Source organism: Bradyrhizobium sp. IC4060 (assembly GCF_020193715.1).
Lineage (GTDB): Bacteria > Pseudomonadota > Alphaproteobacteria > Rhizobiales > Xanthobacteraceae > Bradyrhizobium > Bradyrhizobium yuanmingense.
The window spans coordinates 1-47157 of the sequence record NZ_JADYVJ010000024.1; the positions used below are offsets into that span (position 1 = coordinate 1).

Below are 47157 nucleotides of genomic sequence, written 5' to 3' on the forward strand. Positions count from 1 at the left end.
CAACTTCGGCCTGCTCCTGCGGTGGCTCGCAGAACTCTTGCGTGCCATTATCCGGGCGTTCACCGAAACTGTCCCTGCCCAAAAGATCGCTTAAATCAGCGCTCTCCCGCCTTCTTCACGGACGACTATTGCGGATAACTTACAGCACAGTATGCTTGCCCTGCCGGCTGCCGAGGAACCGAAACATGTCAACTGGCCCGTAGAGAGCCCACTCACCATTTTCATCAAGCAGACCCTCGATATCCGCAAAACATTGATTGTTGATGGCCCGATGCAAGGCGCGCGATAAGCGCCAACAGCAATGCTCTGTCACGCGGGTACTTTCTGCAGGTCCGTCTTGAGAAGAGAAGCGGTTGCGTTGGCCTCTGTGCGGATGAGCTAAAAGGTCGTTCGATTTCACGTATTCGCGGAACGTGAATTGTGTGTAGCAACGCGGGGGGCTCTATCAGCAGCTCGATGATCGAAATGCTGGCGCGCCTTGATCGATCGGGAGCTAGCGGCGCCCGACCGCCGCTGGCGGCAGTCAGCCAGTCGTCAACGATCCTTCTGACGTGAAGCAGTGCCCCGGATTTCGTTATGTGCGTGCAAAAGAAGGAGAACTGCGCCCGCCGCCAGTGCGACACGGACGTCAAGTTCAGAGCCAAGCGGCCGGTTTGGGCATCAATCCTTCAAGCTGACGTGAAACATTCACCAGCGAATCTTCACGCCGCGGTAGTCCTGAAAAACGCCGCTGGTGGCTGGCGTGAGCTCCGAGATCCGAGCGATAAGGCCGTTCGCGCACTCGTCAGCCGATATGAAAGCAACTTGTCCCTTGACCATCTCTGTTTGCACATAACCTGGATTTAGCAGCGCCACCAGGATCCCATCTCGAGCCCAGGCACGCGACAAGCCACGCATGCCATTGTTGAGCGCCGCCTTCGACGCTCGATAAGCATACTTGCCGCCTGCAGCGCTGCTCGTCGAGCCCATGATGCTGGTGATTGCCACCAGCTTCTTCTGCGTGCTGTGTCTCAAATTGTCGTAGAGGGTCTGCGCGATCAGCATGGGGGCCAGGGCGTTGACCCGCATCGTGGTCATGTAACCTTCGGCCTCGATCCGGTCGGCCGATAGGCCGCTGATTCCGGCATTGTTGATGAGAATGTCGATTGGCTGATCCCCCAGGGGACGTTTAAGGGACGAGATCGAGGATTCGTCAGCGACATCCAGTGGAATGATCCGAACGCGACCGCTAGAGGACGCGGCGAGGGCTTTGAGCTCATCAGCTTTTGCTGGATGACGGCAGCAGCCAAGAACCTCGGCACCCTCGGTCGCGTACTGCTGCGCAAGCGCAAGGCCGATGCCCCGATTTGCGCCCGTAATCAGAACTGTGCTCATCTAAGGAACGTCTCCCGTTCGCCCGAACTGCGCAAGTCTTATGAACTTGCGAATGATCTCACCCTCTCTGATTCAGTCGTAGTACACGAAGAAGCGCGCCTCGACACTCCTGCGGGGTTTCGCATCTGGGTAAGCGCGACGATTGTCGAACGCCGCATGAGCGGACCTCGGATTGTGATCGTCTTCGGAATCATACCCCTTAAACAAAGCGAACTCCGCCGAGGTCATGTCCGGGAAGTAATACCAGCGGTGAACTGGGCTGTAGTGGACCAGCCATGTCTTGTGCTTAACGTCGTATTTCTCGTAGACGGTATCGACCAGGTCCGTGTCGACAACCGAGTTGCCATCGCAGAACGCCAAAGGAAAATCCTGCGGCGGCTCGGAAAGTGCATGCCAGGCTTGAATAATCATCAATCGAGAATAGGCCCGGATCGGAATGCCCTGGAGTTGGTCTTCCCGCGCGGCCATCACCGGGCCGGCGATCGGCGCATAGTCAATATGCGCAAAGCTGGCCACATACGGCCTGACCAGACCGCTCCCCTTCTCCGCAGGCGGAACAGAGCTTGCGCCAACAGAGCGAATGATAACGGCATCCCGCTTGGGTACGACCCATGAGGCCTTGAAGTAGTCCTTGATGAACGGGACCATCTCTTCAAGATACCTGTCGCGCATGACCTCCGGATCACCCTCGTTTGCACAGGAGATCTTGTGCTGAATGAGGGTAAAGCCTTCGCTGTCGAGCGAAAGTTCGTCCACAATCGGACGCGCGTCGCGTATGGTGACGTCATAGCTTACTAGGGGCGCATCGGAGCCCGGCACGACTATTGCTGGGGCCTTCTCGCCCGGCGAGCGGCGAGCAAAGGCGATCTGACCTTGCACCGATGTTAGCTGATCACGGTTGATTTGCGCCGTCGACGGAACTGGCATCGCCGCTCCCATCTCTTTTTTTCTCCGCTTCAGAGATAGAATCTAGTCGAGTATTATAGCGGGATAGCTGCGAAGATTGGGGCGAAGATGCCGAAATTCTTCAGGAAGTAAGCGAGCGTGGGAACATTGCCCCTATTCGCCCTGAGTTGGTGAGGCCAGGCCGCGGCAGGCTGGGGGTCGGCAGTCGAGGCGACCCGTTCGGCGTGTCGCACTTGGTACGATCAGCTTTCTCAGCACGAAAACCAGCACAGACCGCAACCATGCCGGTGGGGTGATTAACAGAAGGCGACGCCGAATCCACTGAAGCACTGCCCTCATAAACCGGAGGCAGGATCAGATAGCATCAGCCCATCCCGCAAATACACTCGAAGCAGAAGCAGAGCGACCGCCGCGAGACGGGCAGCCCTGAGCTGCGCGCATCCAACGAGTATACTAGCAACGTCCCGGGGGGACGGTGCCAACTTCAGCGCGGCGGGCTCTTCCCCGGAAGAGCCCGCCCGGGTTAAATTTCGAAAATCTGACGCGGCACCCGGGTCAACACGTCAGCTCTCGACTCTGTGACGCGGAATGTTTCGCTGAGAACATAGCCGAAATCCTCATCGATCCAGTTGCCGAGCATCAGATGGAAAGTCATGTTAGGTTTGAGAACGGTCATATCTCCTTCTTTAAGGCTGGTGACCGCCTCGTTCCAATCGATGCCGATGCCATAGCCACAGCGGGATTCTTTCTGAAAGCCAGACTTCCTGATCGTGCGGTTGAATGCTTCGGCGACGTCGCTGCAGGTTGCTCCGGGTCGGACTTTTTCCAGCGCCGCCTCTAGGCCCTCGACCTCGGCGTCATGTATGCGCCGCAGACGGTCGGAAGGCCTGCCAATCGAGAAGGTGCGCATGACCGCGGCTGTATAAGTGTGGCGCACGCCGCCGAGCTCAAGGTTGATTTGTGAACCTTGGCGGAAGATGTCGTCGCTCCAAATGATGTGGCTTGTCCCCGTGCGTGGTGAGGAGCACATGAAGATATTCGCGATTCCGGTCCCGTGCTTTCCGTTGGCGCCGCGCGCCAAGGTCGACAGAATCTCGGCGACTGCGTCCGCTTCATGCACACCGGGGCGAATGACTTCGGCCGCACGCAACATACCCGCATCGGCAATCGCGGCAGCTTCTTTCATCAAAGCTATTTCAAGATCGGACTTGATGACCCTGATCCAGGTGACAACGTGGGTACAGTCAACGAACCTCGCAGCCGGAAGTCGTTTCTTGAAGTTTTCCGCCGCCCGCGCTGGCAGCTGTCCCATTTCCAGCCCAACCCCGCGGTTGGTAAGGGTGGCTTCCTGAAGGAAATCGATGACAGCATCGTACCCATCCTTCTCGGGGTTGCCAACGAGCGATTCGGGATATCCAATTATCTTGTTCCGCTCAAGAAACGTCAGATGGATCCCCGCCGGCACATCCATGAGGCGCAAAATGAGCGATGGCTCCTCTTCCTGGACGGAAACCACAAGAGCCTGCGGGACGTAGGCTGATCGCGCGGTGTAGCCGGTCAGATAATTGATACTGCGATCAAAGGTGACCACTAGCGTTTCGACGCCGCGCTTGACCATTTCTGCTTTTACCGCGGCAAGCCTTCGCAAGTACTCTGCGCGCGGAAACACCTGAGGTCCCTTAGCGACGGTCATTGTCTTAGCTCCTTCGTTCTTGCTTCTAAAGTCGTCTGAGGTGAGCCCACACGTTTTGGCAAGCCTTGAACGGCCGCAGCGCCATTTTCACCTGCAAAGCACAATTCGACTCCGCTCGTTATGGAACGCCCGCCGTAAATCCTTCCAAAGGCGCCAAAGAACCTGATCGCGAGAATATAGAGAATCTAGGAAAGGCGAATTCCTCTAAATGACAGGAGGATCCGCCTAAATTCTGCGTGTAGGACCTGATGATAGTGCTCAAAACCGAATAGGTTCATTCTGTGCAGCTCGCTCAGATGAAATCTAGTCAAAGCCACCGAGTTCAGCTCGTGCACGAGAAAGGCCCCCGGCGGGCATGCCGGAGGCCTTCTTGGAGGTTATAGAGCCTTGTTCGGTACTCCTTTCGCTATAGAAACCGCTTAGAAATTGCGTTGAGCGCGGAGCAGCAGCACAAGGCTGTTCTGATCCTTCAGCTCATAAACAGTAGCCGGCTTTGCGATACCCGACTGCAACGGAAGGGTCACGGTGCTTCCTCCCGCGTATTTCTGGTCGAGCATGAGGTACGCGAGTTCGCCGGTGAAGGCCAGATTTTTGATCGGAGTCCAGGACGTCTTCGTACCAACCACCGCATAGTTAAAGTCGGGGTTGCAGCCGGCAGCACCGGTCGACAATGCAAGGCTTGTGACGAACGCACCGCAGATGTACCCCTTGGCCGTGTTGTTGTACCTGACAGCAGCCCACGCGCCGTAGATAGAGGTGTTCCAGTATGGATCCCAATTGTGGGTGTAGCCACCGTTGAAGCCATAGGTCGTGGTCAACTCTTGGCCCGCTCCGGTGACGAACACGGAGTCAGCCACGCCCGCAAGTCCTAGACTCTGGTAAGCGCCCGCCGCGCCCGTGCCGCCATACATCGCGAAACTGGTCGACAAATAGTCCTGGAAGACGTAACGGCTGGCACCGTTTGCATAGACGCCGGTCAAGTTGATCGTGTCACCTGCGCCAGTCGGGATATTCTTAATCGACAATGCCAGCTGACCAGCCCAGCCCCATTTGTCGCCTGGATGGCCGGTCGGTTCAGCAGCACCGTAGTAGGCAGCATGATTGTCGTGCGCAGCGACCGAGGCCTGGAAAAGACCCCAGGCCTGATCGACGCGAACCATCGCGACGAGGTCTGGAGCTCGCGAGCCTCCAATGTCGTTCGCACCGTACACACCGGCAGCCAGGCCCGCGGCTGTCGCCCCACTCACGTTCCAGATATTGGTTGTGTAATTTTGGACCTGATCCTGGGCCGAGAATGAGGCTGTAATTCCTTGACCGAAATCAGCGGTATAGGTGAACTGGTTAACCGGATCCCAACCACTTCCCGGCAGCTCTAGGTTGTTCGCGGGGTATTGGGCCCAAGGAGTCCTGAACTGAGACTCAGCCTTACCGACCGTGAAGCCAGCGAACTGAATAAAAGCGTAGTAGACGCCAAGCGAACCACCAGCGATCTGGGCAGCAGGTGACGTGGTATAGGTTGTTGCGCCATTCACACCAGTCGTGCCTGCACCAGAATAGCTGCCGGTTCTCCAGGTGAACACACCCTCATAGTAGGTCCGGACCACGCCCCACTCGGTCGCAGTGCGCGTATCGATTCTCAGACCCTGGCGCGCCAACGTCGAGTAGAAGTTACTCAGGCGGTTCCGAGCGCCCGGCACGCCGCTACTGGGAAAGTCGAAGTGAGAGCCGCCTCCCAAGACCGCATCGGCACGCAGATAACCACCGAGCTTGATGCACGTGTCGGTACCCGGGATGTAGAAGAATCCCGCGCCATACAGCGAGCAGATCTTCACGTACTCGACTGCCTTAGCTTTGACCGGCAGATCGGCCGCCTGCGCGCTCGCGCTCGCGAGCATGGCCGCAGAACCGAGCATGAGACTCTTCGTCAGTTTCATTGATGAACCTCCAAGTTGGAAACCGCGTTTCCGTCCTTCAAAGATCCGCTAACAGCTCCACTCCAGGCGGACCGCTTGACGGAACGACTTCGAGGACCCCCTCGCTGTCCTGACGAGAGATACTTTCCATCATCAATTGCAGCAATCAATTAATTTTGCCAATCACATCTTTGCGTCGTACCGTTGCTGATTGGCAACACGCACGCCATTACGCCCGGGACTAACCCAAAAACAAAGCCCTCGGGGGGCATCCCGAGGGCTTGCTGGAGATTTCTCATTGAAGCAGATCGACTTAAGGCCTTGCGATCGCAAACATTGATATCACCAATCAATTTCATTAGTCAATTGATAAATTAGATGGCGGGCATGCTCTGAGTGGGCTATTTCAGACTTCGCGAGATTGGATAGGATGCAGCGGACTCCGCTCACGCTCGCCGCCGCGGACAATCAGAACTGGCAAAAAAGAATGAAGATGGCCACGCAACAGCAATTTGACAGGGCTGTAAGGGACCTGATCTGGAACATCGTCGAGATTCGCGCTCAACTGGAAGAAATCGATAAGAGTTGGGCGGAATTAATCGGTATAAGCGAACCTCAATGGCTGATGCTGATGGCGATCGATGAACTCGACGAAGGCTGCGGTGTTTCCGGCATTGCAGTCGCCAATAAGCTGGGGTTTCACCCCGCATTCATCACGACTCAGACGAAGAAACTTGAACAGCTGGAATTTCTAATCCGCGCAACCTCGCCTGATGATGCGCGATTCCTGCAAATCTCGTTGACCCCAAAGGTGCGGACAGAAATTGCTAAGCTGTCGGACAAGAGACGAGCCGTTAATTCGACGATTCTAAATGGCTTGGATGAGGAGTCGCTTGCGTATCTCAATAAGCGGCTAAACGCGATTGCCAAGAACAGCCGATTGGCATCTCAGAAATTAAGCCTCGGGCTGCTATGAAGCTGGCGCGCGATCGAGCTTGCGCTCGAGCCATTCGAAGACGGCCTCATCGCATGCTATGAAGTTCTCGAATGTCCCCTCTGGGGTCCGTGGCATTAACAATTCCAGGTCAATGCTCGCCCAGGCGCAATCAGCCTCTAATTTGATTGCCTCAGAGGCGTTGAAAATACTGCGCTCGCCAGCAACGACGAGAATGGGACACCTTAGCTTCCTCGCCAAACGCGATCGTTCGGTCGTGGACAGCCCCGCGTCCGGAGTCTCAGCAGTCCTAGTGATCCACTCAATAGATGACCGAGTCCGGGTCCAGCTCCAAAGCCCCCCGTCGCAAATCGCCGCAGACACGCGGCGATCAGTCGCAGCAAAATTGGTCGCGAGCGCGGCTGAAAGGCCTTCTCCGTAGATTGCCATTCGAGACGCATCAATCTCCGGCAGGGTCGACAAATGATCCAAGCAACAAGAAAGCAATATTTCTGAAGGTCCAAGCCAATGACTTGCGACATCATCGTAAGAGACGACGAGAACCGCCATGTTTCGACCAGTTACAAGGGGCAAGAGTCTACCAAGCAGGATCCCTGCGGTTTCTTCTTCCCGACTGATGCAAACAATTGCGGGGACGCACGAACTGGAAGTACCGGCGGGCACGTAGTAGGCAGACAACTCGCCGTGATCATAGAGTGTGACTTGGACACGCTCCACCCTTTGATCTAAGGATCCGAAGCCTTCGACGCTGGCCTCCAGCTTGGCCACAACGTCCACCCTTTGCGGGTCGTCTTCATCGGATAGTCGCCTGGCAACTTCAAATGCGGTCAGCGCGCAAAGCCAGGCATGGGCAGCTTCATCATGAGTACCTCTTTGGACGCTAAGATTGGCGAAGAGGCAATGAGCGTCTCCGATGCTTGTCCATTTTGCAGCACAGCTTCTCCGGCTTGCAATGTCGCTTTCCTGATCAACACCATCAAGGAACACGACAGCACTTTGCCGCGTGGACGCAAGATTGCCTGTCAGTTCAGGCCAAGCAGCGCGCAACATCCGTTTCATCCCTTCAGCGCGAGTCCTCAAAACCGCTCAGGATTGCTCTAGACAACCCCAACGGGAGCTTCGTATAAGGCCAATCAATCCACGGTGACTGACCGGCCGGTGGGTTCTGCTATGCTCATTTTTCGATGATACGATTCCTCCGAGCTGAGGATCGCCGATGTGCGGCCATTTGCCGCCGGAATTCTGCTTCATTTCCATGAAATGTGCTTTGTTCCAGCTCGACTCGACGAACACTCGATCGTGGTCGAGGCATGCCCATAGATCCCTTTCACCGAGAGCGAGACGTCGTGCGCTCATTCGAAAATGATCTGTCAAATCTTTGGGCCGATAGGATCGAAGAATGAGCCTTGCGCTTTGGCCTGCGCCCGTCGGGCCCGGATTGTCGCCTCTTCCTTTGGTAGGCTTAATCACCAAAACTCCACTCATCCGCCTATGGAAAGCAGAATTTCGGCGACCGCCAGCCGGAATTGCGGATAATTCCCCCTAAAACTAGGCTATGGTTGCTCTATGACCTCGTACCTAACGCCCCGCTCCCTTGGTATCCTGCATCTCGAGCGCGGGCTCCCCCCCGGTGCTATACCGCCTGCCCCGGCGTCCGGCTCAATGCTGAATCCGGCGACGTTCGATTTTCAAACCATCTCAGAAACGGTCGCGGGAGCTTGGGTTGAGAACGTCGTACGCGGCGATGCGGCGCTTGAGCCCGCCTTCATAGCCGCCGCCCAGCGCCTGGTCGAACGAGGGGCCGTCGCGATAAGTTCGACCTGCGGCTTTTCTGTTCGGCATCAAGCGGCCGTGGCGGCTTCGGTCAAAGTGCCGGTCGTGATGTCAAGCCTGCTGTTGTTACCCACATTGCTTCGTCAATTGCCGGAGCGCGCCAAGATCGCCGTCCTGACCTATGATTCGACCTGTTGCAGCGAAGATCTGCTCGGGATCGATGATCGGGCGGAGCGGGCCAGGGTCGTGATCGGCGGCATCGAAGGGGGCAAGTTTTGGCATGACGAACTCAAGCGCCCGGCGCCGCCGCTCGACGTCGCCGCGATCGAGGCAGATGTTGCCGCGTGCATCGCGCGTCTCCGCTCAGCCCATCCGGAGATCGCCATAATTTTGTTCGAATGCGCGGCGTTTCCGATTGTCGCTCCGGCGATCCGCCAAATCACGAAGCTCCCAGTTTACAGCATCACGGACCTCTGCCGACTGACAATGGCATCGACGAGTTGATATTGTCGGTAGCACGTGGCGCTTCGCACGGGCTTTAACTCGTGAAAGCCTCCGTCTGCGTGGTTCCTCCACCGTCAACCGTCTCCCCAAGTCTTGAACAATTCGCGGACAATATTCGCGCTCAAGGAACGCTTATCGGAGACACCGGTAGCGCCGCCAGCACAAACAAAGTCGGCCGATGTACTGCACAGACGCACGGATACAACTGTAATCCGGCAGTTATGTTTCGCTGAGGGAGAATGTGCGGACGAAGGCGCCTATACCGTCCCGAGCGGCCTCTGCACAAACTTTTATGGCCAAGATTCAGTTGCGCGGCTCGAGCGGGGCATTCGCCGAGCTCGGTCATGACGGCATCTAGGGGACGCAATCAGCTGCGAGACACAATGCCCGGTATCTCGCTTCTCAAGAGTTCACGGTCTGCGGCCTACAGTGCTGGCGGCTGTGAGGCGTGAAACGCCTGCAGGCTTTGGCAACTATCTTGCGCCTCAAGCAAGCGCAGCAAAGGGGCCGAGGACCGGAAAGATGTCCATGAGAGCGCGCGAAAGCTGCGAATTCGTTCGCCACGAGCGGAATATCCACGAGAGATCGGCATTCACCGGTGAAAACCTGTTTTTCGCCATCGCTATTATAGTTCGAGATTCCTTTGCTAGCTTTGAGGAGGAGAGACCATGTTAAGCGATGCCTCGGATGAATGGGACATCCGCTGCGATTTGGCTGCGGCTTATCGTCTGATCGCTCACTTTGGCATGGACGACCTTATCTCCACGCACCTGTCAGCGCGCGTGCCTGGGGAAGCGCATCGTTTCCTGCTCAACCCCTACGGCATGATGTTTGACGAAATCACGGCCTCCAGTCTCGTCGTTGTCGACCCGGAGGGGCATGCGCTTCAGAAAGAGGACGAGGCTAAAGTAAACAACGCTGGCTTCACAATTCATTCCGCTGTACACATGGCTCGTCAGGATGCTCATTGCGTAATTCACACGCACACCTTGGCAGGAATGGCCGTTGCGGCTCAAGAACAAGGACTGCTGCCGTTAAACCAAAAATCGATGTGCTTCTACGGTGGCATTTCTTATCACGAATATGAAGGCGTTGCGCTCGATCTCAACGAGCGCGAGCGTCTCGTGCGCGATCTTGGGGACAAAGACGTCATGATCCTAAGACACCACGGCTTGCTTACACTTGGCCGTACCGTGTCCGAAGCCTTCCTCAACATGTACCTTTTGGAGCAATCGTGCCGGGTCCAGATCGCGGCTATGCAAGGTGGGCACAAAATCGTCCTGCCGTCGGACAGAGTGGCCGCTCATACGGCGGAGCAGTTCCAACGAGAGGGCTACAATAGGAACCTTCGGCCCTGGACGGCTCTCAAGCGCCGCCTCGACCGGAGCAGCCCCGATTACGCGACATAATAGATTTTGAACATCCGGGAGAAACGTAGACCCCGACGAAATGTGTTATGTCACGTTTCATTCCAATCCATCGGTCTGCTGGTAACACCCTCTCCCATCTTCCTGTTCAGCGAGCTAACTGAAGATCGCTTGCAAAAAGGGGGGCTAGATGCTGTCGAATCCAACGCTCTGCCGTTTCATACCGCCATCGAAGTTCAGCACTCAGCATAATCGACTACGTTCGGTCGGCATCCGGTAAGTGTCGCTGAGAAGCCAACACGCATCGCCGCGAGCACTGGCCGCGCTTCGTTGGGCCGTTGAGATTGCTTATCGATATTAGTGTGACCACCTTGAAAGCCGGTTCTTCTCCTCAGTCGCCCGTAGTGCATGGCGCGCAACGACTCACTGTTAAAGACCTATACGTGATTGGCGCAGCCGCTTGGAGCCCGCGCCTTCTTCGTCCGTGGGACTTTCACTCGAGTAACAGCAACGCGATAGTGAACTGAGTGACCGCGTGTCTAAATGACCCTGTGCTGACTTGGCGATCGGACCAAACCGTTCGACCGCGAGCACGACACCTACCAGGCTCGTCGCACTCGGGATGCGGTCGCATGGACCTCGTGGGGTGGACGGGGTGCAGATAGCAAGCTTGGCGTTCATTTTGTGCAGGCTGTCGCCTCTGAGCTCGATGCGGTCTGCTTTGTGAATGATTCGACCGACAATGGCGTCCGCATCGCCAACGCCGCGTTCTCTGCCGGAGACCGACTATGTGTTTCGCGGAAAAGGTTGCCGGACGAGAGATCGAAGCGTCATCAAGGGCATGATCGCGCGGTCGACCGACTCCGAGGATGACTTCTGCAAAACTGAATGCACCCGTTCTGCCGGTGTATAGCAAGGGCCGCCCATCAGCGTCCGACTGTATCTGATCGCCGAGCGATAATGTCCCGGCTCGCGGCAACTTTCTAGAGGACAAGCGGCCACCTTTTCCGGCTTCCAGTCAAATGCGAGGCGACTAGTAGTCCCTCTCTTTTATTCGAGGTTGAAACGCCATCCGTGGACGCCAGCCATCGCCTGTCGCGATAAAGAAGGTGTGGCGCAAGCAGGCTCAGGACCCGCTTGCTCGAGCAGTCGGCAGGCAGCTGCGATGCAGACCGGGTCGAGCGCTGCATCGCCACACACCCAGCGGGTTCAAGATCTGGAGAGAGCCCAAGGTCCTTGATCTCATTTAAGACTCCAGGCGACAGCGCAGGACGGTCGAAGGTTCACGGAGCCAGCACCGTCTCGACGACGTTCACCCAATAGCCGATGCCATAAGGCAGGGCGTCGTCGTTGAAGTCATATGCCGGGTGGTGCAAACCAGCTGTCGATCCGTTGCCAAGAAAGTTAATTGCGCCCGGCCTTGCTTCAAGCATATAGGCGAAATCTTCTGAGCCCATCCGCGGGCTTATCTTCTCATCGACGCAAGCCGGTCCAACCAGATTGCGTGCTGCTTTGACCGCCAGATTAGTTTCTTCCGGATGATTGATCGTGACCGGCGCGGACCTGCAGTACTCAAATCCGACATCTGCGCCAAATCCGTGCGCTATGCCTCGCGCAGCCGAAAATATATGCCCTTGTGCGAAGTCGCGCAGGCCAGGCACAAGAGTTCGAATACTACCGGCCAGCTCGACCTGATCCGGAATGACGTTGTAGGCCTGAGCCGCGTTGAGTTTGGTGACGGATATCACGAGCGCCTCCATCGGGTTTGTGTTCCGAGAAACTAAGGTTTGCAGGCCGACGATGATCTGTGCGGCGATGACTACCGGATCGACGGCCTCATGAGGCTTGGCGGCATGGCCGCCCCTCCCCTTCACGATGAGGTCGAACTCGTCGAGAGCGGCCATGATCGGACCTGGGCAGATGCCGAACTTGCCGACTTCGATTCCCGGCACATTGTGCAGGCCGAACACCTTGGATATTGAAAAACGATCCATGATTCCTGCCTGGACCATTCTTTGGCCGCCCACTCCACTCTCTTCAGCGGGCTGGAAGATCAAGGCGACCGATCCCTTAAAGCGCCGAGTCGTCGCAAGGTATTTCGCGGCGCCTAATAGCATGGCCATGTGACCATCATGCCCACAGGCATGCATCTTTCCCGATACTTTCGAGGACCAGAGCTTCTCGGACTGTTCTCGTATCGGCAGCGCGTCCATATCCGCGCGCAATGCGATTTTCGGCCCGTTTCCACGTTTGCCGTCAATTAAGGCGACGATACCAGTTTCAGCTATCCCCGTTTCGATATGATCAACGCCGAAAGAGGCGAGCTTCTCGGCTACAAATCTAGCAGTGTTGTAAAGACGATATTCCAGCTCGGGATTCTCATGAAGATGGTGGCGCCAAGCAGTTGCCTCCGCCAGCAAATGTTGAAACGCTTCGATGCCATTCATGTGGAGCCCACAGCATGAAATAGATTGTGATCTGTACGGCTGAGCACTTCCGCGCCAGAGTCTGTGACGACCACATGCTCGCTGCAGCCAAACAGATGACCGTTTTCCCCAAACAGAATAATGGGAAGATGAAAGGTCATTCCCGCCTGTAAAATCTCCTCTGCGGCAGGCTCCAGGCTGAGGTTCCCTCGTTCTGTCCAGTGGATGCCACTTTGGTACCCGGTACGATGGCGAAAGGCGCGCGGGCGTCCAGAGTGCTCAATCACCTTGCGCGCGGCGGCGTCCACGGTCTTCGCGCTTACTCCAGGCTTAATCGCGCCAATGGCTGATTCGAGCGCTTCAACCGAAATAGCGTGCAACGATTCGGCCTCACGATGCTGACCAAGCACCGCGCTGCGGACCAGCCCTGCGGCATAGCCGTGCTTCACGCCGCCGATCTCAATCATGGCGGGTTCATTGTTTCGGAGTGCGTGTGGGGTCGGGACACCGTGCGGCATCTTCGTCCGATCACCGAACACGAGAGTAACGGATCGCCATATTTCGCCGCCAGCTTTGCTAGCTTCTCCAACTATGGCTGCGTACGTTTCTGTTTCGCTCGCGCCTTCGCGAACCGAGTTCCGAAACACGCGCACTGCGAGGTCAGTTATCGCCATTGCTTGACGCATCACGTCGAGCTCAAGCGCGCTTTTGACTGCCGCGACTGACGCAACCAAATGGGAGCCGTCGGCGACTTTCATGCCTGGACACAGTCTTTGCACCGCACGCACATCGGCCGGCGCCAGATTCCAACATCCGAGTTCGAACCCCACTCTCTGATCCTGCAGCCGATGCTGGCGAAGAACCTCAGCACAGGTCTTGGCAACATCGCCAGGGTGTCTATAACAAACGACCTCATCGACGCATCCTTCGGCGCGGACAGCCTCGGCATCGTACTCTCTTACAACGAGAACCGGCGCATATCCCGGTGCTAGAATCAACGGGAACGGAGCGAAGTACCCACCAAATCCGTGATAGCCGGTGAGATATCTGAGGTGGCCGATAGCGGTAACCACAATTGCATCAAGTTCGGCGCGCACTACCGCTTCAAGCACCTTCTGCTGTCGATAATCGTACTCCGACTTTGGGAATGGAGGCCCCGCCCAAGGGATTTCCGAACCTGTCGCTGTGAGCATAGAAATCTCCATCTTGGGCCATACTGCGCCTTCGCCTTTTCCTCTCTCGGGCGCCTTCTCTCAAAACTCTGCGAGAGGATAGACCCCGGTCTGATTCGTGCCCGGCGGCCACAGCCCTCCGCAGCAAACACTGAAGCGCCCCGGGACCGACGTAACAACTGCCGGGTTTAGTAGTTTCAGAGCTGACGAGCTAAGCATCCGGGCGACAGTCGGCCTAGCGAGGATCATGTCCCAGCCAATCACCTGGACCAATGACGACAAGGTAGCGAAGGTTAGTCTTGTTTACGACGTCTTCAAACCGGAAAGCGTTCTGAAGCACTTCAACCGAACCAGTGCGCGGCCTGAGTTGGCGCGATGAACACTGCGGTTTGTACCGGGCCTCCGTACGGTGGTGCAATGCTCAGGCGCATGGTCCAGCATTGCCCTGCCGAAATGGATTGGCCAACGGCACGGCGAATGTGTTTATGGATGGAATAAGGTCCTAACACCGCAGACTTAATCGCAGAAATGAAAGATCCTGAGCGTCGGGAAGACCGTACCGATAATCGCCTGCCAATGGAGGCGATGTGATTTTCCAGGCATCAAATGGTCGTTGAGCCACTCCTTTGTTCTCGGGAAGGCACGCTAGCAAGCAGCATGGACGGGCCACTTGTCGCTCGCTCGCTCAAGCCAGGCTTCCCCGCACTGCGAAAGCTAGCGTCGCTCGCGCACCGAGCCCTCCTGGGCGACCGAAGCCACCAGCGTGCCGTCGCGCGTAAAGATCAGCCCACGAGCGAGGCCACGTCCGCTCTGCGCGCTTGGCGATTCCTTGGCATAGAGCAGCCAATCATCGGCACGGAAAGGACGATGAAACCACATTGCGTGGTCAAGACTTCCGGACAAAATGCGTCCGTCGAACAGCGTACGCCCATAGCGTGCCATCACGGCATCCAGCAGCGACAGATCCGAGGCATAGGCCAGTGCGCAAATGTGCAGCGCAGGATCATCAGGCAGCTTTGTCGCGGCCTTCATCCACATATGAACTCTTCCGTCCTCGGTCTTCTGGCCAACATACCGGCCGATCTCGACGGGACGAAGCTCGACCGGACGATCAGGTTCATAGTAGCGGTGAACAATTTCCGGTAGATCCGGATATAGTGAGTGCTTCGACAACTCTTCGGCTGCGAAATGCTCCGGCCCTGGCACCTCCGGCATTTTATCCTGGTGTTCGAACGCGCTTTCCTCACCCTTATGAAACGAGACCATGACCGAAACGATTGTGCTACCGCGCTGCATCGCCGTGACGCGCCGGGTCGAATAACTTTTACCGTCGCGTAGGCGCTCGACCTTGTAGGTCAAGGGTACCTGAGGATCGCCGGTGTGGATGAAGTAGCAATGTAGTGAATGCGGCAGTCGGGCTTTGACTGTGCGACACGCTGCAAACATCGCTTGTCCGATCATTAGGCCGCCGAACACCCGTTGCTCGCTTGCGTTCGGACTGTTGCCGCGAAATAGGTCGATCCCGACCGGGTCGAGGTCGATGATGGCTGCAAGGTCGATCCGACTTTTTTGCATTCAAGAGGCTCTTAGCTTGTTCAGTGTCACCGCTGGAGCGGTGCGATCATGAACCCCAGTGTCGTGAGGCTTCGAGAGATGAAGCATCCTCCTAGCGAAAAGCCACGGCTGAGGTCCGGTGTTCGAACTGCCTCTCCGCGCAGCACTCCATACGTGCGACAGCTCACCCGCCCATCTTTCGATAGGCTCAGCGCCTGTGACCGTCGTTCAAGTCTAAAGCAATCGGCATGCCGCCCCGCAGATCAGCTGATCTAGCAAAGAATGAGGAGCTTCTTGTGCCGTCGATACTGGTCCACTGTCAGCGATTGGTTCCGGACCTGTCGTGAACCAAACAGCTGGGAGACGATTGGTGTATGTAAGATACGACGCGACAGCTATTCGAGCTGCTTCCTAGAAGCGCAGGTCGTACCCGCTGCGACTCAAGGGGATGCTTCACCGCGGAAGACATAGGCGGTACGCTGAATACGACCATCTCGCCAACTGAACGATTCAAACTGAAGGCGCTCTGGCTTTGCAGCGTGGATCGCATATTGTCGCCCACGCGCGCGATGAGCCGAAATGGCCTCCCTTGAGGCCCGCGGTTGAAGTGCTCCGAACGCCTCAGGTTCGTTGCGCGGCCCTTCTATGCAGACGTTGCCGCGGGCCTTTCATGCATGTCGGCAAGAACCGCTAAAGAGCGCGACAAACTCGCAGCCGAATAGGTACAAGGAACGGTCCAAACCCTGCTCAGCGTAGCACCGTCTGCCCATTCTTGACGACCGTAACCCGACGCTCTTTTACGCAAGCTTCGAATGAGATCGAATTGCCGTCCTTCCAAAGATTGACGGTAACAACTTCTCCCGGGAACACGGGCGCCGAAAAGCGGGCGCGATGACGACGAAAGGCAGACGGATCGTAGTCGGCATAGCTCTGCAGGACGGCTCTGCAGGTCAGCCCATACGTGCACATTCCGTGCAGAATGGGCCTTGGAAAACCGGCTCGACAGGCGAACTCCGGATCACTGTGCAAAGGATTTCGGTCGCCAGAAAGACGATAGATCAGGGCTTGGTCAGGTCGGGTCGGGATATCGAGTGATCTATCTGGTGCTCGGCGGGGCACTTGGTGCGGCTCGGGCATCCCCTCCGATGGCCCGCCAAAGCCGCCGTCACCTCTTGCGAAGGTCGACGAAAGGATTGTGACGATCTTGTCGCCGCCCCCATCTCTGACCACCACCTCGTTCTGAATGATCGCGCCTTTCTCCTTACCCTTGTCATAAATTCCTCTCACACGGGCGTCCGCCGTCACGTTCGCCGCGACGGGCATCGGCTTGTGAAACGTCAGGTCACGTTCGCCGTCAACAACCATGACGCGATTGAGGTCAATGACTCCGGGGCGTGCGCCCCAAACGCACACGGAAGCAAACGTCGGGATCACCTTTAATGGCTTCGACGTTGCAAACGCCTCGTTGACAAATTGTAGCTCCTCCTCCTTAAGGGGATCTGAGCCCATGCCCACTCCAAGCGCGTAGAGCATTACCTCCCTGTCAGTCCAGGAATAGCGAGCTCCACAAGTCCTTAGGTTTAGTGCAGCGGGATAGTCGAGGGGCATCCGAGCCTTTCTACAGTTGAGACTAGGGCGCGCCGGCGGCGGCTCAACTTGAATGCGCTTCGTGGGGCGGCGGGCGTACCGCACTCGCTCCGAACCCGTGGGCTGGAGCGCGTGCGTTAGGTTTCATTGTTCGGGCAGATCATCAAGCCAGCAGGCTGTCGCGACGTGCGGTCGGGAAAAGATCTTCCCGATCTTCTCGGCAACTTTATTCTGGTGGTAGCGCATATACACCCGGCCATCCTGGCCTAAGTCCAGAATCTCTATTTTTCCTGTGTAATGGGACATGATGTATTTAAATGTCTTCTCGATCCCGCTCAGACGTTGGTTGATTCCGCGCACAACCTCTAATCCTCGGCCCAGTGGGACTTGGAAGTGCGATGCACCCTTCACCGGCCTCGCCTGAAATAAGTAGTAAGGTCGCACTCCGATTTCATGGCATTTGGCAAAGGTCGCGGCCAATATCTCGGGATCGTCGTTGACTTTGGCGAGAAGCACGGACTGATTAAGGAATTGCACGCCCTGTGCTCGCAAGGCGCGAATTTTGTGCTCCGCGTCGCATGAGATCTCACCTACGTGATCGAAATGCGCGACGATGATTGGGGTTTTACCCGCCTTGTGGATACGTTGGAATAAGGCCGCTAGAGCGGAATCCGCAAACCGCCTTGGCTCATAGGCCAGCATTTTTGTGCCAAATCTGATGGAATTCAAATGCTCTATTGGCAGCAGGTGGTCAACGATCCTGTTCAGTTTGGCGGTGCTGAGCACGAACGGGTCACCTCCGGAAAGAAGTACGTTCGTCATCTCAGGATGGCGCGCAATATAATGCGTGGCCTGATCGAAATCCGGTGCGATTTCATCCGAAACCTTGCCCACAATGCGCTTGCGAAAACAGTAACGGCAATATGAGCCGCAACGTTCCGTCACCAGCAATAAGCCGGTCTGGGCGTACTTGTGCTGGAGTCCCGGCACGACCGTGTTGTCGTGCTCGCCGCTCGTATCCAAAGTGCCCGGACTCTCGAACTCCTCGACAGAGGGCTCGACAACGTGCTTCAGCTGATCGTAGTAACCGCTTTTGATAATTTGTTCGCGATAAGACTTTGTGACATGATAAGGCGTGATGTTGTTGACCTGCAGTTCATTCTCGCTCACCACGCGGGTTTCTTCAATTAACTTCAACACGTGTGCTCTGCAATCCAGCGGATTTGTTGTGGTTGCCATTGCCCTTATCGTCGCGTTTGGTTCAGCGCGATCTTTCCCGTCTACAATACAGCATCAACAATGGATCGATACCTACCTGGTGTGGTGAGGACTATCGGGCCCGAGAGGTGAGAAAGGTGCACCGGTACTCGCCTGATGTTGGCGCGCCGAGGTTAGCGGCGCGATCGCGAACCTAAGTCGCAGCCATGAGAGCGTGCTGGGATCCTGAATCCCAGGGGGATAGCCAAATTCGGCGAATCGCGACTCGCCCTCAAGGCGCCGAGGAGGCTGGCGGGGGTGGCGTATCGGCGGGTCTTCCGATTTGGGTGAGCAGGGCCGTGGGTCAGGGCGGTTTTCAGGCGGCACGGATTTTCCCGGGTCGGTATCGCGAGCGCGATCCATTCGGTGGGGTTCGAGGACACGCGCCGCACAGCAGCTTTGCCGACCGCCACGGACCGACGTTCCGCGCTGAAGGGAGCTCCGGGATTGGCTCCTGGAACTGCGGCGCAGCTGATGGCGCGTCATTACGCCTCGGCCGGTGTCAGCCCACGCGCCGTCGGCGATGCACCGAACGGCGATGAGGACACGACCACATTCCTTGCGGCCGCACCTGCAAAGGGCTGACTGCATCTTTCGTGCGCGACGGGCCGATCAACGCCGAGTATTTCCTGGCCAATATCGAGCAAATCCTCCTCCCCGTGCTGCGCCAGCGCCATGCCGTGATGCTCCCGATCTGTCGAGCCAGAAGCACGAAGAGGGCCCGCCCGCCTCATCGCAGGCGCGCGCCTACTATTCCTGCCGCCCTACAGCCCCGATTTCAAGCCGGTTGAGATGGCATTCGTCGCGGCGCCCTCTAGATCTCATCGGGCGACCCTGAACATGTCCACTCCTGAAGAACGTGCCAACTACGTCCCTCATTGCGGATACATTCCGCTTTGATCGCGACGGCTCCAGCGAGCCCGCGCAGCATGCCTAAGGTATGCGACCAGCGACGCCCAAAAGAAGCAGATTGCCCGCGCCGGTTAGCCGGTCCTGCCGGAATAAGCTCGAAAGCCCGGCTCCGCTCGACATTGCAGGGCCGCAACTTAGTCTTGGACCGCCAGCGTCTTACGAAAACCGGACGTGCGCACAATGCTAGGCAGCCTCAGCGGCCCGTGATTTCAGCCTGTTGATGTGCGGTACGCCGGAGTCAATCGCAAGTTGGTCCATGGCCCAATGAGGACTGCCGATCTTGTTGACGGGATACGTCTCAATCGCGCGATTGTCCCAGATTGCGACGTCGCCTGATTTCCAATTCCAGCACAAGGTGTTGTGCGGGGCGGTGAGATAGGATTCCAGAAGTTCGAACAGCCTTTGGCTGGGATAGCGCTGTAGGCCGACAAAGTTCTGCACGGAACAGCCGAGCGAGAGCATGCGTTCGCCGGTCTCGGGATGGACACGAACGATGGGATGTGCCGTTTCGTAGATCGTTCCGGTGGATACGTCCTCCAATACCGGCCTCGCGGCTTCGTTGGCCCCGTCCGTCGCAGTGTGATCGAATGCGGCTAAGCGCACAGCCCAGAGGCTATCGGCAAGCATCCGCAGGGGATCGGGAAGGCCAAGATAAGCGGCCACCGAGCTTGACTAGGCGATCTCGCCGCCGAAAGGCGGGATCGCTGCACCTCGCAGCACTGAAATTGCCGAGCGGGCGGCACTGAAGACGTCGGGACTGAAGACGTCATCACCGTTCATCTGATCGACATGATCGCAGGCGCCATCAGGGAGCGTCTTCCGGATTGTTAAGCCTCCCCTTCTGTCCAGCATCGTGGGATTCCGTAGCAGCGAGCCAAGCCGGAGCACAAAACGCTGTTGCTGGGCATCATCCAGATGTCCCTGATCACGGAAGAAAATGAGCTTATGATCTAGCAGCAGCCGGTTAATGGCTATGATGGCCTCGTCGGACAAATCGTCTGACAGCGTAATATTCTTGATTTACGTCCCAAGCTGGTCCGCGTGCTTCACGCCGGCGTCAGTTTGGCGCAGATCGGCATTGTGCGTTCGCCCTCGGCGATCCGCTCTGCATCGGCGGCTTTCGCTTCATCGCTCGTGCGCCAGCTGCCGGCCAGAATCTTCGGCAAAACGTCATCGAGTTGCGTCGGGGAACCGACAAAGGCGATGTGGCCGTCACGGTCGACGACGAACGAGGTGGGAATCCCAACAGAAAAGCTGGAATCCATCCAAAACTTGTCCATTTCGCGTGTGTAGTCGAGCCCGACCCGATAGTTGAGATTCGGCAGCTTTTCGATCAACCATGCGTCCAACTTGCTTCGGGCCTCTTCCGCTGTTTGAGCGCGCTCTCCGGCTGCTATTGCGACGACCTCAACTCCGCTATCTCTGTATTTCTCTTGCAGCTGTACCAGATCGGACAGTGTCGCCACACACGGTGCGCACCAAGTTGCCCCAAATTCGACGATGTACACGTTCCCGGGCTGGAAGCTCGTGAGGGGCTGACCACGCAGCCAGTTCTCCACCTTGATCGGGGGAGCTGGGGATTCTAAGCCCAGCGCCATGTTACGCTCCAAAGTTATTGTCAGAGACTGCGCGACGTTTTGTGCTAGCTCAACTCCGATCGCGACCGCGACCGAGAGGTGTGGTGCCTTGGTGTAGACGGGCTGCCGAGCGAGAGCCGTAGCGAATGTCGGTGTCGCAGCGCTAAGCGCGACGACACACAAAGTGACAAGGCACAAGCTCGTCCTCTCACAAGCAGGCCACATCGGTTCAAGGAAGGAAAGCATCGCTCGACTCGCATCTGGGTGTGCTCAGCACTTTCAGTACTGCTGCACCTAGTAGCAACGTCCGTGGCAGCATCTTCTCGCGCATTAAGGCCTAATTGCGCATGAATAGCTCAACGGCAGTTCACGGCGACCAGTGTTTGAACCCGACGGGCTTTGTGCCACTGTCGGAGTTTGAACACGAATTGCGCACTTCGCGCCGCCAGAAAACTGATTTGATGTTGTGAGCCGCCGAACGGAAACTTGGTAATGCCTCCCCTAGCAGACAGGATTAGAGGCGAGCGACGATTGGACTCGAACGAGTCACCGGGACACGTGTTCTGGTCCATGACGACGGAGCCATTCGCGGGGAACGGATCAGGGAGGCTTTGAAACTGTCAGTGCTCGCCATCGCCCCAAGCGGTTCCTGCACCAAGAGCAGGTACTTCGACTAGTTTGCTGTCCAGCCGAGTGCACTACGAGTCCCTGACGCCCCCATCCAGTTCGAAAACCGTTTCCCTCGTATCGAAACAGATGCCGCCGATCGCTCGATGGAGCTAAGGCTTATACAGGCGTTCACCTCCAGGTTTCTGACCAGGAGGCCGGCTGGACCCACCCGCTGGCGGCGCGCATCACTTCCTTGCCGGCATGAAACCCTTTGGCAAGCTGCGGACCCTCAAGACCCAACGTGTTACAGCTGGATGACAGGTATCGAAATAAGTAGATGGAAAACCCTGCAATATGCGATGTGGCCGACATCGACATAGGCTATGCAATGCGATCAATGTCATCCATGCGATTGGCGCGTATGAAAGGGCCGGCGCCAGCGCCGTTGTCATCGAGGACAAGACATTTCCCAAGGTTACGAGCCTTGCTGCGGGACGTCCAGATGATGATTTATGGCAGTTACGGGATCCGGGCCTCAAGCACAGCCTTGAAGGACAGCTTCCGCCGTATCATCGCTGATGGCGGCGTCCAGAACATCCACAAGCATATTGTAGCGGTAGAGGAAATCTTCAGACTGCAGAGAATGGAGGAGATTAAGGCAGCTGAAACGCGCTTTCTGCGCTGATGCAGGGCCCAAGGCCAACTCTAACCTCGCCTGAACTGCTATCGCTGCAATCTCGATGGTTTGTGCCGGCTCATTCATCGTGGCTGCAACTCCATTTCGTTGAATGGAGGACCATCGGCTCACTCTCAGTCAGCATCTTTTGCGTTTGGCTCGAGGCTATTAGCGCAAATGGGGCAGCGGAATCGAACGCTGCCGAGCCAGTGTAACGACGGAGCTCGGGTCAGCGCCGGCAAAACCCGCCCGCACAAATTGATGACGATCGACATACCAGCGCTGGTGCGGCCCGCCCCAATAGCGTCGGGGAACAACGATTCGGTGACACGCATCTAATAATTCGATGGAAAACCTCCGAATTGGTGATGTTTTTATGTCGGTTATAGCCAGTGGTTTGATGACCATCGAAATGGCTGCCTTCGCGCATGAGAGCTCGTGCGCTTGTGGCATACAATGTGCGCCGAATCCGCGTTGAGCGCGGTATTCCGCAAGAGCAATTGGCCTACGATGCAGGCGTTGATCGCTCCTATATGAGCGGACTTGAGCGCCAACAGGCAAACCCGACAATCGATCTTCTCGATCGGCTTGCCGGGACGCTCGGCGTTGCTGTCTCCGAGCTGTTTGTTCGGCCATCCAAGGGGGCGCCGCCACCCGCTACCTTACGTAAAGGTCGCAAGCCGAAGCCGGCACGCCGCAAAAGGACCTAGCCCCCCTGACAGCACCGAGCCATTGACGCCGATCTTGTGCGGTGACCAAGTATCAATGCGCTCCCAGGCGGATTTTGTGCGCAGCCGCCCCCTGATTCGCGGCAATCCCGCGATGGACATCGAATAATATGATGGATGTTTAATCTGGCGCCGGAGCAGACAGTGGCGGCTCAAGACGACGAAGTTCCTTTAAACGCCATCCGCGCTTTTGTGACCGTCGCCCGCGAAGGCAGCGTCACGCGCGCCGCCACCACTTTGGGAACAACACAGAGCTCAGTCAGCCGCTATTTGTCCGTACTGCGGGACTATCTGGGTGCGGACCTGATCGCGCGGCGCGGCCGACGCAGTGATTTGACCGAGTTCGGAAGACTATTTGCTAACGCAGTCTCTGAACCGCTCGAGACAGTTGGCTTCACCGCCAAGAGAATGCGGCGGCGGGCGGCAGCGGGCACCAATCGGATCGTCGTCCGCACATCTCTATCGACTTTTGCTTCCTCGCTTTTGATTCCAAATCTGCAAGCTTTCTCTGCTGAATCGGGCGGTGTTATCGTGGACGTCGTCAGCTCACTATCGCCGCCGAGATCTTCGGATGACTACGACATATTGATTACACGCGACCTTTCCGTCATCGAACCCGCCGATAGTTGGGAGATCTACAATGAGGAGCTGGTATGCGTGGGGCCGCCAAATCTGGTCGCGGGCAGAGAGCTCTCGATCGTTCGATCAACGCCGATACTGAACATCACATCTCGTCCCGACATCCTGCCGACGTGGCTGAGGGCGATGAACCTGTCCTCAAACGACATCCGAGCGGGCGCGCGGTACGATCACAATTATCTTGCTCTGCCGGCAGTCATGACAGGGAAATGCCTTCTTGTCGCACCGGAAATCATCGTCAGTGATCTAGTGCGAGGGGGCGCCTTGCAAATCATCCCCGGCTCACGCGCTCCAAGTGGCATGCAATATCGCGCCTACGCGGTAGATCGCAGCGAGCATCCCGAAATCGCTCGTTCTTTTTGCCGATGGGTGGCTCGTCTTTGCAAGAAGGCAGCACTTGCGCAAGCTGCCTGACGCCTAGCAGGCCCCCTCATACGGTACAGCGGGAGATCGATGCATTGCCCGCTATTCAAGTTGAGAGCACTCAACTTGAGAAAACCATCGGAGCAGAGTCGTCAAACCCTTACGAAGATTGCGCCTCTCTGTCGCAGCAATCCGGACGCCAAAGAGTGAGAGACCGGAACGCAAAGATCTCATCCTATCCGCGATCGTGCCATGCCAAAAGGATTGCAGCACGGAACGGAGGTATGATCGCCCAAGAGCTCATGAACTGTCATTCCTGCGTCTGCCCTTGTCGAGCAATGCGCGGCAGCGAAGGCGCATGAGGCGCCGCCCCAGCTTAACAAGTCGAATGGTTCGGCTGCGCAAATCGTCTGTTTTCCAGCCCCGTTCGCCAATACGATGGCTTCCAAACAGACCTTGCGCGATTTGGCGATAGCTATTTCCTTCCTGCCATCCATCCAGTGCGCGCAGCGCGAGGATAAGCCGACGCCGCTTCAAAGCTGGCAAAGCAAGAGGAGGCGTTCCGAGCGGCCGATCCTCAAGGGCGAGCCAAAATTGACGTGCGGCCTGCAAGCGGAGCTCGAGATCCGCGTCGAGCGGCAGGTCGAGCGCGACAGCAGACCCGCTTGCCGGAAGTCTCCTCAGCCAAAGGCGATGCTTCGCGCCTCCGAGTGGCACGATGGCATGCCAGCCATCCGGCGCGCGACGAAGGTCGCTACCCGGCAGATTGCCGAAATCGAGCTGGTAGCTTTTAGGCGCCACGGAGTTGGCCGCCCGCACAGGCAGTACGGTCGACAGCACTTCGGGTGCCCAGAAGACTGCCTGCTTGTCAAATTTCTTTTGCGGATCAGCCGGAAAACGAGAGCCCCCACTTCCGTCGCAACTGGTCCGTGGTTGCGCTGGATCGTTGCCGGCGAGATAACCGCCTATAATCCTCTTGGTAGTCGGGATCCCGGCGCAGCCACTCCCAGGCCACGTCGGCAGCTTCGGCCTTCTTGAGGTCGCTGTATGCTTCCTCAGATCTCCAGTCAGTACCCGGCATCGCACCATTTCCCCGCAAGATTTCACACGCTGCGAAATGCAGCCGATGATTGTGGCCCTTTCCGGTTGCGTGCGTACCGCCTGCGAGCCTTGCACGCACTTAATCGATGGAATAATTATCTTTTGCGATTGCTGGGAATTCCGCGGATCCTGACATCCGCCGTGTTCATTGCTTTGGCCAACCGCCACGCAGCAGATCACGATAGCCGCGGCCGGCTAGCCACTTGGCCCGCGTCAGATGACTTTCGAACGTGCGTCGCGCACGATCGGGTTCAACGGTCGGCTCAAGCCCAAGCACAATGCGCGCGATTTCGCGCCAATCTGCCTTGTCAGCGTCGGCATCGAGAAGTCGCATGTAGGTGATGGCGTGCTCCTTGTCATATGACGTGAGCTCGTGCGCGCTGGGCGCCAATTCTGCGATCTTCGGGTCGGCCGGCACTGCCTGACTCCTATCAAACTGAAAAATCTATCGAATTCCGCGCAACGATAACCAAATTGGGGGCGTTGTGGTACCGCCGGAATCGTCGCAGCGCCAAACTCATTTTCGCACCAAGACCGCGATCGCATATCGGCTCACAATGACCTGGTGGCTCCATCCTGCGCATTTCCTCTTTCATCGCAGTACATACCGGAACTGATCGGAGATTTGCCATGTAACTAGGCTGTTCTTGCTCTTTCATGCCGGGGTGCCCGTGGTGACCGGCCCGCGCGCACTGGCCGTGGCCAGACCAGCCCTTGGAAAAAATTCGTTTCCCTTTTCGAGCTCCAGTTGAACGGTTGTCCTATCTGGTCGCGGTGCCCGGAAAACGCCGCAGTACCTCTGAGCGGCCATTACTGCTCTCCGGCCAGTGGCGGGCTATCGCACCGCGAGAACGCTTGTGATGATCGACGACATTCGAAGACGACAAACGTTACGGCGTCTGCATCTCACCGTGACCTGCTTCCTTGAAGCAAATTGGAACTAGGACAACCAACTGCATAGGTGTGAGCTTATCGTAATACTCTGGCTATAACCAGTGGTTTCATAATCGTCGGAATGGCTGCCTTTGCGCATGAACGCTCGTGCGCTTGTGGCCTGGAATGTGCGCCGGATCCGCGTAGAGCGCGGCATTCCGCAAGAGCAATTGGCCTATGATGCCGGGAGATTGACCGCTCGTATATGGGGCGCATTGAGCAGAAGAAGGAGAACCCGACCATTGATCTCCTGGATCGTATCGCCGCGACCTTGAGTATTCACTTGTCCGAATTGTTTGCGGAGCCAAGGGTGCGGTGCCACCTAAGCCGATGTCCAGAGGACGCAAGCCGGCACGCCGTGTCGGAACAGGACGTAATTATGTAGAGAGCCATGTTTGCAGCTAACCACGGGAGCGAAACGAGCCGGAGCGGCTCACGTGCTCCGTTCGAATCCGTGGCGGCCGAATCCGATCTCCTGCTCCAGCCGATGTTGCGCCAGCACGGTTCGGCTTAAAGAAGGCCCAGAGCGGCCCATTAAAAAGCCGAGTGATCCTCACAGGCCAGAAGAACGAAGAGGCCGCCTGCCTCATCGCAGGCGCCGGCGCGCACCTACTATTCCTGCCGCCCTACAGCCCCGATCTCAAGCCGATCGAGATGGAATTCGCCAAAGCCAAAGAACTGTTGCGGCGAGCCCCCCGAACCGTCGACGCCTCCGGGATCTCATGGGACGCACACTGAACATGTTCACTCCTGAACAATGTGCCAGCTACGTCTGACATTGAGGATAGAAACCGCTTTGATCGCGACCGGCTCCAGCGAACCGCCCAGCATGCCTAACGTATGCGACAGGCGCGTCCACGCCTTTCTGTCCGAACAAACACGCGACCCGCCTGCTCATAAGCGAGCGTGAGCGCGATCCCCAATTGCGAAGGACACGCTTGAAAGGCCTTCATCGATGATCAGGACCCTGATGTGCCTGGGCCCACATTCATGAGTTGTTTCCGCAGCGCGCGAGGCCGCTTTTAAGTTGGATAGAGCCTCGACCATGGCCCGAGCTCGATCCGCTCCAGCTTTTCAATGTCCAGCCCCGATAGCCAAGAGCCGGCTCGCATTCTACCCGGCTCTCACACGAGAATGGCACCGCCTGCTCGCGCTTCTCAGCAATTCTTATGGACAAGAAAAGAAGCAGGTTGCCCGCGCCGGTTAGCCGATTCTGGCGGGATAAGCTCGAACCGCCAGCTCCCCTCGACATTGCAGAGCCACAACTTAGTCTTGGACCGCCAGCGTCTTACGAAAACCCGGCCACCGCTAGGCAGCCTCGGCGGCCCGTGATTTCAGCCTACTCATGTGCGGTACGCCGGCGTCAATCGCAAGCTGGTCCATGGCCAAATGAGGACTGCCAATTTTGTTGACGGGGTACGGCTCAGCCGCGCGATTGTCCCAGATTGCGACGTCACCTGATTTCCAATTCCAGCACAGGGTGTTCTGCGGCGCGGTGAGATAGGATTGCAGCAGTTCGAACAGTCTTTGGCTCGGATAGCGCTGCAGGCCGACAAAGTTCTGCACGGAACGGCCGAGCGAGAGCATGCGTTCGCCGGTCTCGGGATGAACACGAACGATCGGATGTGTCGTTTCGTAGATCGTTCCGGTGGATACGTCGTCCAATGCTCTCTTGTCGGCTTCGGTGGCCCCCTCCATCGCAATGTGATCGAATGCGGCGCAGCGCACAGCCCAGAGGTTATCGGCGAGCATCCGCAGGGGATCGGGAAGATCAAGATAAGCGGCCGCCGTGTTCGACCAAGCGATGTCCGCGCCAAAACGCGGGACCGCTGCCTCCCGCAGCACTGAAATTGTTGGGCGGCGGGTACTGAAGACGTCATCATCGTTCATCTGGTCGACATGACTGCTGGCGCGATCAGGGAGCGTCTTCCGGATTGTTAGGTCTCCCCCTGTGTCCAGCATTCTGGGATTCGGTATCAGCGAGCCGAGCCGGAGCACCAAACGCTGTTGCTGGGCATGATCGAGATGTCCCTGATCACGGAAGAGGATGACCTTACGCTCTAGCAGCAGCCGGTTAATGGCTATGATGACCTCGTCAGACAAATCGTCCGACAGCATAATGTTCTTGATTTCGACACCAAGCCGGTCCGCATGTTCGACGATGTCTGCTCGCGGGATAACGTTATCGATTATCATTGTGCCACTCATGACGGTGTCTCTCTCTGTGAATGTCTAAACAAAGCTCCGCGATTGGTGGTGACGCGTGGCAACGAACGCGACAAGGCCGTCTTGATGACACGCATCCGAATTGTCTGAGGGGTGACCCACACCGCGCAATTCGCCGGCTGATTTTGATACAGACCACCATCATCTTAGGATCTGACTCCCTCTGCGGTGCGGACACAGCCAGTGCGGTTCGAATCAACTCGCGTATAACGCGAGCAGATCGATTTTCAGCCTGATCAACAGTACAAATTATAGAGGCCGTCTACGTCCAGTCCATGAAACGAAACCAGCTTTCTTTTCGATCTCGAGTAACGTTCGCCTCGTCTGCGAACTCGTTCTTGGAAAATCCTCGAACAACGATTGCATCGTCACCTCATGCGACTGACATGGCCTCATCCGCACGACAAGAATCGAACTCGTTAGAAGCCTGCGCTCGCGAAGCGGATATGACGCCTCGCTTCGGTAAGTTTACTCTATCTTAAGCTGTACGTATTCTCTACAGCTACCTACACGATCCGCAATCACTTCCTCGCGACTTGGAGTTGTCCAATGCGGGGTGTCTTTCGTCGGCTTGTTTATTGTGTTGTTCTTCTTGCCGAGCAGGAAAGCCGCGCAAAATTCGGACGCTGCAACTCCCATTGCAGCTAAACCACGGACTCAATCCCTCGATTTGCGAAATCTGAGCTCGTCACCGAATGCCGGTCTTCGGGGCTGTGACCTACGTTCTTGGCTCTGTCCGGAGGCGTAGATTTTCCTTACGGAGCGCGGCTTGTTTTAGCTTCCTGGCAGTTGACCGCACAAAATAGAGACAGAGCGCGGCCCCCGCAGCAATACCGTGCGCCCCCGAGACAATGCAGCGACTTCGCGCTCTCTCTAGTACCTTAAGGCGCGTGAGCATGATCACACACGCACCAAAAATGCAGGATTTCAGAGAAGACAATGAAAGAATGCACCAGCAGGGCAACAACGCATCCACGCGGCCGAGCCATCGTGCAAGATGCGCATCGCCGCAACAAAGCCCCTTTCAAACCTAAGGCTCGTCACAAGCCGCAGTAAACTCCGTTAAGCTTACTTGCATGTGCAGCCAAAGCTGCTTGTAAGCAGCTCGCGCCGCGCGAAATTGTGCTTTGAGTTCTTCGATGCCTTTGGTGCCGATCTATCTGGTGTATTTTGATTTTGATCATCGACAATTACGACTCATTCGTGTTCAATATTGCGCGCTATTTCCTCGGTGAACAGACGCAGGTCGTCCGGAATGACGCGATCAGCGTCACCGATCTCATCGCGCTTCAGGCGCGTGCAATCGTGATCTCTCCCGGCCCGTGCACGCCAGCGGAGGCCGCCATATCCACTGGCATTGTCCGCGAACTCTCGGGTCGCGTTCCAATTCTTAGCATCTGTCTTGGGCACCAGTGTATTGGAAACGTTTTCGGCGGTCGCGTGGCGCGCGGTGCCCCATGCACGGCCGAGCCTCACACATAACGCATGACGGCCGAGGGTTGTTCAAGCAAGTCCCCTCTCCACTTTCTGTTGGACGCTATCATTCTCTGGCGGCCGAACTCGAGCAGTCAGACGCGCAGCATCTCGTGGTGACAGCCCGTTCAATTGAGGGTGAGATTATGGCTTGGTCACATCGGCATCCCCCAACCTACGGCGTGCAATTCCACCCCGAGTCAGTACTTACTCACCAAGGGCACGTGGTGCTTATGAACTTCTTGCGATTGGCGGTCAGTTTCCAAGCGTGAGATCGGAGACTTCGTCGAATGGCGAGCTGCGTATTCGGAATCGCCCCGCAGAGGTCGGACAAGATGTAACCAGAAAGCGGAAATAGCTCAGTTGGTACGATACGTACGCAACTTTCTCTTTTGGTGCAGCCTCAATTGAATTACTTGGAGCCGAGTCGGCCTCTTCGCATCACCTCCACTCGGTAAGTCGGGGTCATCTTCTGGCGTCCTAGCGAAAACGTTTATTCGAGATCGCCAAGAGATTGGCGGTGTCTAGACGGTACTGCGGGTACCGCTGCCCTACTCCTAGGTTGTAAATTTCAAGGGAGAATAATCATGCAATTGCGCTATGGTGTAATCTTAGCACTTTTCCTGCCATCAGTTCCCTCCTTTGCAGCTTGTACTGTCGATGACGGTGCCCTTACCGAACGCATCAACCAAATTCAGGCATCATACGATAAAAAATTTGAAGAGCGTCGCGCCGGCGTTGAGCGCGAGTCTGAGGACATTAAAAAGGACGCTCCGGATCCGAATGCTGTAGAAGGCGCGATAGGGTTTGAATTGGAGACGAAGTGGAAGGTGCAGGAAGTGAAGCTTCACATTCCGGAGTTTCGCAACGAAGACAAGAAAATCGCGTTGAACCTGCCCCGAGTTGAGATGCGCCAGCAGACGTGGATCTATCACACACCATCAGTACGGATGGAAGCACGATGCATCAACAAACCCCCGGAAACAGTTTGCTCCATGAGAACTAAGTGCATCGGTGGAGGTTGGAGCAAGGTCTGCACGGACATACCAGAATGTTATACGCGAGCGGGTGGACAGATGTGCACCGACATTCCTATCCCTTTTATGCAAGAACAGAAAACGATATTGGGCGTACCCGAGGTGCGCGGCTCGGATCGCCAGGAGGTAGTCCTTTCTATACCAGTTGTAGAAATGAAGCTGCAAACTTGGAAAGTTAACGTTCCTGAGTTCACGCTCAAGAACGTGAAAATTGAGATAAAGAAAACACAGGATCGAGCAAACGCGCTCCAACAGCGCGAGCAAAATGCAGCCCAAGTGCTGACGGAAGGCATGCAAGGCGAGATCAAGAAAGCGAGCGTGGATCACACGGAGACACTCTTTCAGTGCCAAGAGCGGGATCTTCGCGATACAATGACCACAGCCTTGAACGAAATGGATGCGAATATCAACGCCGTCAGAGAGTCGATCAAAAGCGCCCAGTCGTTTGGCGCGAAGGAACTTGAGAGTTCTATGCGTAAGGCCCTAGATGATCTCTTGGCAGCGCGTCAGCAAGCTGCCACTTCGATGGCGGATAGTGTGATGAAGTTAGCAGAGCAGAAAAAGAGCGCGATCGACAAAATCCTTATGGGTGCTCCGCCGGCCAGGTAATAGTGGCACAATCGGGCGGCGATCCGTGAGACGCTGCCCGGTCCTTTGCTTCGGTGTTAAGGCTCGCCGCCGGACAGGCATCGCCTAACACAAGTGTTGAGCCTGAAGCTGTTCGGTTACGTCGATCTGGAGGCGCGGGTGCGGCGTGACCATCCGCGGCGAGCGATTCGCCAGTTCGATTGTCGCCGCCGCGCACGCATCATCTCCGAATCTCGTCGGAGCCAATGAACAGGTAAAAGGCCGACGATATCGCGGACCTAGTCGACGAAACGGGAGATCGCTCGACAGCTTGAATGTCTGGCAATTCCAAACGCTCCTTATATGTTCAGTTGACCTCAGGCCGGAGAGAGAGGATTTGACCGTGAATTTGGAACTTCTGACAGCTCTGAAGAAGGTCGAGAAACGTCGGGCGCGGCTAAAGCTGTCTCGCAACGATGCGCTGCAGGTATTGATCAAAGAGGGTATCAACAACTCTCGCGGCGGCTTGACGAAGGAATATGGTGGTCCGACCTTGAAGAAGGTTCGCACCCTCCGTCGTAAATGAGTCGTTCTGCGACATCGCTGGCGGTGGGTTGCGCCGTACGCCTTGGAAAGGGACGTTCCGCCCTTGAAAACGAGGTGCTCTCCCAGTGGAGAGGAAAAGAGTGCGTTCAAGCACCAAACAACCCCGGGCAAAAAGGCGGTTCCTGCCCCTCCCCGTCCAACGTGCTGGGCCGGATCGGTATTCAGACGGCCTGGTTATCGGCCGGAGCAACCGCAATCGCTTCCCTATGATAGGAACTACCGACCTTCAACGAGGGTTGCCCGCCTCCCACCCACGAAGATCTCCAGATCCCGGGAAAACAGGCAGATGAGATCGACACCGCGGCTCAGCGACAACGAAATTGCGCTGTTGTAAGCCGCGCCCCTGTTTGCCTCTGCCGCACCAGATGCTGTTGTCGCGACAATGCGGTAAGACCAGCCCGCGCACTTATAGGAGCTGGACTTCCTCGATCGGCCGAACGCAACCGCTCCATCGTGGGCGCTCTCGTTATCCGCCATCGCTTGCCGAACCCGGCTGCTAAAGTCCTCGCCAAAGACAAAGCCTCCACTCAGCATCGGAACGCGAAGCATCGAAACACAATCCGGCGGCTGTTCGCTTCCGGTGAAGAACACGACCAGCAAAGGGTAGCGAGGAAGGCCTTCAGAATGTACTTTCCGAAGCAGCGCTTCGATATCCATTTCCTCAGACATTTGCTTCGGACATGCCTTCAGGCTTTTCGATCTCGGTTATCATCATCGTTGCGGCCGGGGGTCTGGGCAATTTCACTCCTGTACTTCGGAGTAGACCTATCCTGGGATTACGCCAAGCCATTTTCGGTCACGGTCGCGGTCGTCACCGGCCTCTTGACAGCCTTCGACCGGGTATTGTGGCGGCACTGGCCGTTCCGGCTTTCTCACAAGACACCCGAGCTCTCCGGCGAGTGGGGAGCTGAATTATTGTCCTCCTACGCCGAACAGGGTGGCTGAGAGAATAAGACGATCACTGCACCGCCACGATTACGCAAACCTACAGATCGTTATCGGTTCGATTGGTGACAGGCGAAGAGCCCAACACAAATAGATCCTTTCAGCTTGCTGGACGGCTGATCCGTCACAATGACGGTGTCTATGAAGTGATTGGCGTTTACCAGAGCGACCCCGACATTCTCGCTCACGGCACGCAGACCGAAATCCACTATGGCGCATTCCGCTACCGCGTCATCGGTACGCCGCCGAAGAAGATGAGCGGTCATTACTGGACCGATCGCAATATCAAGGGATCGATCCAACTCAAGAAACGCCTATGAGAACTTGGTCTTCCAGGTACCGACTTTAGAGCGCTCGCCGTTTAATCCAAGCCGAGGTCACGCCGGGAAAGTCGGGCGGATCGGGCTTGTGAGTCAGAAATTTTTGAAGTGCAGGATCAGCAGAAACCTTCTGGAAGCTACCTTCCGCCAAGCCAAGCAACGTACCTTGAGCGTTCGCGTCAGCAACATCCAGGGCCAAATCTGCCTGCTGCTCTTCCGATTGGGTGGCATCGATTCGTAGATAGCGTTCGCCCAGTTGGTGGCGCAGCATGTAATCGACGAGCTGCTGCTGTGAGGAAACGATCGTTCTCAATAGCCGGCCTCGCATCATCCATTTCGCGCTGCCGAGATCGCGACCGAGGGATCGCTTGAGGGAAAATCCGGTCGAAGTGGTGCCGATGCTCAGGATCGAGATCTGACACACATCTTGCTTCAGAAAGTGCGTTGCCTCGTGCAGGGCACATTGGTCAGGGGCATTGGCGACGAGACCGCCGTCGGCATAGTGCGCAGCGCCAACCTCCGCCAGTGGGAAGTAGGTCGGCGCGGCGCTGGTCGCCATGACCACGTCGACCAATCGCGGCTTGGGATGCAGCGTGAAATCCGGGTGATGACCCGTCTTGAACATCTGGACACTCCCCTTCGTCATGTTGAACGCGGGGATGATCAAGCGGTCCTTGCAGGCAGCCAGCATCGTTTGGTCGCCAATAATTTCGGAAACAACGCTCCGCAACGCTTGGCCATCGTATTTCGGCACTTGCCGGACCGGCTGTTGCCACGATCTTGGCGTGACGCGAGCGACGCAACGTATCCCCCATCTGAAGATTGTGATCGAACTAGCCATAAAGACCAAAGCCGACCCTTACGGACTGCGGTCGACAGTAGTTGAGCAAGCCAATGTCCTTCTTCGTCAGTCGCTTAACACCATGCGATGGAGGCTATTGGCAAAGTAAATCCTGCTTTGAACCGATCCATGACCACCATTGTTTCAATGCGCTTTATGTCTGAACTTTCCTCTGTAAGGCGCCGAGCAAACCGCTCGTAATCTTCCATATCGTTTACGGTAACTAGCAAGACGAGGTCAGCCAGACCTGTAACGTAGAATGCGCTCATCACTTCAGGCATCTTGCTAATTTTCCTCTTTAGACGATCAACGGTATCGGCACGCGCGCGCTCCAAGGAAATGAGAACCACTGCGGTCACATTACGCCCAATTGCTTTTGGAGAAATGATGGAAACGTCGGCCTCTATGACACCCGTCGATCGAAGGCGCTTCAGCCGACGTTGAACTCCGGATGCGGATAGGCCGACCTTCCCTCCAAGTTGTTCACTACAGAGGCGATTGTCTCGTTGGACGAGATCAAGAAGACGAAAATCGATCTTGTCGAGTTGCATCACTGCCTCGCGGCCAGCGGATTGCGATCGCGTCGGGGAAGCAGACGCCTGCGCCGCTTGTCCTGACATTTTCGACTCCTCACTACGCCGCCTAGCTGTTGAACGATCGATTTCGCCCGCTGTCATATGCCTTGGAACACCTACTCGGAGCCGAGCTCTTTGCGATACATCGAAGACAGTTCGTGCGCCGATCTCCCCCTCCGCCGGGGCTCACCAAACTCGAACCCGGCCGCCCTCTCAGGATGTCGCGGGTCGGGCCGACGTTTCTATCGATGCGCGCCCCGGACCCGAGCACATATTCCCCGCCACAGACGAGTGTGGTAGACGCTCAAGCTCCGGAGGCGACGGCTTTTTGCTCCTGATCAGCGGAAAGCACTATTGCGTTGACGGTGCGATATGCGAATAGGATGGCGGGACCGATTGTTATGCCTGCCCCAGGATAAATTCCGCGCATCGGCGACGTCATGTCGTTGCCGCAAGCATAAAGACCCTGGATTGCGTTGCCTTGTGCATCCAGGACGTTTCCGTAACTGTCCGTCGCCAATCCGGTCGCCGTGCCGAGCGTTGCCGGAACGATCGGCAGCGCGACAAATGGTCCGTCTTTGATTGGTCCAAGATCTGGATTTTTCCCGACGGTCGGATCGCCGAGCGTGCGATTGAAAGCCGATTCCCCACGCTTAAAGAGGGATCCCGTCCTTGGGCAGCGTGCCCGTTGTGTTCCTCGATCGTCTTTTGAAGCACAGCGGGATCTAGTCCCAGCTGCTTTGCGAGCTCAGAAATCGTTTCACCTGCCTTGACGTAGCCAAGGCGCACATATTTACCGATGCTCAACGTCCAGGGCCATGGCAGTAGGTGTCCCATACCCCTCAACCGAACGAACTGGTGATCGCAGATGAAGTAGAATCGCTTATCTGCTGGATAGCCGTTTTCAAACATTGCCAGGCAAATATCGTGGTACGAATTCGATTCGTTGACGAAGCGTCTGGCATTTGGACCGACAGCAATGACCCCAGGACGGCCGCGGTCGAGCCAGCCGTATGGCACAACCTGCGAGCCGCTGCCGCGTTTCAGGATTGAAACCGGGGTCCAGAAGCCGGCCGATGCGACATCTTTGTCGATGGCGGCCCCGAGCGTAGTTGCAAGCCCAATGCCGTCACCGTTAACATCGGCGTGGGCCAACGTAACATCATGCTGGTGTGCACCACTGAGGTCCGTTCTCAACTGCGCGTTCCGGGCAAAGCCGCCAGTTGCGAGAACAACACCACGTGAGGCGCGCACGCGGATGCCAACGTTGATCCGCTTGATAATGGCACCCGTGACGCGCCAGTCTTCCTTCGTGAGTTCGACCGCTGGAGAATATGGCCAAATTTCTACGCCGTACTCGCGCAGGCTCACCAGCAGCCGCGCGATCAAGGCATTTCCCCCGCTGAGCTCAGTACCACGGCTGAAGCTGAGCCGATCACGCGCATAGCGGCTCAGGCAAGTTAAGACGTGTTTGAGCGACGCAACAGATTGGAGTGGGTTGAGAAAGCTTTTCACCTCACTCGATGAGATCATCATGCCCCCGAGCACAACCCGAATGGGATGACCAATCAAATCGAAGTCCTTGCCTAGAAGCCGCCCATCATAGGGGGCGGGGCTCAGTGCCCGTCCCTTATCAGCGCCGCCAAGTTGGCTCGAGTGATAATCGGGCGTAATGGCTAGGGTAAACTTGACACTCGTGCCGTTCTCGAGCGCGGTTAGCGCCGCCGGGCTGTCTTCAAGATAAGCATCAATGAATTGCGCACGATAATAAACGCCGAGTTCGTGCTGCAGGTATGTCCTCGCATCGGCGATGGTATCATCGATGTTAGCCGCGCGCGCCTGAGCAGAACAGGGAACCCAGACCATGCCATTCGAAAAGGCCGTCGTTCCGCCAAGACGCGGAGATTTCTCGCACGCAAAATGGAGCAGCTGATCGGCCGTGATCGCGACGATCTTCTTGTCTCGCCCAAGCTTGACGGGAGCATAGTGCGTGGCCGCAATGGCCCGCCCCGCGTTCTCGAGCAACCTTGTGGTAAAGACATTGAGGCCGAACAGATCGACCAGCGCCGGATAGAGGATGATGTCGCTGTGAGTGGCCAATTTAGCGAGTAGCGCAGGCCTTGCGCTGCTCACCAGAAGTTTTGGAAAGCCATAAGGCAGCTCAGACACAACTTCGCCGAAAACTGCGCTTCCCCTGCCACCCTCAACCCCGACAATCGCGCTGATCGTTCCTGCCCCCAGGAGGTCACCAACCTTACTGCGCGTCCTTTCAGCAATCTGCTGCAAGAGTTCCGTGGGGGTCTTCGCATCGGCTGGTTTGTCGCGGTCATCCCTCTTAGTGCCGATGTCGATCAGGATGGTCTTGCGGCCGCACGCCTCGATAATGTCCGCAAGGTAAGACGCCTCGCGGCCCTCGGTATCCAGCGTGGCCACGATCGCGACCGCATCCGTAGTCGCGGATCCAGTCGCCAGTTCGGACAGGTTACCATCCCAGGCCGACCTCAGGTCGTCCGTGCAATGGTGAGACACGATCTTCCTCCCAGAACCATTCCTAACAACAGGTGGTCTAGACCCGGCTCTACCCGGGTGTAAGATCCGCGAGGCGTCCAAATGGGTAACATTGGGTAGAAACGTTGAGAGCAGTTCCGGCAAACTTGCCGCACAGATGTCGGACAATAGCTAAAGGCGCAGAATTGCAAGTCTACGCGTCCTCTTTGCGCAGCCTTCCAGAAGGCTCCCTGCTGGTCATGGCGACCCTTGCCAATCCGCGATTGAAACGACTGTCTTTTGCGAGACTTGCTAACCCTCGACAAGACAACGTCAGCTCCTCATGTCTATGCGGCGATAATCATGATCGACCCTTTCGCTTGCTGGGAGGATATGGCCGAATCGTTGAAGGATGCCCGCATCACCGGCGTCGAAAATTTCCGCCCGCATCTATGATCGAGCGGTCGGCGGCGGGCGCACCTGTTGATGCCGGACAGGAGCTCGAACTTCGGCGGATGGAATGGTTCATAAGTCTTGGAAGGCGTTGTTTGCCGTCGCGAGCGATTCTGAAATTGCTGCAGCGGAGAAGCGATTTCGCTCCCATCTGGATGAACTCATCCATCTACCAGCAGAGGCTCTTACACCGAGAACGAGCGAGGAGACGGAGCTGGTAAGCCTTGGCCAGCACGGATCGTGATTACCAATGGTCGCGCTTTTGGATGGGACGACTTCGAAGCGGCCAACTTGAGCGAAGTGACGAGCGGGACTGCTCTGTAAGATCCGCAGCTTCCTGAGCAGGGGTTTGTCTTGACGACCCCAGAAGGCTGCCGGTCGGTTTTGCCATCCTCAAGGGCGGCGTCGATCCGACGCGGGCGCCCCATATGAAGATCAGATCGGGCTAACCTGCGCCGCCTGTCATACGGGGCATCTCGAATACAAGAATGTCAGCATACGGTTCGACGGTGGGCCGGCGATGGTCAATCTCGGCGACGTTGAAAGAGTGATCGGGCTATCGATCGGCTACGCGCTGATGTTGCCATGGCGATTTGAGCGTTTCGCCAGCAAGCTGGAGCGGATCAAAGGGCAAAGCGTCGATCGAAAGCAGATTCGAGGCGATCTGGAGCTCGCACTTCAAAAGATCAAGAACCAAAAGGCAGCGGCCGACAGACTTTTGACGGGACAGGGAGTGGCGGATCTCGACGAAGGGTTCGGTCGACTTGATGCGCTGAACCGGATCGGGAACCAGGTTTTCTATACGAGCCTACTCGATCCCGCGACTGGCGAACTCCGGGACCCACTCCTCAAGGGCAATTTCGCGCGGCACGATGCGCCCGTGAGCTTTCCGCCAATCTGGGACACGCCGTAGTTCCTTTGGGCACAGTATGACGCTTCTGCTCTCAACGAACTCGTTCGCAATTCCGGCGAGGCGCTCGGTGTCAGCGCGACAATCAATATGACAGCGGCCGCGCCCGGACGGCCGCTTTTTGCGTCGTCGATACATCTATCCGAAATCGCGCGGTTCGAAGAGCTTCTTCGCGGCGCCGATCCCTTTTCGGCGGGCGATGCAAGCCGCGGAAAATTTACCGGGCTCGTGGCCCCCAATGGAAGGACGCGCAGGAGAAATTCCGCGGTGACCCGGCCTGGGCGATTGATGAAAAACTCGTCGAACAAGGTCGCGGTCTTTATCGCGCTCACTGCTTTGAATGTCACCCGGGCCCGGTCAACGACACTGCCTTCGACAAAAAGTGGCCGGAAGATTCGTTCTGGAGCCCAGAGAACCCCGATCGCTCAGCCAAGAATGAGAAGAATTGGGTGGAGATCGGCGGACGGCATTATTTCAACGTGGTCCAGATGCCGGTCGCAGCGATCGGCACCGACCCCCAACAATCCAGCGTCCTCACGACGCGGCGCGTTCACCTACCGGCGTCACTCGGATTAAATCCTGCAGATGACCTCAACAAAGCCGGAGGCTGTGGCCTTCCGGCAGATAAAGGGGGAGATCCGCTGTTTGTACTCGCGCTCATGGACGTGGTCGGCAAGACGATTGACTAATGGATGATTGCGAACGGCACTTCTGAAGAAACCAAGCGTCAAATGTAGGGGCCGAGAAAGAACTGCCAAAACCAGCGGGTCTATGTCGGGGCGCGTGCAAGCCGCAACGGCAAGGACGAAGTTGTTCTCGCCCTTGAACCTCAGTACCGGGCGCGCCCGTTGGACGGTGTCTGGGCGGCAGCTCCTTATCTGCACAACGGCTCCGTTCCGACGCTGAGAGACATGTTGGTACCGCAGGGCCAGCGCCCGACGTCGTTTTGCGTCGGCAGCCGTGCGTTCGACCCGGTCAATGTCGGACTTCTTACGAAAAGCACAGTCGGCCGACAGCTGTGCGGCCGGCCTGACGAACTTCGATGTGTCGCTGCTTGGGAACAGCAATCGCGGACATTCCTTCGAGGGCAAGGAAACCGACTTAAAGAAGCTGCCGCCTGGCGTGATCGGACCAGAATTGACCGACGCCGAACGGCGAGCGCTTGTCGAGTATCTCAAGACTCTATGAGCAAGGCGTTGCCCGCCGACCTGTACGTCGGCGCGGCTACGGTGAGACCTTCCGCCGAGCCGATTCATCCCTCTGTCGGCGGCGTGCACCATCGCCGCGAGAGCGAGGACGTCGACGTCGATTTCGCTTGGATCGACCTCGAGCCTTTCGAGGCTTCCGATGACGCTGCCCCTCACCTATCCCAGAGCCCGATTGCCGCTCAGGACGTCGACGCGGAATTCGGCTTCCCAACGACCTGCGAGATCCGGTGCCTGGTCGGCTGGCCCATGCGACCGTCAAAGCATAGAAGGCGTCAAGTGCCTGGCCGGTTGCGGCGCAGACCGCATCAACAATGGATCACACGAATGTCGGCGCCACTCTAGAAGATGGGTCGCAAAACTGCGTCGCACTGTGTGCACCGTCACGCGTTTGTTCAGATCCGCTGCGATGTGGGCCGAGCGGCACGCAGCATACAGAACGGTCGCATCAAGCGGCCGCTAACTGTCCCGGCCGGCAAATAGTCTGCGTGTCGGTCGGGTTAGCCGCCAATAGGCCCTTAGATTGTTAAGAAGTCGTGGCGAGAGCATGACGTCCCTGCCGCCTTTGCCCGCTCACCCGGATTACCATCCGCTGTCTGTCGATATCCGGAATAGCGAGGAAAGCCACTTCCGGCACGCTTAATCCTGCGGCATAGACGTCGTCAGCGCTATGCGGCTCCTTAGGCCCAAGGATTGCCTTCAGAAAGCGCACCACCTCCTCGGCAATCAGCACGACCGGCAGCTTGAGAGGCTCTCGCGCGTAGGCGATGCGCTCGGGAATCTCACTGTGGCCGAGCGTCACGCCGTCGAAAAAGTGCAACGCACATACCATCTGGTTGACATGCTGCCAAGAGATCCCTGTTACCACCAGGTGAACCTGGAACGTATGAACATCCTCCAAGCGGGAGATCGGCTAAAAGCAATCGGCTAGGCTTCGATACCGCGTTGAGATTTGATCGGCTGCGTTGCCGGCGACAAATTGCCCACCGTCATGTCCTTGATCATGCGGCGGCTCACCTGAGCCATCAGAAAACCTCCTGTCTGAAGGGGTCGGCTCTGAGAACCCTCGGATCCTGTCAGACGGCAGTCGGCGCGAGCGGCTTCGTTCAACCGCCAATCAACAAGTGTCGCGCCAAAGACCCACTTTCAGGCAAATCCAAAGCGTAGCTTGTGGAGTCCAAATCGACGGCTGGGAGTTTCTTCCGGGAGGCCAGTTCCTGCCGATGCTTGACTGTTGATCGTTGACCACTCCTTGTCGCGGCGGCGTTGCACCGAAGAGGGTATGCGCATGGCTTCGCGGTACTTCGCGACCGTGCGGCGGGCAATATCGATGCCCAAGGCGCGCAAGCGTTCCACGATGGTGTCGTCCGACAGGATGGCGGAGGGCTCCTCCGAATCGATCAGCTGCTTGATGTGGTGACGCACCGCTTCCGCCGAATGCGCTTCGCCTCCGTCGGCCGAGGCGATCGAGGCCGTGAAGAAATATTTCAGCTCGAACGTGCCGCGGTTGGTCGCCATGTATTTGTTGGCGGTGACACGTGACACCGTGGACTCGTGCATCTGGATGGCGTCGGCGACGGCCTTCAGATTGAGCGGGCGCAAATGCGCGACGCCGTAGGTGAAGAACCCGTCCTGCTGGCGCACGATCTCGGTCGCCACTTTCAGGATGGTGCGGGCGCGCTGGTCGAGCGCGCGCACGAGCCAGGTCGCGTTCTGCAACGCATCGGTGAAATAGGACTTGTCGCCGTCCTTGCCGATCTTCTTCGACAGCTCGGAATAATAGGTCTGGTTGACCAGCACGCGCGGCAAGGTGTCGCTGTTGAGCTCGACATGCCAGCCGCCGTCGGGACCCGGGCGGACATAGACGTCGGGCACCATGGTCTGCAGGCGCGCCGAGCCGAACTTCATGCCGGGCTTGGGATTGAGGCGGCGGATCTCGCGGATCATGTCGGCGATGTCCTCATCGTCGACGCCGCAGATCTTGCGCAGAGCCGCGATGTCGCGCTTGGCGAGCAGATCGAGGTGCTCGACCAGCGCCTGCATCGCGGGGTCGTAACGGTCGAGCTCGCGCAGCTGGATCGCCAGGCACTCGCTTAAGGAGCGCGCGCAGACGCCGGGCGGATCGAATTTCTGCAGCACGGCGAGGACGCTTTCGACCTCGGCCTGCGACGCGCCGAGACGCTCGGCGGCCTGGCCGAGATCGGGCGGCAGATAGCCGGCCTCGTCGACGAGGTCGATCAGGTACTGGCCGATCATGCGATGCCCGGGCGCGGTGGAGGCGACCGAGAGCTGCTCGGCGAGATGGTCCGACAACGTTGTCTCGGCCGCGACAAAAGCTTCGAGATTGTAGTCTTCGTCACCGGAGGCGCCGCCGCCCCATTCGGTATAGGTGGTCGGCGCCGCATCCTGGGCGTTCCGCGAAGCTGCCTCGGCCAGCTGTTCGCCGCTGACCTGATCGACTTCAGTCGGGGCTTCGGCGCCAGCCACATCGTCATTGGCTCGCTCGAGCAGCGGGTTTCGCTCGAGCTCCTCCTCCACGAAGGTGGTGAGATCGAGATTGGACAATTGCAGCAGCTTGATCGCCTGCATCAGCTGCGGCGTCATGACCAGCGACTGCGACTGCCGGAACTCTAATCTCTGCGTGAGCGCCATGAAGCAAGAACCTTTACTGAAGTTGGCCCGCGTTTTGCTCATCTAGTCAGGAGCTGATCCACGCGTATTTGATGTCGCGCAAAAGTAGATGCGAGGTGAGATATTTAATGAAGGCAGCCAACAGCTGGACACCGAAACACTTGCGAAACTCCTTCGTTAAGTCCGTGAGACTAGAGAACTAGAGATTAGGAGGTGGCACTTTGACCCGAGGACATGAACCACAGGACAGTTTCACTGTGGCGACACTCCGATGAAGGACTTGGCAGTCCGCGGCAGTTTTGGTGACTTCTGAGAGTAGCGGCGATCCTACACCATCCCGTAGGACCACCGGCAATAGGTGCGCTAGGATTAGGATCGGTGCCTGCCCGCCACTCTGATAGCCCATTAACAAAGAGCCTTGCTGCACGCTCGGAGTTGGCGCGAACTTTGAAGCCAATCATGGAAGAACGTTGCCCAAACGGACTGGCACTAGGGCTGGCAGTCAAAACAGTTGAGGTGGCGGGTTGAACCGGCCGCGAGATCGGCCCTGCGCCAAAAGAGAAGCGAGGTTATCGTCGCGTTCGGCTGCCTAAAGCCTGCTGCCTGTTAGCGCAGCGCCTGCCCCATGTGGTCGAAAACAAGTCAGCTGCCCAAGTTGCTGAGGCAAAATCGGCGGAAGATCGAACAGCGGGCACTATTGTGCCTGCGCTTCCGCTTGTCCTGGCGAAGGTCCCAACGTATTCGCGATGTCGGTTCTGGGCCTCTCACGCGTCCGAATCTGGGAAGGATACCTTCCTCCTCCAAATTGGCCGGCGTGACCGGGACGATCATGTCGCTTTGTCGAGAGCCTGCGCGAGTTGCTTCGCTTGCAGCGGACTGCCGACAATCACATGGGCCGAAAGGCGTCCGCACGCGCGTAGACCGCCATGCCGTCGCCTATGACCTCGAGCACCACCTCATCGCTGGCCAGCAGAGTCTTGCCAGCGCTTTAGCGCACTCCGCGTCATATCAGCGTTGCCGGCGGAGCCTGCCGCCACCCCAAACATCCCTCCGAAGCTTCGCTGGATGCCGAGTCCAATCACTCGTCTCATCGGCATCTGAGCTGCGGCGAGACGACAAGTGCGAGTTAGAGGCTCTTGCTACAACGTGTTGAGTCGCAGAGGTGGCCAGCTCCAACTCGAACTCCCGGCTCATTGCCTGTATCGCCGGACCCGCAATTCGTGCTCCCGCTGCCTCTGTGCCGATACCAGTACCATACAAAACGCTGTAGAACACCGCAGCGGAACGTTGGCACCGGCAGATCTCATACCGGTTACTAACGCCATTGGGCGGCCAACGAAAAGTTCAAGCGACGGATCAAGATCAAGACCGTTTGCCATCAGCGGCCGCCACGGCAATATTGTCCTGGCCTGCTCACCTCCTGCCAGATCAACATGCGGCAAGGTCGATGGCTGGAGAACCCTTACCACAATGCCCAGATAGGCGATTGACCTCGCTGCACGAGCAGGTCGCTTCACGTTGATGGAAATCGCGCCACAATTGTAAGGCGGCGCTGCCACCGCGGTGAAGCGCACGGCTTCAGCGACCATGGCTTCGTCCACCGGCAAGCCGCTGCCATAGCGCGAACCACCTTGCCTCGGCGAATCGCATCAGGCAGCGGCACCTCGATTGCCTGATCGATAAGGCGGGGACGGCTGGCGCGGCCTCGGTCGCCTCGGGACGGTTGCTGGAGAGAATGAAGATGATGTCGGCGTCTTCCGCCGTCTCGTTGAGCCGCCTGTTTAGCAACACTAGATCGCTTGAGAGGCGGATTGAGAGTCTGGCGCAACGGGACTTGCATGCAACGACGACGCTCCAAGTCCACACCGGGCGCTGTTGCGGGACACCGCATAGGCGCGCCTGATGCGCTTGCCTGCCCAGCTATCTGGTTTGAGCGGCTTCCGTTGAAGTACATCGCCGAAGCCACTAGAGATCGGTTGTCCCGATCCGCGGCAAGAAGGGAAGAGCCCGCCCGAAGACGGGGCCTTTGAGCGTGCCTTCAAACGGGCGCGGAGTTAAATGATGCGGCGTCGGGTTGCTTTGTGTACAGCATTTGTCCGGTTCGCCGCCCCTAGCTTTCTGACGACGTTCTTCATGTGAAAGTTGACGGTATTCTCGCTGACATCCACAAGTCGCCCGATTACCCAGGCTGACTTTCCTTCTGCGACCCAGTATAGGCACTCTGTTTCTCGCTCGGTTAGCGGAATGTCTGTCTCGCAATCTTCATCAAGGGGCGGTGTAATCTGCGCGACAGCGTTGTGAAACGCCGACGCCAATGTCGTGAGATGAGCCATGCGATTGTGCGGATCGGCATCATCGAAGGGAGATGCAAACGATACGAAAGCCAATCGGCCTTGCGATCCAAACAATGGCACGCTTATGCCATGCTTAAGACCTGCTTCTCTGGCCTCGTGCAAGACGCGCAGCTCACGGGGCTGCAGTTTATATTTATTGGTTAGGTCATCCCAAAGAAAGGGCCTTGGCAGCATTGCTGTCCGCCGAACTACCGGGTCGATCGCTCGATACTCTTGCTCAGCATAGCGTTGGCACCAATCAGACGGGAAGTTTATCGTTGGCGGGGGCGGAAGATAGTCCAACAGACGACGCTCATTCGAGCAGGTGAGTGCTCCGTACGCGACTTTATTAAAGCCTTCATTGCTCGCGAAACTCACAAGAAGCTCGAACAGCGCTTTGATTGATCTTGTCTGTGTAGCGCATTCGACGAAGCTGAATAGGTCTGGCCCGCGGCTTTCCCGTCCGCTTGAAGAGAGTGGCATTTTGCCGTGCGATTGGTCATCCATTTCTATTTCCCATTTTACTTGTACAGATGTTGGCTCTGCTTGTTGCAGCTGGACGCCCGCGCGAAGGAAAGCGCCGGGCGCGAAATGTTTGCCCGGGTCCCAGAGCGTACCGATTAGATAGGTGGAGCAAACCGGCACGCGCCCCCTGCAGGTTGAGCCAACGCGGAGCTGACTTGGTTCGTTGCCGACCGGGTCGGGTTGCTATCCGAGCTGCCGAATCGTCACGTGCGTAGCCAGACTCTCGAAAGAATGGCTGGCAAATGATGCAACGGTTGCGGCGGACAAGGTCAGCACTTCTCGTAAGAACATACCAACGTCTCAAGCGGCGACGTAAAGAAGTGCGCTCGGCACGGAACTCTTCGCGCAGCTCGACACGCCTGAGGTCACGGACCGGTGCAGCCCCTCTCCGGCGCTTGCGCATGTTGGGCCGCCACTCGCGGACATTGACAACCAGCTGCTTGATAAGGACGACACCGTGCATGCGATCCTCAGGACTTCCAAGAACCAGCATGGTGGGCACAGCAATTCTCGTACCACTTTCCGATTTGGCAAAATGGCCCCTTAAGAAGAGAGGCACTCAGAGAAAGACGGTCTCATCTGAGTTGTTTCGAGCGAATGCGACATACGTCGAACATGCGACAACGTCGTCAGGCGCGACATCGAATTGATATAGATCATGAGCATGATTGCGGTTGCCTCACCTGCATGTCGCGGAACGGGATGGGCGCCGCCCGTGCGGTCCTAACGCGCAAGCCAAATACAGTACGGGCCTTTCCATCCTTGAAATCGAGCAGCGCAGCAGCAGTTTAGTGTTGCGGGGTCTTTGAGCAGCCGAGGACCGGCGCCTTCAGCGTTTCGCTGTGGCGCGCCTTTGCGAACCGCGCCTTCGGCGTCGTGAGGACTTGCCCCCTCTTTGCAACGCCGGGGAGCGAGCAAATGAAAGAGGAAAGAATCACGGAAGGCTCGTCGTGGATTGATCCGGAGCGCGCTGTTGATAAAGACTCCGGCTAGCGTGGCGGAGATGCTGCGCCTCGCGGGCCCAGGCGTGGGGGTCTGAAGCGGATTACACGCCAGCTCGGATACAGCTTTCACACGATGAAGGGCTAGTAGCGGCGGGTGGGGTGAAGCCGTTCAAGTCGTGTCCGCCCTAACTCTCGCGCACCACATTCTTCAGGTAATGGTAGGCCTTGATAATCTCGACCAGGCGATCCTGCGTAGAGCGGTCGCCGCCATTGACATCGGGATGGTGCTGCTTGACCATCGCCTTGTACTTCGCCTTGATGTCGCCGAGCGTCGCATTGGCATTCAGGCCCATCACCTGCAACGCTTTCCGCTCGGCATTTAAAATCTTGCGCGCCGCAGGCTTGGCCTCCGCGCGGGGGCGGGCACCGGCGCGTCCGTTCAGCTCGAGTTGCGTGCAGAAGGCATGCCAGTCGTCCTCGAAATCGGCCGCGCTGCCGGCCATTTTGCGGGCGCTGATGTTCTCGCCCATCTTCCAGGTCGGACGATGGCCGGTCAGCGCGTCGTTCTGGTAGCGCGCGACCGCTTCCGCGTCCATCCCCGAGAAAAAATTGTAGGACTCATTGTATTCGCGAACATGGTCGATGCAGAAGTGCCAATATTCGCGCGCATTGTCGCGGCCCTTGGGCGCGGGATGGGTCGCCTTGTTTTGGCAACCAGGCCATTCACATAGCGCCGAGGTCTGGCGCTCCCGCGCTTCCTTCTTGTTGATGCGAATGGAGTCGAAGATTTTGGAGGTGTCGATCAGCATGACTGGCTCCGTTAGCGGAGCGGCAGTTAACAGCGCCGCTTGTCTGCTAGAGAATTGCGTTTGGATTGCAAGTTGGTCTCGGCCTCTGCGTCTAGTTAGTGGCACGATGTAGCAGGCACTTCTTAGTCGTCCGTGAAGAAGGCGGGAGAGCGCTGATTTAAGCGATCTTTTGGGCAGGGACAGTTTCGGTGAACGCCCGGATAATGGCACGCAAGAGTTCTGCGAGCCACCGCAGGAGCAGGCCGAAGTTG

Annotated in this window: 35 protein-coding genes and 9 pseudogenes; 16 read left to right on the forward strand and 28 right to left on the reverse strand. The window is 57.3% G+C overall.

Annotated elements, in window-relative coordinates:
• Window positions 1-142: 142 nt before the first annotated feature.
• From I6F16_RS38295 to I6F16_RS35465, 5 genes and pseudogenes are all read right to left on the reverse strand, one after another.
• A pseudogene (locus I6F16_RS38295) lies at window positions 143-313 on the reverse strand (ketosteroid isomerase); the annotation flags it as partial.
• Window positions 314-687: 374 nt separating this feature from the next.
• The gene (locus I6F16_RS35450) at window positions 688-1374 is read right to left on the reverse strand and encodes an SDR family oxidoreductase (RefSeq protein ID WP_225174503.1); all 687 of its coding nucleotides are present in this window, start codon (window positions 1372-1374) and stop codon (window positions 688-690) included.
• 72 nt (window positions 1375-1446) lie between these two features.
• The gene (locus I6F16_RS35455) at window positions 1447-2301 is read right to left on the reverse strand and encodes a CmcJ/NvfI family oxidoreductase (protein WP_225174504.1); all 855 of its coding nucleotides are present in this window, start codon (window positions 2299-2301) and stop codon (window positions 1447-1449) included.
• Window positions 2302-2803: 502 nt separating this feature from the next.
• Window positions 2804-3973, reverse strand: a complete 1170-nt coding sequence (locus I6F16_RS35460) for a Xaa-Pro peptidase family protein (protein ID WP_225174505.1) — start codon at window positions 3971-3973, stop codon at window positions 2804-2806.
• A 419-nt stretch (window positions 3974-4392) separates the two neighbouring features.
• On the reverse strand, window positions 4393-5907 hold the full coding sequence (locus I6F16_RS35465; protein ID WP_225174506.1) for a porin: 1515 nt from the start codon (window positions 5905-5907) through the stop codon (window positions 4393-4395).
• A gap of 409 nt (window positions 5908-6316) precedes the next feature.
• On the opposite strand from I6F16_RS35465, the gene I6F16_RS35470 reads away from it, so the two are divergent.
• A complete protein-coding gene (locus tag I6F16_RS35470) occupies window positions 6317-6862 on the forward strand; it encodes a MarR family transcriptional regulator (protein WP_225174507.1) in 546 nt (181 codons plus the stop codon).
• Here I6F16_RS35470 and I6F16_RS35475 read toward each other — a convergent pair.
• Window positions 6857-7900, reverse strand: coding sequence for a S9 family peptidase (locus I6F16_RS35475; RefSeq protein WP_225174508.1), 1044 nt, complete (start codon window positions 7898-7900; stop codon window positions 6857-6859). The genes I6F16_RS35470 and I6F16_RS35475 overlap by 6 nt on opposite strands.
• Before the next feature lie 603 nt (window positions 7901-8503).
• Here I6F16_RS35475 and I6F16_RS35480 point away from each other — a divergent pair.
• Together I6F16_RS35480 and I6F16_RS35485 are read left to right on the forward strand one after the other, a co-directional pair.
• Complete coding sequence (locus I6F16_RS35480) at window positions 8504-9118, forward strand: hypothetical protein (protein ID WP_346656612.1); 615 nt, start codon at window positions 8504-8506, stop codon at window positions 9116-9118.
• Between the two features lie 668 nt (window positions 9119-9786).
• Window positions 9787-10527, forward strand: coding sequence for a class II aldolase/adducin family protein (locus I6F16_RS35485; RefSeq protein ID WP_225174510.1), 741 nt, complete (start codon window positions 9787-9789; stop codon window positions 10525-10527).
• A 1241-nt stretch (window positions 10528-11768) separates the two neighbouring features.
• On the opposite strand, the gene I6F16_RS35490 is transcribed toward I6F16_RS35485, so the two are convergent.
• The 8 genes and pseudogenes from I6F16_RS35490 to I6F16_RS35530 form a co-directional block, all read right to left on the reverse strand.
• Window positions 11769-12932, reverse strand: a complete 1164-nt coding sequence (locus I6F16_RS35490) for a M20 aminoacylase family protein (protein ID WP_225174511.1) — start codon at window positions 12930-12932, stop codon at window positions 11769-11771.
• Entirely contained in the window at window positions 12929-14104 is a 1176-nt protein-coding gene (locus I6F16_RS35495; RefSeq protein ID WP_225174512.1) for a Xaa-Pro peptidase family protein, read from the reverse strand. The genes I6F16_RS35490 and I6F16_RS35495 overlap by 4 nt, the downstream gene beginning before the upstream one ends.
• A gap of 693 nt (window positions 14105-14797) precedes the next feature.
• Complete coding sequence (locus I6F16_RS35500) at window positions 14798-15658, reverse strand: acyl-CoA thioesterase II (protein ID WP_225174513.1); 861 nt, start codon at window positions 15656-15658, stop codon at window positions 14798-14800.
• 726 nt (window positions 15659-16384) lie between these two features.
• Entirely contained in the window at window positions 16385-17245 is an 861-nt protein-coding gene (locus tag I6F16_RS35505; protein ID WP_225174514.1) for a MaoC/PaaZ C-terminal domain-containing protein, read from the reverse strand.
• Between the two features lie 123 nt (window positions 17246-17368).
• Window positions 17369-18463, reverse strand: a complete 1095-nt coding sequence (locus tag I6F16_RS35510) for a KamA family radical SAM protein (protein WP_225174515.1) — start codon at window positions 18461-18463, stop codon at window positions 17369-17371.
• A gap of 503 nt (window positions 18464-18966) precedes the next feature.
• Window positions 18967-19158 (reverse strand): hypothetical protein, encoded by a 192-nt coding sequence (locus I6F16_RS35515; protein ID WP_157785200.1) that lies wholly within the window; start codon window positions 19156-19158, stop codon window positions 18967-18969.
• A 418-nt stretch (window positions 19159-19576) separates the two neighbouring features.
• Window positions 19577-20413 (reverse strand): annotated as a pseudogene (locus tag I6F16_RS38300) (TauD/TfdA family dioxygenase).
• A gap of 62 nt (window positions 20414-20475) precedes the next feature.
• Window positions 20476-20991, reverse strand: a pseudogene (locus I6F16_RS35530) (TlpA disulfide reductase family protein); the annotation flags it as partial.
• 1090 nt (window positions 20992-22081) lie between these two features.
• Here I6F16_RS35530 and I6F16_RS35535 point away from each other — a divergent pair.
• From I6F16_RS35535 to I6F16_RS35545, 3 genes are all read left to right on the forward strand, one after another.
• Entirely contained in the window at window positions 22082-22264 is a 183-nt protein-coding gene (locus tag I6F16_RS35535) for a hypothetical protein (protein ID WP_225174518.1), read from the forward strand.
• A gap of 419 nt (window positions 22265-22683) precedes the next feature.
• Window positions 22684-22965 (forward strand): helix-turn-helix transcriptional regulator, encoded by a 282-nt coding sequence (locus tag I6F16_RS35540; RefSeq protein ID WP_081493846.1) that lies wholly within the window; start codon window positions 22684-22686, stop codon window positions 22963-22965.
• A 135-nt stretch (window positions 22966-23100) separates the two neighbouring features.
• Window positions 23101-24036, forward strand: a complete 936-nt coding sequence (locus tag I6F16_RS35545) for a LysR family transcriptional regulator (RefSeq protein ID WP_063710688.1) — start codon at window positions 23101-23103, stop codon at window positions 24034-24036.
• Between the two features lie 249 nt (window positions 24037-24285).
• Here the strand turns inward: I6F16_RS35545 and I6F16_RS35550 are convergent, their stop codons facing one another.
• The 3 genes from I6F16_RS35550 to I6F16_RS35560 form a co-directional block, all read right to left on the reverse strand.
• On the reverse strand, window positions 24286-24825 hold the full coding sequence (locus I6F16_RS35550) for a DUF2285 domain-containing protein (protein ID WP_225174519.1): 540 nt from the start codon (window positions 24823-24825) through the stop codon (window positions 24286-24288).
• 46 nt (window positions 24826-24871) lie between these two features.
• Window positions 24872-25066 (reverse strand): DUF6499 domain-containing protein, encoded by a 195-nt coding sequence (locus tag I6F16_RS35555; RefSeq protein ID WP_225125761.1) that lies wholly within the window; start codon window positions 25064-25066, stop codon window positions 24872-24874.
• A gap of 165 nt (window positions 25067-25231) precedes the next feature.
• On the reverse strand, window positions 25232-25504 hold the full coding sequence (locus tag I6F16_RS35560) for a DUF2285 domain-containing protein (RefSeq protein ID WP_225174520.1): 273 nt from the start codon (window positions 25502-25504) through the stop codon (window positions 25232-25234).
• Window positions 25505-26117: 613 nt separating this feature from the next.
• On the opposite strand from I6F16_RS35560, the pseudogene I6F16_RS35565 reads away from it, so the two are divergent.
• Together I6F16_RS35565 and I6F16_RS35570 are read left to right on the forward strand one after the other, a co-directional pair.
• Window positions 26118-26424: pseudogene (locus tag I6F16_RS35565) on the forward strand (helix-turn-helix transcriptional regulator).
• Window positions 26425-26616: 192 nt separating this feature from the next.
• Window positions 26617-26795, forward strand: a pseudogene (locus tag I6F16_RS35570) (IS630 family transposase); the annotation flags it as partial.
• 532 nt (window positions 26796-27327) lie between these two features.
• On the opposite strand, the gene I6F16_RS35575 reads toward I6F16_RS35570, so the two are convergent.
• The gene (locus tag I6F16_RS35575; protein WP_225174521.1) at window positions 27328-28227 is read right to left on the reverse strand and encodes a TauD/TfdA family dioxygenase; all 900 of its coding nucleotides are present in this window, start codon (window positions 28225-28227) and stop codon (window positions 27328-27330) included.
• 1188 nt (window positions 28228-29415) lie between these two features.
• Here I6F16_RS35575 and I6F16_RS35580 point away from each other — a divergent pair.
• The 3 genes and pseudogenes from I6F16_RS35580 (at window position 29416) to I6F16_RS35590 (ending at window position 31908) form a co-directional block, all read left to right on the forward strand.
• Window positions 29416-29990 (forward strand): annotated as a pseudogene (locus I6F16_RS35580) (aminodeoxychorismate/anthranilate synthase component II).
• 315 nt (window positions 29991-30305) lie between these two features.
• A complete protein-coding gene (locus I6F16_RS35585) occupies window positions 30306-31364 on the forward strand; it encodes a hypothetical protein (RefSeq protein WP_225174522.1) in 1059 nt (352 codons plus the stop codon).
• A 145-nt stretch (window positions 31365-31509) separates the two neighbouring features.
• Window positions 31510-31908: a hypothetical protein gene (locus tag I6F16_RS35590; RefSeq protein WP_225174531.1), complete on the forward strand. Its 399-nt coding sequence runs from the start codon at window positions 31510-31512 to the stop codon at window positions 31906-31908.
• A gap of 29 nt (window positions 31909-31937) precedes the next feature.
• On the opposite strand, the pseudogene I6F16_RS35595 reads toward I6F16_RS35590, so the two are convergent.
• Window positions 31938-32039 (reverse strand): annotated as a pseudogene (locus tag I6F16_RS35595) (nucleotidyl transferase AbiEii/AbiGii toxin family protein); the annotation flags it as partial.
• Between the two features lie 105 nt (window positions 32040-32144).
• Window positions 32145-32585: a hypothetical protein gene (locus tag I6F16_RS35600; protein WP_225174523.1), complete on the reverse strand. Its 441-nt coding sequence runs from the start codon at window positions 32583-32585 to the stop codon at window positions 32145-32147.
• A gap of 353 nt (window positions 32586-32938) precedes the next feature.
• Between I6F16_RS35600 and I6F16_RS35605 the strand changes: the two genes are divergently transcribed.
• Entirely contained in the window at window positions 32939-33193 is a 255-nt protein-coding gene (locus I6F16_RS35605) for a hypothetical protein (RefSeq protein ID WP_157784078.1), read from the forward strand.
• A gap of 25 nt (window positions 33194-33218) precedes the next feature.
• Here I6F16_RS35605 and I6F16_RS35610 read toward each other — a convergent pair whose 3' ends face one another.
• From I6F16_RS35610 to I6F16_RS35620, 4 genes and pseudogenes are all read right to left on the reverse strand, one after another.
• The gene (locus I6F16_RS35610) at window positions 33219-34034 is read right to left on the reverse strand and encodes a CBASS cGAMP-activated phospholipase (RefSeq protein WP_276573580.1); all 816 of its coding nucleotides are present in this window, start codon (window positions 34032-34034) and stop codon (window positions 33219-33221) included.
• 74 nt (window positions 34035-34108) lie between these two features.
• Window positions 34109-34585 carry an Lrp/AsnC family transcriptional regulator gene (locus tag I6F16_RS35615; protein ID WP_225174530.1) on the reverse strand — a complete coding sequence of 159 codons (477 nt, stop codon included), beginning with the start codon at window positions 34583-34585 and terminating at the stop codon, window positions 34109-34111.
• Between the two features lie 328 nt (window positions 34586-34913).
• Window positions 34914-35192, reverse strand: a complete 279-nt coding sequence (locus I6F16_RS37880) for an FAD-binding protein (protein ID WP_346656613.1) — start codon at window positions 35190-35192, stop codon at window positions 34914-34916.
• Between the two features lie 134 nt (window positions 35193-35326).
• Window positions 35327-37138 (reverse strand): annotated as a pseudogene (locus I6F16_RS35620) (FAD-binding protein); the annotation flags it as partial.
• Between the two features lie 931 nt (window positions 37139-38069).
• Between I6F16_RS35620 and I6F16_RS35625 the strand changes: the two are divergent.
• From I6F16_RS35625 to I6F16_RS35635, 4 genes and pseudogenes are all read left to right on the forward strand, one after another.
• On the forward strand, window positions 38070-38462 hold the full coding sequence (locus tag I6F16_RS35625) for a hypothetical protein (protein WP_225174525.1): 393 nt from the start codon (window positions 38070-38072) through the stop codon (window positions 38460-38462).
• A gap of 446 nt (window positions 38463-38908) precedes the next feature.
• Complete coding sequence (locus I6F16_RS35630) at window positions 38909-39148, forward strand: hypothetical protein (RefSeq protein WP_225174526.1); 240 nt, start codon at window positions 38909-38911, stop codon at window positions 39146-39148.
• A 159-nt stretch (window positions 39149-39307) separates the two neighbouring features.
• A pseudogene (locus I6F16_RS38305) lies at window positions 39308-39354 on the forward strand (hypothetical protein); the annotation flags it as partial.
• Window positions 39355-39437: 83 nt separating this feature from the next.
• Entirely contained in the window at window positions 39438-39647 is a 210-nt protein-coding gene (locus I6F16_RS35635) for a hypothetical protein (RefSeq protein ID WP_225136134.1), read from the forward strand.
• A gap of 543 nt (window positions 39648-40190) precedes the next feature.
• Here I6F16_RS35635 and I6F16_RS35640 read toward each other — a convergent pair.
• The 4 genes from I6F16_RS35640 to I6F16_RS35655 form a co-directional block, all read right to left on the reverse strand.
• Window positions 40191-40565, reverse strand: a complete 375-nt coding sequence (locus tag I6F16_RS35640; RefSeq protein WP_225174527.1) for a hypothetical protein — start codon at window positions 40563-40565, stop codon at window positions 40191-40193.
• Between the two features lie 245 nt (window positions 40566-40810).
• Window positions 40811-42316, reverse strand: coding sequence for an RNA polymerase factor sigma-54 (gene rpoN, locus I6F16_RS35645; protein WP_225174528.1), 1506 nt, complete (start codon window positions 42314-42316; stop codon window positions 40811-40813).
• Window positions 42317-44349: 2033 nt separating this feature from the next.
• A complete protein-coding gene (locus I6F16_RS35650) occupies window positions 44350-45135 on the reverse strand; it encodes a LuxR family transcriptional regulator (protein ID WP_225157456.1) in 786 nt (261 codons plus the stop codon).
• A gap of 1147 nt (window positions 45136-46282) precedes the next feature.
• On the reverse strand, window positions 46283-46906 hold the full coding sequence (locus tag I6F16_RS35655) for a J domain-containing protein (protein ID WP_225174529.1): 624 nt from the start codon (window positions 46904-46906) through the stop codon (window positions 46283-46285).
• Window positions 46907-47157 lie beyond the last annotated feature (251 nt).

What these genes read in the sequence shown, in the direction of transcription:
- I6F16_RS35450 (WP_225174503.1), bottom strand. Translation starts at nt 1,374, where the DNA reads ATGAGCACAGTTCTGATTACGGGCGCAAATCGGGGCATCGGCCTTGCG.
- I6F16_RS35455 (WP_225174504.1), bottom strand. Translation starts at nt 2,301, where the DNA reads ATGCCAGTTCCGTCGACGGCGCAAATCAACCGTGATCAGCTAACATCG.
- I6F16_RS35460 (WP_225174505.1), bottom strand. Translation starts at nt 3,973, where the DNA reads ATGACCGTCGCTAAGGGACCTCAGGTGTTTCCGCGCGCAGAGTACTTG.
- I6F16_RS35465 (WP_225174506.1), bottom strand. Translation starts at nt 5,907, where the DNA reads ATGAAACTGACGAAGAGTCTCATGCTCGGTTCTGCGGCCATGCTCGCG.
- I6F16_RS35470 (WP_225174507.1), top strand. Translation starts at nt 6,317, where the DNA reads ATGCAGCGGACTCCGCTCACGCTCGCCGCCGCGGACAATCAGAACTGG.
- I6F16_RS35475 (WP_225174508.1), bottom strand. Translation starts at nt 7,900, where the DNA reads ATGAAACGGATGTTGCGCGCTGCTTGGCCTGAACTGACAGGCAATCTT.
- I6F16_RS35480 (WP_346656612.1), top strand. Translation starts at nt 8,504, where the DNA reads ATGCTGAATCCGGCGACGTTCGATTTTCAAACCATCTCAGAAACGGTC.
- I6F16_RS35485 (WP_225174510.1), top strand. Translation starts at nt 9,787, where the DNA reads ATGTTAAGCGATGCCTCGGATGAATGGGACATCCGCTGCGATTTGGCT.
- I6F16_RS35490 (WP_225174511.1), bottom strand. Translation starts at nt 12,932, where the DNA reads ATGAATGGCATCGAAGCGTTTCAACATTTGCTGGCGGAGGCAACTGCT.
- I6F16_RS35495 (WP_225174512.1), bottom strand. Translation starts at nt 14,104, where the DNA reads ATGCTCACAGCGACAGGTTCGGAAATCCCTTGGGCGGGGCCTCCATTC.
- I6F16_RS35500 (WP_225174513.1), bottom strand. Translation starts at nt 15,658, where the DNA reads ATGCAAAAAAGTCGGATCGACCTTGCAGCCATCATCGACCTCGACCCG.
- I6F16_RS35505 (WP_225174514.1), bottom strand. Translation starts at nt 17,245, where the DNA reads ATGCCCCTCGACTATCCCGCTGCACTAAACCTAAGGACTTGTGGAGCT.
- I6F16_RS35510 (WP_225174515.1), bottom strand. Translation starts at nt 18,463, where the DNA reads ATGGCAACCACAACAAATCCGCTGGATTGCAGAGCACACGTGTTGAAG.
- I6F16_RS35515 (WP_157785200.1), bottom strand. Translation starts at nt 19,158, where the DNA reads ATGGCGCTGGCGCAGCACGGGGAGGAGGATTTGCTCGATATTGGCCAG.
- I6F16_RS35535 (WP_225174518.1), top strand. Translation starts at nt 22,082, where the DNA reads ATGATGATTTATGGCAGTTACGGGATCCGGGCCTCAAGCACAGCCTTG.
- I6F16_RS35540 (WP_081493846.1), top strand. Translation starts at nt 22,684, where the DNA reads ATGAGAGCTCGTGCGCTTGTGGCATACAATGTGCGCCGAATCCGCGTT.
- I6F16_RS35545 (WP_063710688.1), top strand. Translation starts at nt 23,101, where the DNA reads ATGTTTAATCTGGCGCCGGAGCAGACAGTGGCGGCTCAAGACGACGAA.
- I6F16_RS35555 (WP_225125761.1), bottom strand. Translation starts at nt 25,066, where the DNA reads ATGCCGGGTACTGACTGGAGATCTGAGGAAGCATACAGCGACCTCAAG.
- I6F16_RS35575 (WP_225174521.1), bottom strand. Translation starts at nt 28,227, where the DNA reads ATGAGTGGCACAATGATAATCGATAACGTTATCCCGCGAGCAGACATC.
- I6F16_RS35585 (WP_225174522.1), top strand. Translation starts at nt 30,306, where the DNA reads ATGCAATTGCGCTATGGTGTAATCTTAGCACTTTTCCTGCCATCAGTT.
- I6F16_RS35600 (WP_225174523.1), bottom strand. Translation starts at nt 32,585, where the DNA reads ATGGATATCGAAGCGCTGCTTCGGAAAGTACATTCTGAAGGCCTTCCT.
- I6F16_RS35610 (WP_276573580.1), bottom strand. Translation starts at nt 34,034, where the DNA reads ATGGCTAGTTCGATCACAATCTTCAGATGGGGGATACGTTGCGTCGCT.
- I6F16_RS35615 (WP_225174530.1), bottom strand. Translation starts at nt 34,585, where the DNA reads ATGCAACTCGACAAGATCGATTTTCGTCTTCTTGATCTCGTCCAACGA.
- I6F16_RS35625 (WP_225174525.1), top strand. Translation starts at nt 38,070, where the DNA reads ATGGTCAATCTCGGCGACGTTGAAAGAGTGATCGGGCTATCGATCGGC.
- I6F16_RS35635 (WP_225136134.1), top strand. Translation starts at nt 39,438, where the DNA reads ATGTCGGACTTCTTACGAAAAGCACAGTCGGCCGACAGCTGTGCGGCC.
- rpoN (WP_225174528.1), bottom strand. Translation starts at nt 42,316, where the DNA reads ATGGCGCTCACGCAGAGATTAGAGTTCCGGCAGTCGCAGTCGCTGGTC.
- I6F16_RS35650 (WP_225157456.1), bottom strand. Translation starts at nt 45,135, where the DNA reads ATGGATGACCAATCGCACGGCAAAATGCCACTCTCTTCAAGCGGACGG.
- I6F16_RS35655 (WP_225174529.1), bottom strand. Translation starts at nt 46,906, where the DNA reads ATGCTGATCGACACCTCCAAAATCTTCGACTCCATTCGCATCAACAAG.